Source organism: Tepidibacillus fermentans (assembly GCF_004342885.1).
In the GTDB taxonomy this organism is placed as follows: domain Bacteria; phylum Bacillota; class Bacilli; order Tepidibacillales; family Tepidibacillaceae; genus Tepidibacillus; species Tepidibacillus fermentans.
Genome location: NZ_SMAB01000001.1, coordinates 1 through 57,671, shown reverse-complemented (window position 1 = coordinate 57,671; position 57,671 = coordinate 1). Strand labels below are relative to the sequence as shown.

Annotated in this window: 55 protein-coding genes (1 of these 55 running past the window's edge); 52 read left to right on the top strand and 3 right to left on the bottom strand. The window is 37.6% G+C overall.

Translation table 11 applies throughout. The annotated features are described in order from the left end of the window. The 23 genes from ileS to EDD72_RS00170 form a co-directional block, all read left to right on the top strand. Positions 1 to 742, top strand: the 3' end of a protein-coding gene (ileS, locus tag EDD72_RS00280) for an isoleucine--tRNA ligase (protein ID WP_132766637.1). 2,027 nt of this gene lie to the left of the window's left edge; the window shows 742 of its 2,769 coding nt (coding positions 2,028-2,769); its start codon lies beyond the left edge, outside the window; it ends in the stop codon at positions 740 to 742. A gap of 166 nt (positions 743 to 908) precedes the next feature. After that, positions 909 to 1,313 (top strand): DUF5665 domain-containing protein, encoded by a 405-nt coding sequence (locus EDD72_RS00275; RefSeq protein WP_243643729.1) that lies wholly within the window; start codon positions 909 to 911, stop codon positions 1,311 to 1,313. A 19-nt stretch (positions 1,314 to 1,332) separates the two neighbouring features. Beyond that, the gene (locus tag EDD72_RS00270) at positions 1,333 to 2,073 is read left to right on the top strand and encodes a TraR/DksA C4-type zinc finger protein (RefSeq protein ID WP_132766636.1); all 741 of its coding nucleotides are present in this window, start codon (positions 1,333 to 1,335) and stop codon (positions 2,071 to 2,073) included. A gap of 171 nt (positions 2,074 to 2,244) precedes the next feature. Further along, on the top strand, positions 2,245 to 2,688 hold the full coding sequence (gene lspA, locus EDD72_RS00265; protein ID WP_132766635.1) for a signal peptidase II: 444 nt from the start codon (positions 2,245 to 2,247) through the stop codon (positions 2,686 to 2,688). A 13-nt stretch (positions 2,689 to 2,701) separates the two neighbouring features. Beyond that, on the top strand, positions 2,702 to 3,631 hold the full coding sequence (locus EDD72_RS00260) for an RluA family pseudouridine synthase (RefSeq protein WP_132766634.1): 930 nt from the start codon (positions 2,702 to 2,704) through the stop codon (positions 3,629 to 3,631). Between the two features lie 241 nt (positions 3,632 to 3,872). Next, on the top strand, positions 3,873 to 4,418 hold the full coding sequence (gene pyrR / locus EDD72_RS00255; RefSeq protein ID WP_132766633.1) for a bifunctional pyr operon transcriptional regulator/uracil phosphoribosyltransferase PyrR: 546 nt from the start codon (positions 3,873 to 3,875) through the stop codon (positions 4,416 to 4,418). 184 nt (positions 4,419 to 4,602) lie between these two features. Further along, positions 4,603 to 5,934: a uracil permease gene (gene uraA, locus EDD72_RS00250; protein ID WP_132766632.1), complete on the top strand. Its 1,332-nt coding sequence runs from the start codon at positions 4,603 to 4,605 to the stop codon at positions 5,932 to 5,934. A gap of 304 nt (positions 5,935 to 6,238) precedes the next feature. Beyond that, positions 6,239 to 7,198 (top strand): aspartate carbamoyltransferase catalytic subunit, encoded by a 960-nt coding sequence (locus EDD72_RS00245; RefSeq protein WP_132766631.1) that lies wholly within the window; start codon positions 6,239 to 6,241, stop codon positions 7,196 to 7,198. Further along, positions 7,132 to 8,412 carry a dihydroorotase gene (locus EDD72_RS00240; protein WP_132766630.1) on the top strand — a complete coding sequence of 427 codons (1,281 nt, stop codon included), beginning with the start codon at positions 7,132 to 7,134 and terminating at the stop codon, positions 8,410 to 8,412. Before EDD72_RS00245 ends, EDD72_RS00240 begins: the two co-directional genes overlap by 67 nt. Before the next feature lie 2 nt (positions 8,413 to 8,414). Further along, on the top strand, positions 8,415 to 9,506 hold the full coding sequence (locus tag EDD72_RS00235) for a carbamoyl phosphate synthase small subunit (RefSeq protein WP_243643728.1): 1,092 nt from the start codon (positions 8,415 to 8,417) through the stop codon (positions 9,504 to 9,506). Next, positions 9,499 to 12,693, top strand: coding sequence for a carbamoyl-phosphate synthase large subunit (gene carB, locus EDD72_RS00230; RefSeq protein WP_132766628.1), 3,195 nt, complete (start codon positions 9,499 to 9,501; stop codon positions 12,691 to 12,693). The genes EDD72_RS00235 and carB overlap by 8 nt, the downstream gene beginning before the upstream one ends. After that, positions 12,694 to 13,479, top strand: a complete 786-nt coding sequence (locus EDD72_RS00225) for a dihydroorotate dehydrogenase electron transfer subunit (protein WP_132766627.1) — start codon at positions 12,694 to 12,696, stop codon at positions 13,477 to 13,479. It abuts the gene before it with no gap. Further along, a complete protein-coding gene (locus tag EDD72_RS00220; RefSeq protein WP_132766626.1) occupies positions 13,476 to 14,396 on the top strand; it encodes a dihydroorotate dehydrogenase in 921 nt (306 codons plus the stop codon). The genes EDD72_RS00225 and EDD72_RS00220 overlap by 4 nt, the downstream gene beginning before the upstream one ends. Next, positions 14,393 to 15,127 carry an orotidine-5'-phosphate decarboxylase gene (gene pyrF / locus EDD72_RS00215; protein WP_132766625.1) on the top strand — a complete coding sequence of 245 codons (735 nt, stop codon included), beginning with the start codon at positions 14,393 to 14,395 and terminating at the stop codon, positions 15,125 to 15,127. The genes EDD72_RS00220 and pyrF overlap by 4 nt, the downstream gene beginning before the upstream one ends. Positions 15,128 to 15,145: 18 nt before the next feature. After that, positions 15,146 to 15,724 (top strand): orotate phosphoribosyltransferase, encoded by a 579-nt coding sequence (pyrE, locus tag EDD72_RS00210; protein WP_132766624.1) that lies wholly within the window; start codon positions 15,146 to 15,148, stop codon positions 15,722 to 15,724. 143 nt (positions 15,725 to 15,867) lie between these two features. Continuing rightward, on the top strand, positions 15,868 to 16,764 hold the full coding sequence (gene gnd, locus EDD72_RS00205; protein WP_132766623.1) for a phosphogluconate dehydrogenase (NAD(+)-dependent, decarboxylating): 897 nt from the start codon (positions 15,868 to 15,870) through the stop codon (positions 16,762 to 16,764). Between the two features lie 27 nt (positions 16,765 to 16,791). Next, positions 16,792 to 18,300, top strand: a complete 1,509-nt coding sequence (zwf, locus tag EDD72_RS00200; protein ID WP_132766622.1) for a glucose-6-phosphate dehydrogenase — start codon at positions 16,792 to 16,794, stop codon at positions 18,298 to 18,300. After that, complete coding sequence (locus EDD72_RS00195; RefSeq protein WP_132766621.1) at positions 18,297 to 18,917, top strand: cyclase family protein; 621 nt, start codon at positions 18,297 to 18,299, stop codon at positions 18,915 to 18,917. Before zwf ends, EDD72_RS00195 begins: the two co-directional genes overlap by 4 nt. Positions 18,918 to 19,276: 359 nt before the next feature. Next, a complete protein-coding gene (locus EDD72_RS00190; RefSeq protein WP_132766620.1) occupies positions 19,277 to 19,846 on the top strand; it encodes a DNA-3-methyladenine glycosylase I in 570 nt (189 codons plus the stop codon). A gap of 75 nt (positions 19,847 to 19,921) precedes the next feature. Beyond that, positions 19,922 to 20,413, top strand: a complete 492-nt coding sequence (locus EDD72_RS00185; RefSeq protein WP_132766619.1) for a YajQ family cyclic di-GMP-binding protein — start codon at positions 19,922 to 19,924, stop codon at positions 20,411 to 20,413. 67 nt (positions 20,414 to 20,480) lie between these two features. Beyond that, on the top strand, positions 20,481 to 21,209 hold the full coding sequence (locus EDD72_RS00180; RefSeq protein ID WP_132766618.1) for a Bax inhibitor-1/YccA family protein: 729 nt from the start codon (positions 20,481 to 20,483) through the stop codon (positions 21,207 to 21,209). A gap of 134 nt (positions 21,210 to 21,343) precedes the next feature. Further along, positions 21,344 to 22,018 carry a ribose-5-phosphate isomerase RpiA gene (gene rpiA / locus EDD72_RS00175; protein ID WP_132766617.1) on the top strand — a complete coding sequence of 225 codons (675 nt, stop codon included), beginning with the start codon at positions 21,344 to 21,346 and terminating at the stop codon, positions 22,016 to 22,018. 139 nt (positions 22,019 to 22,157) lie between these two features. Beyond that, positions 22,158 to 22,673 (top strand): GNAT family N-acetyltransferase, encoded by a 516-nt coding sequence (locus EDD72_RS00170; protein ID WP_132766616.1) that lies wholly within the window; start codon positions 22,158 to 22,160, stop codon positions 22,671 to 22,673. A 28-nt stretch (positions 22,674 to 22,701) separates the two neighbouring features. Here EDD72_RS00170 and EDD72_RS00165 read toward each other — a convergent pair whose 3' ends face one another. Then, positions 22,702 to 24,411 (bottom strand): Rqc2 family fibronectin-binding protein, encoded by a 1,710-nt coding sequence (locus EDD72_RS00165; RefSeq protein ID WP_132766615.1) that lies wholly within the window; start codon positions 24,409 to 24,411, stop codon positions 22,702 to 22,704. Positions 24,412 to 24,569: 158 nt separating this feature from the next. On the opposite strand from EDD72_RS00165, the gene EDD72_RS00160 reads away from it, so the two are divergent. The 18 genes from EDD72_RS00160 (at position 24,570) to EDD72_RS00075 (ending at position 44,688) form a co-directional block, all read left to right on the top strand. Further along, on the top strand, positions 24,570 to 27,308 hold the full coding sequence (locus tag EDD72_RS00160; protein ID WP_132766614.1) for a calcium-translocating P-type ATPase, SERCA-type: 2,739 nt from the start codon (positions 24,570 to 24,572) through the stop codon (positions 27,306 to 27,308). Positions 27,309 to 27,330: 22 nt separating this feature from the next. Further along, positions 27,331 to 28,173, top strand: coding sequence for a diaminopimelate epimerase (gene dapF / locus EDD72_RS00155; protein ID WP_132766613.1), 843 nt, complete (start codon positions 27,331 to 27,333; stop codon positions 28,171 to 28,173). A gap of 15 nt (positions 28,174 to 28,188) precedes the next feature. After that, a complete protein-coding gene (locus EDD72_RS00150) occupies positions 28,189 to 29,427 on the top strand; it encodes an LL-diaminopimelate aminotransferase (RefSeq protein WP_132766612.1) in 1,239 nt (412 codons plus the stop codon). Positions 29,428 to 29,569: 142 nt separating this feature from the next. After that, the gene (locus tag EDD72_RS00145; RefSeq protein ID WP_132766611.1) at positions 29,570 to 30,448 is read left to right on the top strand and encodes a YicC/YloC family endoribonuclease; all 879 of its coding nucleotides are present in this window, start codon (positions 29,570 to 29,572) and stop codon (positions 30,446 to 30,448) included. A gap of 99 nt (positions 30,449 to 30,547) precedes the next feature. After that, entirely contained in the window at positions 30,548 to 30,808 is a 261-nt protein-coding gene (gene remA, locus EDD72_RS00140) for an extracellular matrix/biofilm regulator RemA (protein WP_132766610.1), read from the top strand. A 19-nt stretch (positions 30,809 to 30,827) separates the two neighbouring features. Further along, on the top strand, positions 30,828 to 31,445 hold the full coding sequence (gmk, locus tag EDD72_RS00135; RefSeq protein ID WP_132766609.1) for a guanylate kinase: 618 nt from the start codon (positions 30,828 to 30,830) through the stop codon (positions 31,443 to 31,445). Continuing rightward, positions 31,446 to 31,643 (top strand): DNA-directed RNA polymerase subunit omega, encoded by a 198-nt coding sequence (gene rpoZ, locus EDD72_RS00130; protein ID WP_132766608.1) that lies wholly within the window; start codon positions 31,446 to 31,448, stop codon positions 31,641 to 31,643. Positions 31,644 to 31,706: 63 nt separating this feature from the next. Beyond that, positions 31,707 to 32,933 (top strand): bifunctional phosphopantothenoylcysteine decarboxylase/phosphopantothenate--cysteine ligase CoaBC, encoded by a 1,227-nt coding sequence (gene coaBC, locus EDD72_RS00125; protein ID WP_132766607.1) that lies wholly within the window; start codon positions 31,707 to 31,709, stop codon positions 32,931 to 32,933. Continuing rightward, positions 32,911 to 35,334 carry a primosomal protein N' gene (gene priA, locus EDD72_RS00120; RefSeq protein ID WP_132766606.1) on the top strand — a complete coding sequence of 808 codons (2,424 nt, stop codon included), beginning with the start codon at positions 32,911 to 32,913 and terminating at the stop codon, positions 35,332 to 35,334. Before coaBC ends, priA begins: the two co-directional genes overlap by 23 nt. Positions 35,335 to 35,347: 13 nt before the next feature. Beyond that, complete coding sequence (gene def / locus EDD72_RS00115; RefSeq protein WP_132766605.1) at positions 35,348 to 35,812, top strand: peptide deformylase; 465 nt, start codon at positions 35,348 to 35,350, stop codon at positions 35,810 to 35,812. Positions 35,813 to 35,825: 13 nt separating this feature from the next. Further along, entirely contained in the window at positions 35,826 to 36,782 is a 957-nt protein-coding gene (gene fmt, locus EDD72_RS00110) for a methionyl-tRNA formyltransferase (protein ID WP_132766604.1), read from the top strand. Continuing rightward, positions 36,760 to 38,124: a 16S rRNA (cytosine(967)-C(5))-methyltransferase RsmB gene (gene rsmB / locus EDD72_RS00105; protein ID WP_132766603.1), complete on the top strand. Its 1,365-nt coding sequence runs from the start codon at positions 36,760 to 36,762 to the stop codon at positions 38,122 to 38,124. Before fmt ends, rsmB begins: the two co-directional genes overlap by 23 nt. Positions 38,125 to 38,156: 32 nt before the next feature. Next, complete coding sequence (gene rlmN / locus EDD72_RS00100) at positions 38,157 to 39,209, top strand: dual-specificity RNA methyltransferase RlmN (protein ID WP_132766602.1); 1,053 nt, start codon at positions 38,157 to 38,159, stop codon at positions 39,207 to 39,209. A gap of 17 nt (positions 39,210 to 39,226) precedes the next feature. Then, positions 39,227 to 39,967 carry a Stp1/IreP family PP2C-type Ser/Thr phosphatase gene (locus EDD72_RS00095; RefSeq protein WP_243643727.1) on the top strand — a complete coding sequence of 247 codons (741 nt, stop codon included), beginning with the start codon at positions 39,227 to 39,229 and terminating at the stop codon, positions 39,965 to 39,967. A 27-nt stretch (positions 39,968 to 39,994) separates the two neighbouring features. Beyond that, positions 39,995 to 41,914, top strand: a complete 1,920-nt coding sequence (gene pknB / locus EDD72_RS00090) for a Stk1 family PASTA domain-containing Ser/Thr kinase (protein WP_132766601.1) — start codon at positions 39,995 to 39,997, stop codon at positions 41,912 to 41,914. A 14-nt stretch (positions 41,915 to 41,928) separates the two neighbouring features. Then, positions 41,929 to 42,810: a ribosome small subunit-dependent GTPase A gene (gene rsgA / locus EDD72_RS00085; RefSeq protein ID WP_132766600.1), complete on the top strand. Its 882-nt coding sequence runs from the start codon at positions 41,929 to 41,931 to the stop codon at positions 42,808 to 42,810. A gap of 4 nt (positions 42,811 to 42,814) precedes the next feature. Further along, entirely contained in the window at positions 42,815 to 43,462 is a 648-nt protein-coding gene (gene rpe / locus EDD72_RS00080) for a ribulose-phosphate 3-epimerase (protein ID WP_132766599.1), read from the top strand. A gap of 8 nt (positions 43,463 to 43,470) precedes the next feature. After that, positions 43,471 to 44,688: a D-alanyl-D-alanine carboxypeptidase family protein gene (locus EDD72_RS00075; RefSeq protein ID WP_243643743.1), complete on the top strand. Its 1,218-nt coding sequence runs from the start codon at positions 43,471 to 43,473 to the stop codon at positions 44,686 to 44,688. A 219-nt stretch (positions 44,689 to 44,907) separates the two neighbouring features. Here EDD72_RS00075 and cudC read toward each other — a convergent pair whose 3' ends face one another. Next, a complete protein-coding gene (gene cudC, locus EDD72_RS00070; RefSeq protein WP_207893598.1) occupies positions 44,908 to 45,495 on the bottom strand; it encodes a choline uptake/conversion transcriptional regulator CudC in 588 nt (195 codons plus the stop codon). Positions 45,496 to 45,846: 351 nt separating this feature from the next. Between cudC and EDD72_RS00065 the strand changes: the two genes are divergently transcribed. The 5 genes from EDD72_RS00065 to spoVM all read left to right on the top strand — a co-directional run bounded on the left by EDD72_RS00065 (position 45,847) and on the right by spoVM (position 49,834). Beyond that, complete coding sequence (locus EDD72_RS00065) at positions 45,847 to 47,034, top strand: quaternary amine ABC transporter ATP-binding protein (protein WP_132766597.1); 1,188 nt, start codon at positions 45,847 to 45,849, stop codon at positions 47,032 to 47,034. A 3-nt stretch (positions 47,035 to 47,037) separates the two neighbouring features. Next, positions 47,038 to 47,871 carry an ABC transporter permease gene (locus EDD72_RS00060; protein WP_132766596.1) on the top strand — a complete coding sequence of 278 codons (834 nt, stop codon included), beginning with the start codon at positions 47,038 to 47,040 and terminating at the stop codon, positions 47,869 to 47,871. Positions 47,872 to 47,943: 72 nt separating this feature from the next. Further along, entirely contained in the window at positions 47,944 to 48,822 is an 879-nt protein-coding gene (locus EDD72_RS00055; RefSeq protein ID WP_132766595.1) for a glycine betaine ABC transporter substrate-binding protein, read from the top strand. Positions 48,823 to 48,931: 109 nt separating this feature from the next. Continuing rightward, entirely contained in the window at positions 48,932 to 49,579 is a 648-nt protein-coding gene (locus EDD72_RS00050) for a thiamine diphosphokinase (RefSeq protein ID WP_132766594.1), read from the top strand. A 174-nt stretch (positions 49,580 to 49,753) separates the two neighbouring features. Continuing rightward, positions 49,754 to 49,834 (top strand): stage V sporulation protein SpoVM, encoded by an 81-nt coding sequence (gene spoVM / locus EDD72_RS00045; protein WP_132766816.1) that lies wholly within the window; start codon positions 49,754 to 49,756, stop codon positions 49,832 to 49,834. A gap of 108 nt (positions 49,835 to 49,942) precedes the next feature. Here spoVM and rpmB read toward each other — a convergent pair whose 3' ends face one another. After that, positions 49,943 to 50,131: a 50S ribosomal protein L28 gene (rpmB, locus tag EDD72_RS00040; protein ID WP_132766593.1), complete on the bottom strand. Its 189-nt coding sequence runs from the start codon at positions 50,129 to 50,131 to the stop codon at positions 49,943 to 49,945. 217 nt (positions 50,132 to 50,348) lie between these two features. Between rpmB and EDD72_RS00035 the strand changes: the two genes are divergently transcribed. The 6 genes from EDD72_RS00035 to recG all read left to right on the top strand — a co-directional run bounded on the left by EDD72_RS00035 (position 50,349) and on the right by recG (position 57,214). Next, positions 50,349 to 50,711, top strand: a complete 363-nt coding sequence (locus EDD72_RS00035) for an Asp23/Gls24 family envelope stress response protein (RefSeq protein ID WP_132766592.1) — start codon at positions 50,349 to 50,351, stop codon at positions 50,709 to 50,711. A gap of 15 nt (positions 50,712 to 50,726) precedes the next feature. Continuing rightward, positions 50,727 to 52,466, top strand: coding sequence for a DAK2 domain-containing protein (locus EDD72_RS00030; protein ID WP_243643726.1), 1,740 nt, complete (start codon positions 50,727 to 50,729; stop codon positions 52,464 to 52,466). Positions 52,467 to 52,484: 18 nt separating this feature from the next. Further along, the gene (locus EDD72_RS00025; protein WP_132766591.1) at positions 52,485 to 53,339 is read left to right on the top strand and encodes a DegV family protein; all 855 of its coding nucleotides are present in this window, start codon (positions 52,485 to 52,487) and stop codon (positions 53,337 to 53,339) included. 223 nt (positions 53,340 to 53,562) lie between these two features. Next, entirely contained in the window at positions 53,563 to 54,228 is a 666-nt protein-coding gene (gene sdaAB / locus EDD72_RS00020) for an L-serine ammonia-lyase, iron-sulfur-dependent subunit beta (RefSeq protein ID WP_132766590.1), read from the top strand. 16 nt (positions 54,229 to 54,244) lie between these two features. Further along, positions 54,245 to 55,132, top strand: a complete 888-nt coding sequence (gene sdaAA / locus EDD72_RS00015; RefSeq protein WP_132766589.1) for an L-serine ammonia-lyase, iron-sulfur-dependent, subunit alpha — start codon at positions 54,245 to 54,247, stop codon at positions 55,130 to 55,132. 9 nt (positions 55,133 to 55,141) lie between these two features. Beyond that, a complete protein-coding gene (gene recG / locus EDD72_RS00010) occupies positions 55,142 to 57,214 on the top strand; it encodes an ATP-dependent DNA helicase RecG (protein ID WP_132766588.1) in 2,073 nt (690 codons plus the stop codon). Positions 57,215 to 57,671: the final 457 nt, after the last annotated feature.

Genomic DNA, 57,671 nt, shown 5'->3' with positions numbered 1-57,671 from the left:
GTTGGATAAATTTGCTATGATGAAAACAAAGCAACTCATTGAAAAAGCGATCAAAGCGTATGATGAGTATGAGTTCCATACTGTTTATCAGTCGATTCATAACTTCTGTACTGTCGATATGAGTGCATTCTACTTAGATATTATTAAGGATCGTCTTTACATTGAACCGATGCACTCTCCTTCAAGAAAGGCCGCACAAACGGTACTTTATGAAGTGTTATTGGCCTTGGTAAAACTAATTGCACCAATCCTTCCACATACTGCTGATGAAGTATGGAAGTATATTCCTAGTATTGAGGAGATCAGTGTTCAATTAACAGAAATGCCTAATTGGTCCCATATTGAAGTTGATCAAAAATTAATGGTAAAATGGAATCAATTCTTAAACGTTCGTGACGAAGTCTTAAAAGCCTTAGAAGTGGCAAGAAAAGATAAAGTCATTGGTCATTCCTTACAAGCAGCGGTGAACATCTATCCTTCTAAAGAAGTTGCGGAGCTTCTAAGTCAATTTGATGAGTTAGATAAGTTATTTATCGTTTCCCAAGTATATGTCCATGAACATGTAGCTCCAGCAGAAGCAATGCAACTAGAAGGGATTAGCGTTCTAGTTCAGCCTGCGGAAGGAGAGAAGTGTCAACGTTGTTGGGTAGTAAGCCCAGAGGTTGGTAAGAAACATGAAGAACTCTGCCCAAGTTGTGCAGATATTGTAGAGAAACATTACAGTCATTTAGTTGCAGAGTAAGTGAATCGACAATAATAAAAGCTTAGGATATCCGTGTCCTAAGCTTTTTTGTGTTATCATGCCAAGTTTTTTCTTTTTGTTCTTATTATTGAGCAAATTTTGTTCCTGCATGTGTAGATATGGTAAAAATGCGTAAACTATGGATAATGACATAGGAGGTAGGGAGATGAACGATAAGCCTCGCAATAATGGTGACAAAGATCTAAAAGACGTAAATGAAATAAAAGATGCTGAAATAAACGATGTTGAAAAGAATAGGAACGAGGAAAAGCACTATTCTTTAGAATGGATTGGAAAGAAGGTTGACGAATTAGGGGTTCAACTAGAGCGAGTTCAGATTGCCGATTATGTTGCATTATTGAATCGACCTCGACGTTTATTTATATTAAATCTTGTTTCAGGAATTGCTCGAGGAATTGGGATTGCTTTAGGATTTACAGTGTTTGCGGCAACGATTATTTATATTTTACAAAGATTGGGTGCATTAAATTTGCCGATTATAGGGGATTATATAGCAGATATCGTAAAAATTGTTCAAGCACAATTAAATATGGATCGAAGTTTTCGGTGAAAAAGAGGTGTTTTTATTGATGGATAAAAAGGACTTGGCACATTTTAAGGAATTATTACTCGCAGAAAGAAATTCAATTCTACACCAGTTCCAAGTGAACAATAGCTTTGGCTTAGATGAGAATCTGAATGATTCGATTGGAGAATTAACGAGTTATGATAATCATCCAGCCGATATTGGAACAGAAGTATTTGAACGTGGAAAAGACATCGCATTACAAGAAAATGAACGGCATATTCTTGATTTAGTGGATGAAGCATTACAACGCTTTGAAAATGGAACATATGGTTATTGCGTAACTTGTCATCAAGAGATTCCAAAAGAACGGTTAGAAGCAATCCCTTATGCGAAATATTGTATAAAGCATCAAACAAATAACGAGATCTCCATCCAACGTCCAATAGAGGAACAATTCCTGAGGCCCCCATTTGGAAGAACAAGCTTTGATGGAAAGGTGAATGAGACAGAGTTTGATGGCGAGGATGCATGGCAAACTGTGGCCCGTTATGGTACATCCAATTCCGCTGATTATTTTGCAAATGCGATGGATTATAACCATACTTGGATTGAAAGTGATGAGCCTGATGGATATGTGGATCAGATAGAGGGTTTTCTTGTTACAGATATCACAGGAAGCCCAAGTGTTGACCATATAGATGTTGTACGAAATGAAGTCTATGAGGCGTACATAAAGAGTCATGAAGGTGAAGAAGGAATCGCAGAAATTCATATCGATGATAAAAATGAAAATGAAAAATAAATAAAATTTTTAAGTCCCCTAAGCAAGAAAAAGGGGACTTTTTTCTGGTTAAAATGTTCAGAAAAACAGAATTTATAATTGAATACTACTGGTAAAATAGTCGCATAAGTTGTGATTTTAATCAATACTATGCTACAATTGGCAAGAGAAAAAACAGAGGAGGAACCGATATTGTTATACTATATCGTCTCATTCGTCGTTGTACTTATTGATCAACTAAGTAAATGGATGGTTGTACATAACATGGCTTTGTATGAGAGTATCCCATTAATCGAAGGTTGGTTTCATATTACATCCACTCGTAATCGAGGTGCTGCTTTTAGTATTTTACAAAATCAACGTGTTTTTTTTATTATTTTAACTTTAGTTGTAGTGATTTTCTTAGTTTATTATATTTGGCAAATTCGATATACACAAAAGTTATTCGCATTAGGTTTAGCATTAATTTTAGGTGGAGCGATTGGGAATCTAATCGATCGTGTTTTAACCGGTGAAGTGATCGATTTTATTGATGTTCGAATTATTAATTTTGCGATCTTTAATATTGCTGATTCTGCAATTACAATCGGAGTGATTTTCGTTATTTGGGAACTATTTTTTACAAAATCAGTTTAGTAGAAATGGAGAAATGAATGTGGAAAGGTTTGAGAAATACGAATGGACGATTGATTCTGATCACGCAGGAGAACGGATCGATAAATTTTTAGTTGAGCAATTTGCGGAATGGTCAAGATCACAGATTCAACAATGGATTAAAGAAGGACATGTAACGGTAAATGAGAAAGAAGTAAAGGCCAATTACAAGGTAAATGAAGAGGATGAGATTGTAGTAAAAATTCCTCCACAAAAGGATTTAGAAATCGAACCTGAAAATATACCACTAGATATCGTCTATCAAGATCAGGATGTAGTTGTCATTAACAAACCAAGAGGCCTTGTTGTTCATCCAGCACCTGGCCATTATTCAGGAACTTTGGTCAATGCTCTCCTTTATCATATAAAAGATCTATCAGGGATAAATGGTGTGCTAAGACCTGGTATCGTTCATCGGATTGATAAGGATACTTCAGGCTTAATCATGGTGGCGAAAAATGATTTAGCCCATGAATCTTTAGCTCGTCAACTCAAAGATCATATCGTTCATCGTGTGTATGTAGCATTAGTTCACGGAAACATTCCTCACGATCTTGGGACTGTGGACGCGCCAATTGGTCGAGATCCCAAAGATCGAAAAAAAATGGCTGTCGTTCATAAAAATAGTAAACATGCTGTTACTCATTTTATCGTGAAAGAACGGTTTGAAGGTTATACCTTAATCGAATGCAAATTAGAAACGGGTAGAACGCATCAAATACGTGTACATATGCAATATATTGGTCATCCATTAGTTGGAGATCCACTGTATGGCCCGAAGAGAACATTGAATATTGATGGACAGGCTTTACATGCTAAGGTGTTGGGGTTTGAACATCCACGTACAGGAGAGTATTTAGAATTTGATTCAGAACTGCCTGAAGATATGGATCGTTTGTTAGAACAGTTGAGAACAAAACATTAATGGAACTCGATGGAGCGCGTAGGAATATACAAACCTAGTTAAAAAAGGTTTGACATATCCGTATAGATAGATGATAATAATGATGACAATTGAAGTTCCTTTAAGTCAGTCCAGAGAGGCTGAAAAGGTGATCGGATCATAAGGGATAATGTATAGTCCTATCATCAAAAGCTTTTGCCTCTCATGGCAAAAGCATTTTTTATGCGGTCACCAAGAAATCGATCTAAAGGAGGTGTGACGAATGGTAAAAGAGAGAGTACTATTAGATGAAGCAGCAATCAATCGAGCATTAATAAGGATTGCGCATGAAATCTTGGAGAAGAACAAAGGAACAGAAGATCTTGTCCTTATAGGGATTAAGACTAGGGGAATTTATTTGGCTCAACGACTACGTGAAAGAATAAAGAAAATCGAAGGGCAAGAACTACCGATTGGTGAATTAGATATCACACTTTATCGGGATGACTTATCTGAAAAAAGTGATCAGCCACTCATCCAAGGTAGCAAGATTGATTTTAGCATTGGACTAAAGAAAGTTGTATTAGTCGATGATGTTCTTTATACAGGTCGCACCGTTCGTGCAGCATTGGACGCTTTGATCGACATTGGTCGTCCACAATTAATTCAATTAGCAGTTCTAATTGATCGGGGACATCGGGAACTTCCAATTCGTCCAGATTATGTTGGAAAAAACATCCCAACTTCTAAACAAGAAATGATTGCTGTTCAGTTAAAAGAAGTGGATCAAAAGGAACAAGTGATCATACAACAAAAGACTACCCTTTAAAATCAGTCCAGAGAGGCTGGCAAGGGTTCAAATCGCAAGGGAATAGTTGAAAAACACACCCTGCGAACGAACCTCTTTCGCCTCGAAAAGAGGTTTTTTTTGTAGAGAAAAATCTAATAAAAAAACCTCTGACAAACCGAATGCAGACAAGACAAAGTTAATGAGAAAGAAAGAGGAGGAAAAAATGAGTAAAAAACCTGTATTAGATGTGAATGAAATGCCTAATCTTTTAAGATGGATTCCACTGAGTTTTCAACATTTGTTTGCAATGTTTGGTGCAACGATTTTAGTTCCAATATTAACAGGGTTAAATCCATCTGTCGCACTTCTTTCAAGTGGTATCGGAACATTAGCCTATTTGATTATCACAAAGGGTAAAATTCCAGCCTATCTAGGGTCATCCTTTGCTTTTATCGCTCCAATTATCAGCGTGTCAAAAGCGGATGGAATGGGGGCAGCGATGTTTGGATCGTTTTTTGCAGGTATTATCTATGCCATTGTTGCATTAATTATCTTCAAATTTGGTTCTGATTGGATTCATAAAATTTTACCACCAGTCGTCATTGGCTCTGTGGTTATTGTAATCGGATTAGGTCTAGCCACTGTCGCTGTTGATATGGCGATGAATGTCACTGTGAACGGGCAAACGGTTTATTCATTAAAACACTTTTTAATTGCCTTAGCTACTCTATCCATTGCCGTGGTAGCAAGTACTGTGTTTCGTGGGTTCTTGGGTGTAATACCAATTCTACTAGGAATTATTGGTGGATATATCATCTCATTATTAGCTGGTATCGTGGATTTAACCAAGGTTTATGAAGCCCCATGGTTTGCAATCCCTACATTTACAACACCTGAGTTTTCATGGAAAGCGGCAATTATTATGGCACCAGTAGCCTTAGTAACAATTACGGAACACATTGGGCATTTAATGGTAACGGGAAGCATTATGGATCGAGATTTGGTGAAGGACCCCGGATTACATCGGTCGATTCTTGGAGATGGGGTAGCAACTTCAATTGCTGCACTAATTGGTGGACCTCCTAACACCACATATGGGGAAAACATTGGTGTAATGGCAATAACCCGTGTATACAGTATATTTGTTATTGCAGGAGCTGCAATCTTCGCGATGAGCTTTGCCTTTATTGGAAAATTAGGAGCATTAATCACGACAATACCAACGCCAGTAATGGGTGGGGTATCCATTCTCTTATTTGGAATCATTGCCTCAGCGGGTCTAAGAATGTTAGTAGAAAATGGCATTGATTATAGTGATAAACGAAACCTTGTCATCTCTTCTGTTATTATGGTGATCGGTGTCGGAAATGCAGCTCTTCATTTAAAAGGAATTCATGTAGATATTGAAGGAATGGCTTTGGCAACGATTATCGGCGTGATTCTTAACCTCGTATTACCAAAGAATCAGCAAGTAGAAATTGAAATAGAAGCTGATGAGATAGATGTCAGGACACAACGCTCGCTCAATGCAAAAACAGTAAAAGAAAGTTTATAAGTGAAAAAAGCTAAAACCCAAGGAGGCAGAATGACACCTTGTTCATAAATGAAAACAAAAGAAACTTTAAAGCAGTCCAGAGAGGCTGGTAAGGTTCTTCATCTTATAGTCATATTCCCATTTTTACTCGATTGATGTGCGATTAGGATCATCATATCTTTCCTTCTGTCTAAAAACGTGAAAGTAAAACATCGAGTGAAAAATGGAATAAGTATGTGTGTCTGAGGATCTTCTTACCAACCGTAAGAAGATCTTTTTTTATGCTTTGATGTAGGATATAAGTCCATGTAGGGAGTGAGAGAAAATGGGTCAACATCTGTTAAGTATTGATGATTTAACCAATGACGAGATAGAAAAAATCATTCATAGAGCGAAATATTATGAACAATATCATCCATTTATACGTCCACAGTTTCAAAATCGTTTTGTTGCGAATCTGTTTTTGGAACCAAGTACAAGAACACGTTTCTCCTTTGAGATCGCAGAAAAACGGTTAGGAGCAGAAGTTCTTCAGTTTCAACAAAGTGTATCGAGTATCATAAAGGGAGAGTCGCTGTTAGATACGTTAAGAACACTTGAATCACAAGGAGTAGAGGCAGCAGTGATTCGAATTTCTGAAGAAGGGTTACTAAGGAAGCTATCTGAAAAAGTATCTCTAAAAATTATTAATGCTGGTGAAGGAAGGATTGAACATCCCACTCAAGCATTATTAGATTTATATACCATTCGTAAATATTTTCACACAGTAAAAGGGCTTAGAATCGTCATCATCGGTGACATATCCCATAGTCGTGTTGCCCATTCCAATGCGGCACTTTTAAAAAGGTTGGGGGCACAGCTGATCTTTAGCGGACCAGATGCATTGATGGATGATTCTTTAGAAGGAACGATTCTACCTATTGATGAAGCGATTCAAAATGCCGATGTGGTCATGATGCTACGAATTCAATTTGAACGGCAAAAGATGAACTATATCTCTTCAAAAGAGAGCTATCGAGCAGAATTTGGTTTCACAAGAGAACGTTTAAAATATCTTCAGCCTCATGCCATCATCTTGCACCCTGCACCAGTGAATCGCGGATTGGAGATGGACGATGAAGTCGTTGATCATCCTCAGTCAAAAATCTTTGAACAAATTCATAATGGAGTATGGGTTCGAATGGCTGTTATTGAACGAGCATTGGAGGGAAATTTAAGATGGGAATCATTATCAAACAAGGAAATGTATGGTATCGGAATCAGTGGATTCAGGGAGATATCCTAATTGAAGGTGAGGTAATTCAGGAAATCAAAGAAGAGATCATCCCTAAGATGGAAGATCAAATTGTTTATGCTAGTGGGAAGATCGTTGTACCAGGATTTATCGATGTCCATGTTCATTTACGTGAACCAGGATATGAAGAGAAAGAAACCATCAAGACAGGGGCAAAAGCAGCAGTCAAGGGTGGGTTTACAACCATTGCTTCTATGCCAAATACCAAACCAGTCATCGATCAAGCTGAACTTATTACCTATGTTCTAACGAAAAGCGAACAAGCAGGTTTTGCAAAAGTATTACCGATTGGTGCGATTACAAAGAAACAAGAAGGACAAGAATTAGCTGATCTATTTGGGATGAAAGAGAAAGGAGCAGTTGGCTTTTCTGATGATGGAAGAGGTGTGAAATCGTCAGGTTTGATGAAACAGGCCATGGAGATAGCGAAAACCTTGGGCGTACCCATTCTTGCTCACTGTGAGGATATTGACCTTACTAATGGTGGAGTCATTCACGACGGAAGAAAGGCAAATGAGTTGGGAGTACCAGGTATACCCGCAGAAGCAGAGTACATCCAGTTAGCGCGGGATTTAATCTTGGCGGAAATAACTGGTGTTCACTACCATGTATGTCATGTAAGCAGTAAACGATCTGTTGAATTGATCCGTGAAGCAAAAGCAAGAGGGGTGAATGTCACAGTTGAGGTGACACCTCATCATCTGGTCTTAACTGAAGATGATCTTAAAGAGCCGTATTCACAATTTAAGATGAATCCTCCCTTACGAACAGAAGAAGATCGTCAAGCCTTGATTAAGGGGTTAAAAGACGGGACGATTGATATGATCGCCACCGATCACGCTCCCCATACAGAACAAGAAAAAGGAAAAGGACTATTAGAAGCTCCTTTTGGCATCGTGGGACTAGAGATCGCCTTTCCTCTTTTGTTTACAAATCTAGTAAAACATCATCTGATCTCATTAGAACAACTCATCGATTCGTTAACCATAAAACCAGCCTCGTTGTTAGGATTAACTCTTGGAAAGATTGAAAAAGGAAGCATTGCGGATATAACTGTCATCGACCTAGAAAAAATCCAATCTGTCGATCCTACACAATTTGTATCAAAGGGCAAAAATACCCCCTTTTTTGGCTGGAAATTACAGGGATGGCCAGTAATGACAATCGTCAACGGAAAAATTGTCTGGGAAGAGAAGGAGGAATAAAGATGGCAAAAGCTACTCTTTATCTTGAAGATGGAACAGAATTGACAGGTGAATCATTTGGTAGTACAGGGGAAGCAATTGGAGAAATTGTATTTAATACTGGGATGACGGGTTATCAGGAAATATTAACCGATCCTTCCTATTATGGGCAGTTTGTTGTAATGACTTATCCTTTGATCGGAAATTACGGCGTGAATCTTAAAGACTTTGAATCCGTAAAACCTAAAGTATTTGGGTTTATTGTTAGGGAATATGCAGAATCACCTTCTCATTTTGAATCGGTGATGAATATCGATCAATTTTTGAAGGAACACAATATATTGGGAATTGCTGGAATCGATACGCGAATGCTAACGAGAAAAATTCGTACTAAAGGCACAATGAAAGCCTTACTAACGACAAAAGAAATGAATAAAGAAGAAGCGATGAAAAGATTAAAAGCACCATTACAAAGGAATCAGGTCCCACAAGTTTCCATTCCTTCGCCAATAACATTACCAGGCAAAGGCTATCATGTTGTATTGGTCGATTATGGTTATAAGCAAGGAATTGTTCGCGAGTTACTAGAAAGACAATGCAAGGTAAGCATTGTCCCGCATAATACCTCAATTCAAGAGATTGAGAGTCTTCATCCAGATGGGGTCTTGTTATCCAATGGCCCTGGTGATCCAAAAGATGTACCTTGGGCAATTCCCATGATCCAAGGTCTTATTGAAAATAATATTCCACTCTTTGGCATCTGCCTTGGCCATCAATTGTTTGCATTAGCCAATGGAGCAGATACGAAGAAGATGAAATTTGGTCATCGGGGAAGTAATCATCCTGTAAAAGATTTAGTAACCAATCGAATTGTGATCACTTCACAAAACCATGGTTATACCGTAACTAAAGAATCATTGGAACAATGTCCTTTAACGATTACTCATATTGCAATAAATGATGGAACTGTAGAGGGGTTAGCTCATCATACGGCACCTGCATTTTCCGTTCAATATCATCCTGAAGCGTCCCCAGGACCTTTTGATAGTCGCTATCTATTTGACCAATTTATCGAAAAAATCCATGCATCAAAGGAGGAGAAAAAAAATGCCTAAACGCACAGACTTGAAAAAAGTTATTGTGATTGGCTCAGGTCCCATAGCAATTGGTCAAGCTGCAGAATTTGATTATGCAGGAACTCAAGCCTGTCAAGCATTACGAGAAGAAGGACTCGAAGTCGTTTTAGTCAATAGTAATCCAGCTACGATCATGACCGATCTAGAAATGGCGGATAAAGTCTATATGGAACCTTTAACCGTAGATTTTCTCGAGCGAATCATTCGCATCGAAAAACCAGATGGGATTCTAGCAAGCCTCGGAGGTCAGACTGCATTAAATCTAGCAATGGAACTGGAACAAAGAGGAGTTTTATCCAAAATGGGCGTAGAACTACTCGGGACAAAGAAAGAGACGATTCAAATTGCGGAAGATCGAGAACAATTTCGAACTCGTATGAAAGAAATCGATGAACCAGTACCAGAAAGTAAGATTATCTATAATTTAGAAGAAGCATATTCCTTTATTGAAGAGGTAGGTTATCCTGTGGTAATTCGCCCCGCTTTTACCTTAGGTGGTACAGGTGGTGGGATTGCTTACCAAGAAGCAGATCTGATCGAAATTGTTCAAAATGGACTTTCGGCTAGTCCGATTCACCAAGTTCTGCTGGAGAAAAGTCTGTTAGGTTACAAGGAAATTGAATATGAGGTGATTCGTGACCGTAATGGGAATAAAATCGTGGTCTGTAATATGGAAAACATTGACCCAGTTGGAATTCATACTGGAGATAGTATTGTTGTTGCTCCAAGCCAAACTTTATCTGATCGAGATTATCAGAACTTACGTAGTTCTGCACTAAAGATTGTAGAAGCTTTGAATATTGAAGGTGGTTGTAATGTGCAATTCGCATTAGACCCTAAAAGTGAAAGTTACTACGTCATTGAAGTGAATCCGAGGGTAAGTCGTTCTAGTGCACTTGCATCCAAGGCGACAGGGTATCCCATTGCTAAAATTTCTGCAAAAATCGCACTTGGTTATACCTTAGATGAGATAAAAAATCCGATTACTCAGACTACCTATGCTAGTTATGAACCTTCACTTGATTATGTGGTAACCAAAATACCCCGTTGGCCTTTTGATAAGTTTCATTCAGCAAATCGAAAACTAGGTACACAGATGAAAGCGACAGGAGAAGTAATGGCCATTGGTCGCTCTTTTGAGGAATCATTACAAAAAGCAATTCGATCTTTGGAAATGGGATATGACGGTTTATATCAAACAGAATTGTTTTTCGGAGTCTCACAGGAAGAATTGAACAAGAAGATGAAACAGGCTGACGATCAACGGTTATGGGTGATAGCGGAATCGTTTCGTAGGGGATTAACAGTTGAAGAGATTTATGGGATAACAGGTATTGATTCCTTTTTCCTATTTAAGATCAAACGATTAGTTGACATAGAACAGGAGATTTATAATGAAGAGTTGAATCCAACTACTCTTTTAGGATGGAAACGATTAGGTTTTTCTGATCGACAAATTGCCCAGATCAAAGGATTGAAAGAAGAAGAGGTACGAGCAGCAAGAGTTCAATTTCAAATCCGACCTGTTTATAAAATGGTCGATACCTGTGCAGCCGAATTCGATTCTTCCACACCTTACTATTATTCTACTTATGAGATGGAAGACGAAGTAGCTCCTAGCCATAAACCCTCTGTTCTTGTATTAGGTTCAGGACCCATTCGAATTGGGCAAGGAATCGAATTTGATTATTCTACCGTCCATGCCGTTTGGGCAATAAGAGAAAAAGGGTTTGAGGCCATTATCATCAATAATAACCCTGAAACTGTTTCTACCGATTTTAATACATCGGATCGGCTTTATTTTGAACCGCTAACCTTTGAAGATGTCATGAACGTGATTGAAAAAGAAAGACCGATCGGGGTTATTGTTCAATTTGGAGGTCAGACTGCCATCAATTTAGCAGAAAAATTAACGGAACATCATGTACCAATTCTAGGTACGACTCTTGATCATATTGATCAAGCTGAAGATCGTAAACGATTTGAACAATTATTAAAAGAATTGGGGATTAAACAACCAAAAGGGGAAACAGTTTTATCGATCGATGAAGCAATTCACGTTGCAGAGCGACTCGGTTACCCTGTATTAGTTCGTCCTTCCTATGTCCTTGGCGGAAGAGCGATGGAAGTCATCTATTCACAAGATGAATTAATCAATTATATGAAACAAGCAGTCATGGTTTCCTCTGATCATCCGGTTTTAATCGATCGTTATCTCCAAGGAATCGAAGTTGAAGTAGATGCGATCAGTGATGGTAAAAATGTACTCATCCCTGGAATTATGGAGCATATTGAACGAGCGGGTATCCATTCTGGAGACTCGATTGCAGTATACCCACCACAATCTTTAACTGATCAAGAAATCAATCAAATTGTTCAGATTACGACTAAACTTGCACTGGCGATGGAAACAAAGGGGCTGATGAATATTCAGTTTGTGATTCATCAGCACGAAGTCTATGTGATTGAAGTCAATCCTAGAGCATCGAGAACGGTACCCTTTTTAAGTAAAGTCACTAAAATCCCGATGGCCAATCTTGCAACAAAAATCATCTTAGGTGACACGTTGCAATCCCTTGATTACCCTTCAGGTTTATGGCCAGCATCTGATCAGGTGGCTGTAAAAGTACCCGTTTTTTCCTTTGCGAAACTTCGCCGGGTAGATGTGACCTTGGGACCAGAAATGAAGTCAACAGGGGAAGTGATTGGAATAGATACCAATTTCGCTAAAGCGTTATATAAAGGTTTGGTAGCAGCAGGTATTCACGTACCTGTAAATGGAACGATTTTAGCAACGATTGCAGACAAGGATAAAGAAGAATCACTCGCTTTATTTCAGCGATTCTATCAACTTGGGTTTCAGATCATGGCAACGAAAGGAACTGCAGAATTTCTGATGAGCCATCGAATTCCGATCACACCCGTTCGAAAATTAGCAGAAGGCAATCCGAATATTCTTGATGAAATTCGTTCGCGAAATGTACAGCTTGTCATCAACACCTATACAAAAGGGAAAAGCACGGAAAGAGATGGTTTTCGAATTCGACGGGAATCTGTGGAATATGGAGTTGCTTGTCTTACCTCTCTTGATACCGCTTATGCGTTATTACATGTACTCGAATCATTATCCTTTTCTTTGCAACCTTTATCTAAGGTGGTGAGTTAAATGAAGCAAGGGTTAGCTACAGTGTTAAGGAATGAACCATTAAAGGAACGAGTTTATCGAATGGAAGTGAAAGTAGAAGATTCGTTATCCTTGGTTCAACCGGGTCAATTCTATTATATCCATGTGAATGACAGTACGGCTCCTTTATTGCGAAGACCGATTAGTATCCATGATGTAGACCTAAACAACCAACAACTCACTTTTATTTATCGGGTTGAGGGAGAAGGGACCAAACGACTATGTCAAAAGAAACCAGGAGATCTAATCGATCTTCTTGGTCCTCTAGGGAATGGCTTTTCCGATCCTAAATTACAAGATAAGCGAAAAGTCGTTCTAATCGGTGGAGGAATCGGGATTCCTCCTCTCTATTACCTAGGCAAGCACTTAATAGAAAAAGAATTTCAAGTTACGAGTTTACTAGGATTCCAGTCGAAGCAAGAGTCATTTCTTATCGATGAATTCTTAAGTCTCGGGGAGACGAGAATTGCAACTATTGATGGTTCATTAGGCATAAAAGGGACAGTACTGGATTTGATTCATGATCAGCTAGACGATTGGCAAGTTTTTTATAGTTGTGGACCAAAAGGAATGTTACGAGCGATTCAACAAAAATATTTTTTCGACCAGTCTATCGAAGGGTATCTTTCTTTAGAAGAACGAATGGGGTGTGGAATTGGTGCTTGTTATGGGTGTGTAGTAAAAGTTGATTCTAATTATGATCCAAAAGGTTATAAAAAGGTTTGTTCCGATGGTCCTGTCTTTCCTTTTCGGGAGGTGATTCTATGAAGAATCGACTAGAAGTGAAATTAGGCGATTTGGTATTAAAGAATCCGATTATGCCTGCATCAGGGTGTTTTGGTTATGGGCGAGAATACGCGAAATTATATGATCTGCGTCTATTGGGAGCAATTGTTGTCAAAGCAACTACTTTGGAAGAACGGTTAGGAAACCCTACTCCCCGTATTGCTGAGACACCTAGTGGAATGTTGAATTCAATTGGTCTACAAAACCCTGGGGTCGAGGCTGTTATAAAAGAAGAACTTCCTTGGTTATCCCAATTTCAAACACCAATTATTGTAAATATAGCAGGGACATTAGTAGAAGACTATGTAGCCGTAGCTGAGAAAATCTCAGCCGTTCCTGAAGTAGCGATGATTGAGTTAAACATTTCTTGCCCCAATGTCAAATGTGGAGGAATCACCTTTGGAACAGATCCAAAGGTAGCCTATGAATTAACCAAAGCGGTAAAAGAAGTAAGTAAAGTTCCCGTTTATGTGAAATTATCGCCAAATGTAACTGACATTGTTTCAATGGCAACGGCGGTAGAAGAAGCAGGAGCCGATGGTCTAAGTATGATTAATACGTTGATTGGTATGCGGTTTGACTTAAAAACCAGAAAACCGGTACTAGCGAACCAAGTAGGTGGTTTATCAGGGCCGGCGATTAAACCTATTGCCTTACGAATGATTTATGAAGTGTATAAGAATGTTTCCATTCCGATCATTGGCATGGGAGGAATTACATCTGCGGAAGATGTGATTGAATTTTTCCTTGCTGGCGCTTCTGCGGTTGCTGTAGGTACGGCGAATTTTATCGATCCATATGTCATGCCAAAGATTATTCAAGATTTAGAACGTGTCCTGGATGAAATGGGTGTTGGACAAATATCCGAACTGACAGGGGAAGGGTGGAACTATCAATGAATAATCTTTCAATACGTGATCGAATCATTGTCGCCTTAGATGTACCAACTGAAAAAGAAGCCCTTGATCTGGTCGCTCGATTTGAAGGTGAACTTCGATTTGTAAAGGTAGGAATGGAGCTATTTTATGGTGCGGGTTATCCCATTATTGAAAAATTACAGAAATTAGGGATTAAAATCTTTCTTGATCTCAAGCTTCATGATATTCCAAATACAGTGGGAAGAGCAGCTGCTCAACTGACAAAAATGGGAGTAGAAATGTTTAATGTTCATGTGGCTGGCGGTATTCAGATGATGGAAGAAGCACGAAATCAAATAGAAAAAAACCTTGCTGTAGGACAAAAACGACCTTTACTAATTGGAGTAACCCAGCTAACAAGCACAGATGAAAAAATTCTTCATGAGCAAATTGGTATCCCTTATTCAATGGAAGCGATTGTAACACATTATGCCAAACTGGCAAAAAAAGCAGGCTTAGATGGAGTCGTAAGTTCCCCTTTAGATGTTCCCAAGATTAAAGGAGCTTGTGGAATAGATTTTCTAACGGTTACCCCAGGAATTAGGTTCCTGAATGGAGATCACCATGATCAGAAACGAATCACTACACCTGAACAAGCGTTTCAATTTGGCTCGGACTATATTGTGGTTGGGAGAATGATTACAGAAGCAAAAGAACCTGCAAAACAATTGGAAGAGATCGTTCGAAATGTAGAAAAACAAATACTGAATTAAAGAATAGGAGTGAAAAAAATGGATCAGAAAGAAATTTTCAATTTATTTCAAGAATTAGGAGTTCTAAAGGAAGGGCATTTTCTCCTCACATCAGGACGTCATTCTAACAAATACATGCAGATGGCTCAATTATTACAATATCCAAAACACACCGAGAAACTGTGTCGAATTTTAACTGAGAAAGTACCTGAAAAAGAAATCGATTCAGTCGTTTCTCCAGCTGTTGGCGGGATTATCGTAGGTTATGAAATGTCAAGAATCTTAGGAGTTAGAAATATCTTTTGTGAACGGGAAAACGGGAAGATGACATTACGAAGGGGTTTTCAGATTCGACCTGGTGAAAAAGTGCTGGTTGTCGAAGATGTGGTCACCACTGGTGGTTCGGTAAAAGAAGTGATTGAAGTAGTAAAAGAGAACGGCGGAGAAGTCATCGGTGTTTGTGTTCTCGTTGATCGCAGTAATGGAAAAGTAGATTTCGGTGTTCCTTTTCAATCTCTCATATCCATAGAATTGGAATCCTATGATCAGGAATCGTGCCCGATCTGTAAAGAGGGAAACATCCCAGTAATCAAACCAGGAAGTCGGGGATTAAGATAAGCAGAAAAACAGCCATTCCCAAGCGTCCCAATACTTCTCCTCTAGAAACTTGAGAAATTTTGGTATATAAAATAAATGATATAAAAAAATAACTAATATTGGATCTTTTAATCTCAGATAATACATCTAGAGGAGGTACTTGTATGCAAATTGGATTGATTGGCTTAGGGAAAATGGGCTATAATATCGCCTTAAATATGAGAGATCATGGTCATCAAGTGGTGGCATATAATCGTTCACCAGAAAAAGTGAAGCAGATTGAAAAAGAAGGAATCACAGGAGCTTATAGTATTGAAGAGCTTGTGAACAAGCTTGAAGGAAGAAGAGTAATTTGGATCATGATACCTGCAGGGGATCCAGTTGACCAAATGATTGATGCGTTGGTACCACTTTTAAACAAAAATGACATCATTATTGATGCAGGAAACTCAAACTATAAAGATACTTTAAGAAGATATGAGCAATTAAAAGCAAAAGGGATCGATTTTGTGGATGTAGGAACAAGTGGTGGAATGTCAGGTGCTAGAAATGGAGCTTGTACGATGATTGGTGCTGAAGATGATGTATTCCTATATATTGAACCTTTAGTAAGAGACATTAGTGTCGAAAATGGTTACTTACATACAGGACGAAATGGTTCGGGTCACTTTGTTAAAATGGTTCATAACGGAATCGAATATGGGATGATGCAAGCGATTGGTGAAGGGTTTGAAATCATGGAAAAAAGTCAATTTGACCTTGATCTGCAAAAAGTCGCCAGAGTCTTTAATCATGGATCGGTGATCCGTAGTTGGTTAATCGAATTAACAGAGTCAGCCTTTTCCAAAGATCCCCATTTAGATTCTATTAAAGGAGTTATGCATTCTTCAGGTGAAGGGTTATGGACGGTTCAAGAGGCATTAGACCTGAGAGTTCCAGCACCAGTTATCACCGAATCTTTATTTATGAGATACCGTTCTGAACAGAAAGATACATTTACAGGTAAAGTGGTTGCAGCTTTACGTAACGAATTCGGTGGTCATGCTGTCGAAAAAAAATAAAGTAATAGACGAAGAAGGTGGTTGTTGATGAACACCGATTTATCCAACATCTTTGTGATCTTTGGTGGAACAGGGGATTTAACCTATCGCAAATTGATTCCTGCACTCTACAATTTACATCATGAAAACCAACTACCAGAACATTTTGCGGTCGTTTCCATCGGTAGAAGAGACAAAACAAGTGAACAATATCGTAATGAATTAGTGGATTCCGTAAAACAGTTTTCCAGATTCCCGTTTATCGAGGAAGCATGGAAAACCCTAGAAGACCGAATCTATTATGAGCAGTTTGATTTTTCTCAGGATGAAGGGTATTACCATTTGAAGGAATTTCTTCAGCAATTAGATCAAAAATACCAAACAAACGGAAATCGTATTTATTACTTGGCAGTTGCTCCAGAATACTTTGGATTCATTGCTGAGAAATTAAAAATTCATGGATTAATAGAGAATCAAAGATCATGGAAACGAGTTGTAATAGAAAAGCCATTTGGCAGGGACCTCCAATCTGCCAGAGAATTAAATCAGCAAATGATACAAGTTTTTACTGAGGAAAATACATATCGTATCGATCATTATTTAGGTAAAGAAATGCTGCAAAACATTATGGTGATCCGTTTTGCTAATGCCCTTTTTGAACCCATTTGGAACCATCGATATATTGACCATATTCAAATTTCCTCAAGTGAGACGGTGGGAGTTGAAAACCGGGGTGGCTACTATGAAAAAGCGGGGGCACTCCGGGATATGATTCAAAACCATATGCTACAACTTCTCACGTTAACGGCTATGGAACCGCCGATTAATCTTAAAACGGAGTCCATTCGGGATGAAAAGGTAAAGGTTTTGCGTTCCATTGAAGAATTCACGAAAGAAACCGTAATCAAAAATACGGTCCGTGGGCAATACGGTCCAGGAAAGATCAAAGGAAAAAATGTATCTGGATATCGGGAGGAAGAACGGGTTTCCCCTACTTCCACAACAGAAACATTTGCAGCTTTAAAATTACATATCAACAATTTTCGTTGGTCAGGGGTACCATTTTATATTCGCACAGGAAAACGAATGCCATCAAAGTCAACAGAGGTCATCGTTCAATTCAAACAACTAGAACACACGTTATATTTTAAAGAATACAAAGACTATTTAATGCCAAACCTCTTAGTCATTCGAATTCAGCCCCTTGAAGGGGTCTATTTGCAATTTAATGCCAAACAGCCTGGAACCAAGAATCACATTGTCCCTGTGAAAATGGATTTTTGTCAGAATTGTCAAGTGGGGAGCAATTCACCAGAAGCTTATGAACGATTAATATACGATGTTATGAAAGGAGATTCTACTTTATTTACTCGCTGGGATGAAGTGGAATATTCATGGAAACTGGTCGATACCATTGCCGAAGTTTGGCAAAACCAGCCTATTGTTTTTCCTAACTATCCATCTGGCACATGGGGACCAAAGGAAGCGGATGAATTGCTCCACCGTGACAGGCGAAGATGGTGGAATGTTGGAGAAGGGGAGCTGATGAAACTATGAAAATTTTTGATATTTCCATGCCCATTCATTATCACATGCCTGTGTATAAAAACAAAGAAGAAAAACGCCCGCAACTGAAAACCGTACAAGACTTTAGGACAGCAACGGCGTATGAATCGCGAATCGATATGGATATGCATACAGGAACCCATATAGATGCCCCATTGCATATGATTAATGGGGGAGATACCATTGATTATTTGGATCTATCCAAAGTCATAACCCCATGTAAAGTGATTGATTTGACTCATTTAGAGCAACAAATTACACGTGAAGATTTGCTTGGGAAAGAGATTGAAAAGGGAGATTTTATCCTTTTTAAAACAAAAAACTCCTATGATGAAGGATTTAATCCAGAATTTATTTTTCTTGAAAAAAGTGGAGCCAAATATTTAGCAGAGATACAAATTAAAGGCGTTGGTATTGATGCTCTAGGAATTGAGCGAAGTCAACCCAATCATGAGACACACCTTCAACTTTTTCAGGCTGGAATCGTGATTTTAGAGGGATTACGCTTGAAAGAAGTGGAAGAAGGAGAATATTTTCTTTATGCGGCACCCTTATATATCAAAGGTGCAGAAGCCGCTCCAGCTCGTGCCATCTTGATCAAAGAATGATAAACAAATATTTGGTTTGTATATTCCAACTCGCTCCGTTGACCGTGTATAAATACACTCCCAGACATAGCTCGACTTGCAACTGTTGCATAGCGTGACTTATACCCTATAGGTGCTTTAGCGAGCGTGCTTTTCTACCAACCGATTTATTCAAGAAAAGCTGCGAAGTATCAGAGCTGCGTTGAACATACAAACTATGTAGAGTGATCCTAAGGTTTCATTTGAAGTTAAACTTCAGATGAAATCTTTTTTTATGATATATTTCGTTTACTATTCATAAATCTATAGCAAATGTATAATAAATGTAGGAATACGAGCAATTCATGGACAATTCAACAGATATAGAAAGGAAATGCCAAATGAACCGGTGTAGTTGGGTAAAAGGAGATCCCCTTTGTATTGAATATCATGATCAGGAATGGGGAGTACCTGTCCATGAAGACCACAAGCTTTTTGAATTTCTCATTCTCGAAGGAATGCAGGCAGGTCTAAGCTGGATGACGATTTTAAGAAAAAGAGAAAATTATCGCCGAGCTTTTGATGATTTTGATCCTGTTAAAATTAAGGATTATGATGAAAAAAAGATAAAAGAATTAATGAAAAACGAAGGCATTATCAGGAATCGGAAAAAAATTGAAGCTATAATCCAAAATGCCAAAGTTTTTTTACAAGTTCAAAAAGAATTTGGCAGCTTTGAACGGTATTTATGGTGTTTTGTAAATCACAAACCGATCGATAACCAGTTAAAAGACTGGAAAGAAGTTCAAACTACTTCTGTTGAATCAGAGAAGTTAAGTAAGGATTTGAAAAAGCGGGGATTTCGATTTGTTGGGCCAACGATTTGCTATGCTTACATGCAAGCGATTGGAATGGTCAATGATCATACGATCGATTGTTTTCGTTATGGGGAAGTAAAAAGAATGGAATAGTTGGTTCGAGAATGTTAAAATGATTAAAAATGTAAAATTGTAAATATTATAAGTATGACGAAAGGAAGATGTCTTATGGCAAAAGATGCTTCTTTTGATATTGTTTCACAAGTAGACACGCAAGAAGTAGATAATGCAGTCAACCAAGCGAAAAAAGAGATTAGCCAACGCTACGATTTCAAAAATAGCAAAGTTGAAATCAGTTTAGAAGGAGATCAAATCAAGATCCTTGCAGACGATGAATATAAACTAAAAGCAGTGATTGACGTATTACAAACCAAATTAATTAATCGTAAAGTATCGATAAAAAACCTAGAATATGGGAAAATTGAGGATGCAACAGGTGGCACAGTACGCCAAATGATTAAAATTAAGCAAGGAATTGAAAGCGAGATTGCGAAGCAAATTGTAAAGGATATTAAAAATTTAAAACTAAAAGTGCAAGCGCAAATTATGAATGATCAAGTTCGAGTTTCTGGTAAAAGCCGTGATGATTTACAATCAGTGATTCAATTCCTACGCGGCCAAGATTACAATCTTGAACTTCAATTCACAAACTATCGTTAATCGACATACTTTTTAGAAAATAATCATATTTTTTTTTGGAAAGTGATTAGAAAAGGAGGACTTTTAAATGAGAAGTTCAAATCCTGTTTTAAAACGTTTAACGAATGAAGAGCAAATTGATCTTACGTATCGAATGTCGGTAGAGGGAACCATTAATAAAGTTTTTATACTCTTTATGATTGTCATGGGTTCAGCTTTCGTTTTGTGGAGTCGATATATGGAAGGTGGAGTCGATGCCATTGGTTCATGGATGATTATTGGACTAATCGGTGGTCTTATCTCTGCCTTGCTTACATCATTTATACCAAGGATCGCTGTGATTGCCGCACCAATTTATGCTGTCTTTGAAGGAATGGCACTTGGTGGGCTTTCTGCCATGTATGAACAACGATATCAAGGTATTACGATCCAAGCAGTTGGATTAACTTTCGGTGTTTTTCTAGTCATGATCATGATCTACCGTTTTCGAATTATTAATGTGAATGCGAAATTTAGAAAAATGGTGGTAGGAGCAACACTTGGAGTTCTGCTTGTTTATATTATTGATCTCATTATGAGTTTCTTTGGCAGCCAGTTAACTTTTATTCATGATAGTAGTCCATTGAGTATTTTCATTAGTCTGTTTGTTGTGGGTATTGCTGCTTTTAACTTTGTATTAGATTTTGATATGATCGAACAAGGATCAAAAATGGGTTTACCTAAATACATGGAATGGTATGGAGCGTTTAGCTTAATCGTTACCCTTGTCTGGCTTTACGTCGAAATTCTAGACTTACTTCGCAAATTAAAAAGATAGATAAATCGAATTAAAAAATCCAGTCAAATGGCTGGATTTTTTTGTAAATCATATGCTTGCACTATACAATGTTCTGTTAGAATTATAAAAATATTCCAATTACATTTTGAAGATTTTGATCTGGAGGGTACAAAATGAATGCAAAACAACTTGTAGGAGAAAAAGCAGTGGATTACATAAAAGATGGAATGGTTGTTGGATTAGGGACTGGATCTACTGTTTATTGGACAATTCAAAAACTAGGTCAATTAGTGAAAGAAGGGCTATCTATAAAAGGAATACCCACATCTGTGAGAACTGAAGAATTAGCCAAAGAGTTAGGAATTCCTCTTACAGATTTCGCAAGTGTCGATCGGATCGATGTCACCATTGATGGAGCAGATGAAATTGACTCTGAATTAAATTTAATTAAGGGGGGAGGAGGAGCATTACTTAGAGAAAAAATTGTAGCTGCAGCTAGTGCTCAATTAATCATTGTTGCTGATGAATCAAAATTAGTCAAACAACTTGGTCAATTTCCATTACCCGTAGAAGTCATACCTTTTGGTTGGGAGAATACAATGAAAAAAATAGCGGAATTTGGCTGTCAGCCCCGCTTAAGACTTGTAGATGATAAGCCCGACATAACCGATAACGGAAACTATATATTGGATTGTAAGTTTGACAAGATCACAAAACCTGAACAACTAAACAAAGAACTGAATACAATTCCAGGGGTTGTTGAGAATGGATTATTCCCTAATATAGCAAATATGTTTCTCATTGGGAAAAAGGATGGAAAGGTGAATGTTATAACGAATATGAGGTGATTTTATTGAGGGACTTTGCTATTGGTTTTTTGGCTGGACTTATACCGGTTATGATATTTTTGGCATTTTCTCAAAGAAATAATAGGTAACTAAAATTATGAACCAATAAAGAACAGAATGGTTGGGGGGAGGGGAATACATGCTCATTCGTGAAGCAAGAATTGAGGATGCTTTTGCGATTGGGAAAGTAAATGTGGACAGTTGGCGGACGACATACAAAGGAATTGTTTCTGATCAATTTTTAGCTGATTTATCATATGAGAAAGCGGAAAAAAGATTTAAGGAACATTTAACAATAGCAAGGAACAGATGCTATTTTGTTGCTGAAAATGAGAAGAAAGAAATTATCGGTTTCATTGCAGGAGGGTACAATCGAACGGAAAATTCAGATTATGAAGGGGAGATCTATGGGATTTATCTATTAAAACATTCCCAAAGAAAAGGAATAGGAAGGCAATTGGTAAAAGCACTTGCTCAAAAGTTAAAAGAATTAGGGATAACGTCTGTACAAGTATGGGCACTTGCCGATAATCCATATCGTAAATTCTATAAAAAGTTGGGCGGTGATTATATTGATTCTAAGTTAATAGAAATAGGGAGCCAAATATTAAAAGAAGAGAGCTACGGCTGGAAAGATATAGAGGTGCTATTATGAAAAAGAGCACGACGATTCGTGCTCTTTTCTATGATCTACTTACCTTCAACCGCTCAATAATCTTCTCATCAGGGGTAATATAGAGGGTCTTTTGATTTTCATAGATCACAAATCCAGGTTTTGCTCCACTTGGTTTTTTCACATATTTAATCAATGTATAATCGACAGGCACTTGGCTGGAGTGTTTGGCCTTACTGAAATATGCCGCCAAGGTTGCTGCTTCTATCAACGTCTGCTCGCCAAAATCCTTTCCTCTGATCACAACATGGGAACCGGGAATATCTTTGGTATGCAGCCATGTATCTGTACTATGAGCAAGGCGATGGGTTAGGTATTCATTTTGCCGGTTGTTTTTCCCTACGTAAATGGGAACTCCCTCAGAAGACCGATATTGCTCGATCTCAGGATTTTTGTTTTTTCGCCGATCTACTTTACCCCGTTGACGAAGATATCCTTGCTCTACCAATTCCATCCGAATATCTTCTAAGTCACCGAGATCAGCGTTTTCAATTTGCGTAAGAATCGTATCGAGATACTCAATTTCTCCTTTCGTTTCTTCAATTTGTTGTTCAATAAAAGAGAGACTATTTTTTAGTTTATTGTATTTCTTAAAATACTGTTGCGCATTTTCTGAAGGAGTTTTTAATGGATCAAGAGGAATCTCGATCAACTTTTGGTCTTCATCATAATAATTGATCACTTCAACTTTTGAATCGCCTCGTTTGATCATGTGCATATGTGCCGTGATCAATTCCCCATATAACTTATGTTTCTCCGCTTTTTTGGCTTCCTCGATGTCGTTTAACAAATGCTCAATCTTCTTCTCGTTCTTATTTTTCTCAATCAGAAGAAGTTTCGAAAGGTCTTGAACCTTTTGCCGAACCATATCTCGCTTTGCTTTTTCTGAGTAAAACTTTTCTAAACAAAGACTGATTTCAGAAAAGGTTTCTTGTTCTCCTTGTAAATGAGATAAGGGGAAAATTGAAAAATCAGGGCGATCACTATAGATAATCGTTGGTAGATAATCATGATTGCGTACATTTTCTATCCATTCCGAAAATACTTTCCAAAGATTTTCTTTCGTTGGTAATCCCGCACGATGAAGAATCTCTCGCGCAACGGAAGGACTCATCCCTTCATATTGGCTTATCAGTTGTTTGTCCAATTTCCCTTGATTCAATTGGAGCTTGGCGAGAAATCCATTCTGAGTAACCTTAAGTGGGTTGATTTTATGTTGTTCTGGTGGAGCGACATATTCTCTACCTGGTAACACCTGTCGATAGGTACTAATTGCAGGAGTAACATGATGAATCCCATCAATAATGATATTTGTATCGGGATTGATCAGAATAATATTGCTGTGTTTCCCCATGATTTCGATGATTAGCCGTTTATTCTGAATATCTCCCAGTTCATTTTTTGTTCGCACATCAATATGGATGATCCGTTCAAGACTCACTTGGGTGATATCTTCAATAATTCCCCCTTCCAAATGCTTGCGCAATAGCATGCAAAACATTGGAGGTTCTAGTGGGTTCAAAATGTTTTCATTCGTTAAATGTAGCCGCGGATAGGTAGGATTCGCAGAAATTAATAAACTCGAATTTCCTCTATTTGAACGAATATGAAAGATTAAATCCGTTTGATGTGGTTGATAGATTTTATGAATTCGGCCATGAATCAACTTCTCTCTAAGTTCATGGACAAGTGCATGGGTGACAAAACCGTCAAAAGGCATTCTCTGTTCACCTCAATTTTTTCAATCATAGTGATAGTATAATGTAGTTTTTCAATTTCGACAAATCATTTCATCAACTTACCCGAGTAATGGTTCTATTTCAGAGCTCGTCTGAATAAAGTTAGCATGATGAGGTACAAGTAGAGGGAGGGAATAGAGTGTCAAAACAAAAGTGGCATACGATTCCAAAGGAGTTGATCCTAAAGGAGTTTCACGTTACAGAAGAACAAGGGCTAAGGAATGATGCAATTCATAAACTTATGGAAAAATATGGTCGTAATCAGTTGGAACAGAAACAATCCATGTCACCAATCTCTCTTTTCTTGGATCAATTTAAAGATTTTATGGTTCTCGTTTTATTAGTGGCAACATTGATCTCAGGATTACTTGGTGAATATACTGATGCCATAACGATTATTGCCATTGTGATTATGAATGCGGTTCTAGGCTTTGTTCAGGAATTTCGAGCAGAAAAATCCTTGCAAGCATTAAAAGAAATGGCCGCTCCTCACGCGCGTGTAATCCGAAGTGGAAAGGTTACTTCGATCCCGGCAGTTGAAGTCGTACCTGGGGATCTCGTTTTATTAGAAAGTGGCGATCGTGTTCCCGCTGATATTCGCTTAATAAAGACTTATGCATTATATATTGAGGAGTCAGCTTTAACTGGCGAATCCGTTCCCGTGAATAAACAAGAGGACGTGATTCCTTATGAAGATATTCCTTTAGGTGATCAAAAAAATATGGCGTTTATGGGAACTTTAGTTACCCGTGGAACAGGTGTAGGTGTGGTTGTTGAGACGGGTATGAATACGGAAATGGGAAAGATCGCCGACTTAATTCAGTCGACAGAAGAAGTAGAAACACCTTTACAACGAAGATTAGAGCAGCTGGGGAAAATCTTAATCATCATTTCTTTAATATTAACTGCTCTTGTGGTGGTAACCGGAATTTGGCATGGGCATAATGCCTATGCAATGTTTTTAGCAGGGGTTAGTTTGGCGGTTGCGGCGATTCCCGAAGGATTACCTGCGATTGTAACGGTTGCCCTAGCCTTAGGTGTTCAACGAATGATCAAACGAAAAGCAATCGTTCGCAAACTCCCATCTGTAGAAACTCTTGGTTGTGCCACAGTGATCTGTTCGGACAAAACGGGAACTTTAACGCAAAATAAAATGACTGTAACCGATCTTTGGATTGACGGAGAAGAAATCAAAGTAACGGGGACGGGTTATGTACCATCTGGAGAATTTTTCCTTCGATCGAACAAAGTAAACCCCGAACGAAACGTTCCATTGAAACAATTACTTGAAATTAGTGTTTTATGTAATAACGCACAACTTGTCGAAGATCATGGAAAAAAAGGTTTCTTCAAACGGTCGAAAGGGGATTGGGATATTCAAGGTGATCCAACAGAGGGTGCTTTAGTTGTCCTCGCAGCGAAAGCCAATATTCACAAGAAAGAGTTAGAACAACTTTGGGTTCGAAAAAAGGAATTCCCTTTTGATTCGTCAAGGAAAATGATGTCAGTTATCGTAGAAAAAAAAGATCAACGTTTCGTTGTAGTTAAAGGAGCCCCTGATGTCTTATTAGATCGTTGTTCTTCGATTATTCTAAATGGTCACGTGATGTCGTTAACACCAATCATTAAAAACCAAGTAAAATTAGCGATCGAAAAAATGGCAAGTCGTGCTCTACGTAACCTCGGTTTTGCTTATAAGGAATTGACAAAGGGGGAAGTTATTGTTTCTGAAGAAGATGCAGAAAAAAACTTAACCTTTGTTGGGATTGCGGGAATGATTGATCCTCCACGTGAGGAAGTGAAAAAAGCAATCCAAACCTGTAAGAACGCAGGTATCAAAACAGTAATGATTACTGGAGATCATCAAACCACTGCAGAAGCAATCGCAAAAACGTTGAACATCCTTCCACCTCATGGGTTGACAGTAAATGGTCAGGATTTATATAATATGTCCAACACAGAGTTTATGGAAAAAGTAGACGATATTTATGTTTATGCAAGAGTATCGCCCGAACATAAACTGAGAATTGTAAAAGCATTACAAGCAAAAGGACATGTCGTTGCGATGACAGGTGATGGTGTCAATGACGCACCTGCAATTAAAGCAGCGGACATAGGGATTTCGATGGGAATCACAGGTACTGATGTTTCTAAGGAGGCCTCTTCTCTAGTTTTAAGCGATGACAACTTTGCGACGATTGTTGCTGCGATTGAAGAGGGTAGAGGAATCTATGATAATATACGCAAATTCATTCGTTATCTTTTAGCCTCAAATGTAGGTGAAATTCTGACGATGTTTTTTGCGATGTTAATGGGATTACCATTACCCCTTGTGCCAATCCAGATCCTATGGGTGAATCTTGTAACGGATGGATTACCTGCAATGGCTCTTGGGGTAGATCCTGCGGAAGAGGACATTATGAATCGCCCACCTCGGGATAGTAAAGAAAATGTTTTTGCTCGGGGACTAGGGTGGAAGATTATCAGTCGCGGTTTTCTAATCGGGTTAGTCACTTTAGGGGTCTTTTGGTTAACCTGGCAGACTGAACCTGAAAATTTAATCAAAGCACAGACGATGGCGTTTTCGACTTTGGTTATGGCTCAGCTTATCCATGTGTTTGATTGCCGAAGTGATAAATCTGTTTTCCATCGCAATCTGTTTGAAAATAAATATCTTGTGTTCGCTGCTTTATCGTCATTATTATTATTATTAGGTGTAATTTATATTGAACCATTACAACCGATTTTCCGTACAGTAAGCCTTACCCTTTCAGATTGGGTTCTTATTACGATTGCAGGAGCAATTCCAACTGTTGGCTTTGGTCTTGCCAATTTGATTTATCACCCAAAATTTTTGATGAAAAAAGTATCAAATTAGAATTGACAAAGGGGAATCGAGAATGGAATTTACCAAAATGCATGGTTTGGGCAACGACTTTGTAGTCGTTGCCCATTTTGAGGATGTACCAAAAGCTGTCAATCAATTAGCCATTGATATTTGCAACCGCAATTTTGGCGTGGGAGCAGACGGACTAGTTTTTATTCTTCCATCTGATAAAGCAGATGTGAGAATGAGAATTTTTAATGCGGATGGAACAGAAGCAGAGCAATGTGGTAATGCGATTCGTTGTGTAGCAAAATATGTTTATGACCATAAGATCAAAGAAAAGGACAAGCTAAGTGTGGAGACCTTAGCTGGTATCCAACATGTTAAGTTACATATAGAGAACGATTTGGTTTCTACAGTAGAAGTGGATATGGGTGAACCGATTCTGAAAGGAGATCTGGTTCCTACAGCGATTGATGATCCAGAAGTGGTTAATCGCCCAATTGAAGTAGATGGAATGAAGTTTTACTTTACCGCAGTATCGATGGGTAATCCCCATGCAGTCATTTATGTCGAGAATGCTCCAGATTTTGATGTGGAAAAATGGGGTCCGAAATTAGAAACTCATCCCTTGTTCCCGAAGAAGACCAATGTAGAATTCGTCACAGTAAAAAATGAGCACGAAGTGGAAATGAGAGTTTGGGAACGGGGGGTTGGACAAACACTTGCGTGTGGCACAGGTGCATGTGCTACAGGTGTTGCGTCTGTTTTAACTGGGCAAACTTCACGTGATGTTACTGTTCGACTTAAAGGTGGAGATTTAAAGGTTTATTGGAACAAAGAGGACAACCATGTTTATATGACTGGAGAGGCGAAAGAAGTATTTAAAGGGACTTGGCTTGGCGAAGTAAAATGATAGGAGGAATAAAAGATGACAGAAAGCTATATTCAACAATTATTCGCTGAACGAATTGGCGGGAATCAATACGGGAAAAGCAATGAAATTTATAAGTTTGAAAAGATTAAGCGTGCGAAAGCAGAAGCAAGAAAAAATTATCCCGACGTGGAACTGCTCGATCTAGGAGTTGGTGAGCCAGATCAAATGGCAGATCAAGGTGTGATCGAAACGCTTTATCAAGCAGCACAAAAACTAGAAAATCGTGGTTATGCTGATAATGGTGGCAGAGACTTAAAAGTTGCTGCATCAGAGTATTTGAAAAATGTGTTTGGTGTAGATGGAATCGATCCAGATAAAGAAATTGTTCATGTAATCGGGGCAAAATCTGCTTTATCGATGTTGCCTTCTGCTTTTATTAACCCTGGAGATATCACGATCATGACCGTTCCAGGCTATCCAATTTTAGGTACACATACGAAATGGCTAGGAGGCAAAGTGGTTAACTTACCCTTATTAAAAGAGAATAATTTCTTACCCGATTTAGATAGCTTAGATGCAGAAACCAGAAGAAAAGCAAAGCTACTTTATCTCAATTATCCAAATAACCCAACGGGTGCGAGCGCAACGAGAGAATTTTTTGAAAAAGTGGTTCAATTTGCAAAAGAAAATAATATCATCGTTATTCACGATGCCGCTTATGCTGCATTAACTTTTGACGGGGTGAAGCCCCTTAGTTTTCTTTCCATCCCCGGTGCAAAAGAAGTTGGAATAGAGGTTCACTCCCTTTCGAAATCATATAATATGACAGGGTGGCGGATTGGATTCGTTGCAGGGAATGAATTGATTGTTCGAGCATTCTCAGATGTCAAGGATAATAATGATTCTGGTCAATTCTTAGCGATTCAAGAGGCAGCGATCTATGCTTTACAACATCCTGAAATTACGGAAAAAACAGCAGAAAAATATTCTCGTCGACACAATCTATTAATGAATACTTTAAAAGAATTAGGATTTCAGGCAAATAAGCCAAAAGGTTCTTTCTTTATGTATGTTGAAGCACCAAAAGGAATTAAAAATGGTCCAACGTTTGCAACGGCAGAAGATTTTTCTCAATATCTAATCAAAGAAAAACTGATTTCGACGGTTCCTTGGGATGATGCAGGACATTTCGTTCGTTTTTCGGTAACGTTTATGGCTAAGGATGAAGAAGACGAGATCCGCGTGATGAATGAAATTAAAAATCGTTTATCTACGGTAGAATTCGTATTTTAATTCCTGAATGTCTTAATAAAAGGAAACTGACCAAAAATGGTTGGTTTTCTTCTTTTTTTGGCGAAATTAGCGTTTTTTATCTGCTAAACACTTGTAACCGTTTTTAAAATTGATTAGAATAAGGTCATGGATGTGAGAACAAATGATAAAGAGTATGACTGGATTCGGCCGAAAAGAAGCAAGTATAGGAAATAAAAAAATTACCATCGAGATGAAATCAGTCAATCACCGTTATTTCGAGACAGTATTTAAAATGCCAAAGGAATTGTTGGTTCTCGAGGATCGATTGAAAAAAATTTTGCAAAACTATGTCAAAAGAGGAAAAATTGATATTTTTATTACAATTGAAGCAAATGAAACCAACCAACTAATAGGTATTAATTGGAATCTGGCGGCACAATACATACAACTGATCAAAGAATTTATGGAAAAATTTCATCTACCAGGCAGCGTAGAGGTAAGAGATATCCTTTCCATCCCTGGTCTAATCAGTAATAGTGTCGAACTAACCGATCTAGAGGATTGGAAACAGGACTTTCTTGATTTATTTGAACAGACCTGCCGTGTTCTGTTTGCGATGCGGCAAGTTGAAGGAAATACTCTAATGAAGGATTTTTCTTCTCGCTTGAACTATATCAATGAAGTTTTAAAGAAAGTAGAGGCAAAAGCCCCCACAGTCATAGAGGAATATCGGGAAAAACTTCAAGCTAGAATCAATGAATGGTTAAATGGTGTTGTTGAAATCGATGAAGCTCGTCTCCTCAATGAGGTTGCTTTTTTTACAGATAAGGCGAATATTGATGAAGAGGTTACCCGATTAAAGAGCCATATCGATCAATTTCGTTTGAATTTAACGATAGACGAGCCTGTCGGCAGAAAGCTAGATTTCCTTGTTCAGGAGATGAATCGGGAAGCAAATACGATTGGTTCCAAGGCAAACAACCTAGAATTAAGCCAATATGTGATCGAAATAAAGAGTGAACTTGAAAAAATAAGGGAACAAGTTCAAAATGTAGAGTAATCAGGCATTCCATTTTAAGATCAAATGAAGCTTAAGGTGGATCCTAACTTTAAAATTGGTTAAATTATATGTAATATCTACCTAAGGGGGTACTAAGATATGTCAATTAAATTAATCAACATTGGATTTGGGAATATTGTTTCAGCAAATCGAATTATTTCGATCGTAAGTCCTGAATCGGCACCAATTAAACGGATTATTCAAGAGGCAAGAGATCGAAGTATGCTGATTGATGCAACCTATGGTAGAAGAACTCGTGCAGTTATCATTACAGATAGTGATCATGTCATTCTATCTGCTGTTCAACCAGAAACTGTCGCACATCGTCTTACTTCTAAGGAAGAGATGGGAGAAGAATAATATAGGAGTGTCAGCAAACATGTTTGTACAAAAAGGGCTTTTGATTGTTCTTTCTGGACCATCAGGCGTGGGTAAGGGTACTGTCTGTTCAGTCCTTCGCAAAGAACAATCAGATATTGTGTATTCTGTTTCTGCAACAACGAGATCACCTCGGATTGGAGAAGTAGAGGGAATTAATTATTTTTTTAAAACACGGGAAGCATTTCAGCAAATGATTCAAAACAATGAGTTATTAGAATGGGCAGAATACGTAGGAAACTACTACGGAACACCACGTCGTTTTGTAGAGGAAACCATTCAACAAGGGAAAGATATTATCCTTGAAATTGAGGTACAAGGAGCCTTAAAAGTTAAACAAACATATCCTGAAGGGATCTTTATTTTCTTGATACCTCCATCCTTAGCTGAATTAAAAAATCGGATTATCCATAGAGGAACGGAAAATGATGAGAATTTAATCAGGCGGATGAATGCGGCGAAAGAAGAACTAAAAATGTTAAAGTATTATGACTATGCCGTTGTGAATGATGAGATTAGTAAGGCAGTGAAACGAATTCAGGCGATTATCGAAGCTGAACGTTTACGAAAAGAACGGATCCTACCTTATTATGAACAATGGCTAAAGGAGGAACTTTAGATGTTATATCCATCGATCGACAAACTATTAGAAAAGGTTGAAAGTAAGTATATTCTTGTCGTAGCAGCTTCTAAGCGAGCTCGAAAATTAAGAGACGGCGAACCACTACTCATCTCTTCACCTAAATCGAATAAATATGTGGGAAAGTCTTTAGAAGAAATCTATGAGGATCAAGTGATGATTGAAAACAATAGATAATCAATAAAAATAACAACCCCTTTCGGTTGTTATTTTTTTAGTGAGAATAAAGGAGTGAACGGCATGAAAGGTAAAAATATTCTTTTAGGGGTATCGGGAGGAATCGCAGCTTATAAGGCAGCAATTCTAGTTAGTCAACTAACCAAAAAAGGCGCCAATGTTCAAGTGGTAATGACGGAATCAGCTACAAAATTTATCACACCGCTTACCTTACAAACCCTATCTCGGAATGAAGTGTATCTCGATACATTTGCTGAAAAAAATCCCAAAGTGGTCTCTCACATCGATATTGCGGATCGGGCTGATTTAGTCATTATCGCCCCCGCTACAGCTAATATCATCGCAAAGTTGGCACATGGAATTGCTGATGATATGCTATCAACCACTTTATTAGCAGTACAATCACCCATTATTATTGCTCCAGCGATGAATGTACATATGTATGATCATCCTGCGGTAAAAGAGAACATTCGAATCCTAAAATCAAGAGGAGTACGTTTCATTGAGCCAAATGCAGGATTATTGGCTTGTGGTTATGTAGGTAAAGGTCGTTTGGCAGAACCGGAAGAAATTGTTGCCGCAATTGAGTCATATTTTCAAAGTTCCCAAGATTTTAAAGGAAAAACTTTTCTGATTACAGCAGGTGCAACTCGAGAAAAAATTGACCCTGTTCGTTTTTTTACCAATCGTTCTACAGGGAAGATGGGGTATGCGTTTGCAGAAGCAGTTGTAGAACGTGGTGGAAAGGTGATTCTTGTTTCAGGGAAAACCAGCCTTTCAGTTCCAGCAAATGTTGAAATGATTTTAGTTGAATCCGCTGAAGAGATGTACCAAGCGGTGATGAACCAATTAGATAATGCAGATGTAATCATTAAAGCAGCAGCTGTGGCAGATTATCGACCTAAAGTCGTCTACGATCAAAAATTTAAAAAGGGAGAAGGCGACTGGATCATAGAAATGGAACGAACAAAAGATGTTGCATTAGAAGTAGGAAAAAGGAAAAAAGATCATCAATTATTAATCGGTTTTGCTGCAGAATCGGAAGATGTCATCGAACGAGCAAAAGGAAAGTTAAAGAAAAAAAATATGGATATGATTATCGCGAATCATATATTACTAGAAGGTGCGGGGTTTGAAGGGGATACGAATATTGTGACTTTGATCACGAAAGAGGGAGAGCAAATTGACTACCCCATGATGAGTAAAAAAGAACTGGCACATCAAATCCTGAATCAAATCATACTCCGTTTGGAAGGAAAGAGTCAAAGTGTACGCAACGGTCGTGATTGATATACCAGATTTAAAACACCAAGGGTTTGACTATCAAATTCCTGAACCTTATCGGTCGACGATACAAGTGGGAAGTCGTGTACTCGTTCCTTTAACCAATCGTCTGGTTCAGGGTTATGTCGTAGATATTCATGAAACGACTGAAGTGGGAAAGATAAGGCCGATCCATGAGGTTCTCGATATCATTCCCTCATTAAGTCAAGAGATGATTCAACTAGGAAAATGGATGAGTGAATATTATGTAAGTCAATTGTTTCGTACTTATCAAATTCTCCTACCCGCTGCTCTAAAAACAAAGATGGAAGAATATATTATCATCGGGAATAAAGAACTATCGGATTTGACGTTGATTGAAATAGAAATTATGGACTGGATACGACCACGTCAACCCGTAAGCATCAAGAAATTGCTAGGGAGTTTTCCAGGGAATGAGAAAATCATTAAAGAGCTGATTCAATCAGGTGTTTTAGAATTACAAAGGGAATTTAAAGACAAAACAGCAAAGAAAAAGATACCATACTTGAAGTCTCGTTTAACGTTAGAACAATTATTATTAGAAATCGCCGCTTTACCAAAGCAAGCAATAAAACAAAAAATGGTTCTTGAATATTTTATCAGTCGTGAAATCGATGAAGTGAGTCTTTCTCAATTACTCTCTGAATTAAAAATAACACGCAGTACAATTCAGTTATTGGTAAAAAAAGGTAATTTTACCATCATAGAAAAAGAAGAATATCGGGATCCTTATAAGGATCGCGTTTTTCAAGATAAGAAAATCACGTTAACTCCGATGCAAGATCAAGTTCTTCGAAAAATTATTGACTCGATGGAAAATCAACGAACGGTCCCTTTTCTCCTTCATGGAATTACAGGAAGTGGGAAAACAGAAATCTATCTGAGTGCAATTCAACACGCACTTGAACAGGGAAAAGATTCTATATTATTAGTACCCGAAATCTCTTTAACACCGCAGATGGTAGAGCGGTTTAAGGGAAGATTTGGTGAATTGGTTGCTGTGATGCACAGCAGAATGTCTCAAGGGGAGCGTTATGATGAATGGCGACGGATTCAAAAAGGTAATGCGAAGATTGTCGTTGGTGCTAGGTCAGCGATCTTTGCTCCTTTTCGAAACTTGGGCCTTATTATTATTGATGAGGAGCATGAGAGTTCCTATAAACAAGAAGAACATCCAAAATACCATGCTCGTGATATTGCAATTTGGCGAGCCAAATATCATCATGCCACATTGGTTCTTGGAAGTGCGACCCCTTCGATGGAATCTTATTATCAAGCGTCAAAACAAAACTATCAACTATTAGAATTACCTGAACGAGTGTTTGGTAGTCAGTTGCCGACGGTACACATTGTGGATATGCGAGAGCAACTGCGGATGGGAAATCGATCCATGTTTAGCCAAATGTTACAAGAGAAGATCGAAGAAAAATTAGAGAAAAAAGAACAAATCGTCTTGTTTCTGAATCGTCGAGGTTATTCCACTTTTGTGATGTGTCGTTCTTGTGGCTATGTGATGAAATGTCCTCATTGTGATATATCCTTAACCTATCATCATTCTGACCGATCATTACGTTGTCACTATTGTGGTTATACAGAACATCAACCAAAACTATGCCCAGAGTGTCATAGTCCTTATATACGTTATTTTGGTACGGGCACACAGAAAGTAGAAGAAGAACTAACAAAACGTTTCCCAGGAGTTCGTGTCATTCGTATGGATGTAGATACGACGAGTAAAAAGGGAGCGCACGAACGATTGCTGAATGTCTTTAAGAATGAACAAGCAGATATTCTTCTCGGTACACAAATGATTGCTAAAGGTCTCGATTTTCCAAAAGTGACATTAGTCGGGGTTATTTCTGCCGACTCTCTATTGCGTCTTCCCGATTTTCGCTCAGCAGAACGCACGTTTCAACTATTAACTCAAGTAAGTGGAAGAGCAGGAAGACACCAATTACCTGGAGACGTTATCATCCAAACCTATGATCCTGAACATTACAGTATTGAACATGCGAGTCATCATGATTATAACTCCTTTTTTAGGAAAGAATTAGAACAGCGAAATCTATTACATTATCCACCCTTTACAAGAATGATTCTCATTCAATTTAGCCATGAGAATCTTATGCTCGCAATGAAAGCAATTGAACGGTTTGCAAGAGAACTAAAGGGTATGTTGAAAATTTCTGCCGAGGTTTTGGGACCTGTTGCAGCACCTATTCCAAAGATCAAAGATAGATATCGATTTCAATGCGTGGTAAAATATAATGATGAATATTTTATAGTCAATAAAGCGATTCATCGAGCCATTCAAGTTGTGAATGAATCGATCAAAGATCGAAAAATACTCATCCAAGTAGATGTCGATCCATATATGCTTTTATAGGAGGGAGATATCAATGGCCATTCGAGTCATTTTAAAAGATACCGATCCATTACTTAGAGAAATTTCAAAACCTGTTAAAGAAATTACTCCAAGAATCCATAAATTGTTAGATGATATGGCTGAAACGATGTATGATGCGAATGGTGTTGGTTTAGCTGCACCGCAGATAGCCATTCTTAAACGAGTCATCGTCATCGATGTAGGTGATGGATTGATTGAATTGATCAATCCTGAAGTTATTGAAAAAGATGGTGAGCAAGTCGGTCCAGAAGGTTGTTTAAGTGTACCTGGAGTAGTAGGTAAGGTAAAACGACCAAACCATGTCAAGGTAAAAGGACTAGATCGTAACGGCCAAGAAATCATCGTGGAAGGTACTGGATTAAAAGCGCGGGCATTATTACATGAAATTGATCATTTGAATGGTGTACTATTTACAGATTTGGCATTAGAACTATATAAAGAAGAATTAAATATATAGGAGTGAATTTTGAATGAGAATTGTTTTCATGGGGACTCCTGATTTTGCAGTCCCTTCTTTGCAATCACTAGTCGATCATGGATATAATGTCGTTGGTGTGGTAACTCAACCCGATCGTCCAAAGGGGAGGAAACAAATCCTAACCCCATCTCCTGTTAAAGAGTTAGCGATTAAATTAGGATTAGAGGTGTTTCAACCTGAGCGAATCAAACGTGAAGAAGCGATTGAACATGTTCTGAGCTGGAAGCCAGATTTAATAGTTACTGCTGCTTATGGGCAGATTATACCTGAGCCTTTACTTTTCACTCCTAAGTTTAAAGCAATAAATGTGCATGCCTCATTATTACCAAAATATCGTGGGGCTGCACCTATTCATCAAAGTATTATTCATGGGGAAAAAGAAACAGGGGTTACCATCATGTATATGGTAAAGGAACTAGATGCAGGTGATATTTTATCTCAAGCAAAAGTAGTGATTGAATCCGATGATACAGTAGGAACTCTTCACGATAAATTAAGTCAAGTAGGAAAAAACCTGCTCATTGAAACGATCAAAAAAATTGAGGAAGGTACGATTCACCCGATCCCTCAAGATGATCATTTGGCAACCTATGCACCAATGATAAAAAGAGAAGATGAAAGAATCGTTTGGAATAAGACAAGCACTCAAATCTATAACCAAATTCGTGGGATGAATCCATGGCCTGTTGCTTTTACTACTTATAAAGGGCAGAACGTTAAAGTTTGGTGGGCAGAACCATTCCCATATCATCATGAGACAGAGCCAGGAACGATTTTACGAGTGACAAAGGATCAGCTTCTGGTTGCAACAAAGGATGGAGCAATAGAGTTAAAAGAAATTCAGCCTGCAGGAAAGAAAAAGATGGACATTGTTTCTTTCTTACAAGGAGCTCAAGTTCAAGAAGGGGAAAAATTAGGTGAAATCAATGAACAAGAAGTGGACAGCTAGAGAGGTTGCTCTTGATGTACTGACAAAAGTAGATATCCATCATTCATATAGTAATTTACAATTGAATCAGACATTACAAAAGGCACAATTATCTCGTACCGATGCTAATTTTGCTACCCAAGTGATTTATGGGACGATTCAACATTTGAATCGGATCGATTGGATGTTAATGCCTTTTTTACGAACACCTTTAGAGAAGTTAGAACCATGGGTACGCAATCTACTGCGGATAAGTATTTATCAAATATGGTATCTGGACCGAATTCCTCCTCATGCTGTGGTCAATGAGGCGGTGAATATTGCCAAAAAGCGTGGCCATCAAGGGTTATCCGGGATGGTCAATGCTATCTTACGTAATTATTTGCGAAAGAAAGACCAACTCCGGATCCCTGATCATCTTTCTGTAAAAGAGAAAATTGCTCTCGAACACTCGCATCCAGAGTGGTTGGTTTCTCGTTTTATCGAGGATTATGGAGAAGAGGAAGCGGAACAGATTTGTAGAGTGAATAATTTACCACCCCATCATTCGATCCGAATAAATCCATTAAAAATATCAAGAGATGAAATGGTTAAACTTTTAAAAGAAGAATATCAAGATGAAATCGAAGTTTTGCCCTCACCACTGTCCCAACAAGGAATTATCGTAAAAGGTGTAGGAAATTTAGCTTTAAGTAAGTGGTATGAAATGGGGTATTTTACCGTTCAAGATGGCAGTTCGATGCTGGTAGCGGAAGTATTAGATCCAAAACCAGACATGACTGTACTTGATGCAGCAGCAGCTCCAGGGGGAAAAACGACACATATTGTAGAAAAAATGAATGATCAAGGTAGAATTGTTGCAGCCGATTTACATAAACATAAAATCCGTTTAATTGAAGAGCAGCAAAAGAGACTAGGATTACATATCATTGAAACGATTCTTGCAGATGCGAGGGAATTAAAAGAACATTTTTCATCTATATTTGATCGAATCTTATTAGATGTACCTTGTTCAGGATTGGGTGTGATTCGCAGAAAACCAGACTTAAAGTGGGCGAAGACGGAGAATCAAATACAACAAATTACAAGAGTACAACGGGAGATTCTTGAAACGGTTGCTCCATTACTAAAAATAGGCGGGGTTCTTGTATATAGTACTTGTACAATGACGAAAGAAGAGAATCAAAATATGATTCTTTCATTTGTAAATGATCATCCAGAATTTGAACTTGATCCATTTCTTCCGAGGTATTTACCTCAAATTGTCAATGACAAATTAGATGCAAGCAAAGGAATGATTCAGATTCTTCCTCATTATTTTAACACGGATGGTTTTTTTATTAGTCGACTCATTAGAAAGTAGAACAATAATAAATGAGATGGTGAACAAAACTTATGCAGAAAAGAAACATCTATGATTTTACAATCGAAGAATGGAAATCTTGGTTAAAAGAACATCAAGAACAAGGTTACCGTGCTGAACAAATCTATCAATGGTTATATGTAAACCGTGTTGATTCAATTGATGAAATGAGCAATCTTCCTCAATCGTTACGTGCAAAGATTGCTGAAGAGTTTGAATTTCAGGCTTTGCATACCTTGACAGAACATCGTTCTCAAGATGGAACAGTGAAATTTCTCTTTCAACTTCATGATGGACATGCTATTGAAACGGTCATTATGAAACATAATTATGGTAACTCCGTATGTGTGACTACACAGGTTGGATGTCGGATGGGATGTACTTTTTGTGCTTCTACTTTAGGTGGAGTAGCTCGGAACTTAACACCGGGTGAAATTGTTGCTCAAGTGGTCGAGTCGCAAAAATTATTAGATAGAACAGGTGAGAGAGTGAGTAGCATTGTGGTCATGGGATCAGGCGAACCATTTGATAATTATGATGCTACCATTCAATTTATAAAGATTGTGAATGAAGATAAAGGGTTGAAAATTGGGCAACGTCATATTACTGTCTCAACAAGTGGGATTGTTCCGCGAATTTATGATTTCGCGGATCTAAAATGGCAAGTGGGTTTCGCTGTTTCTTTACATGCACCAAATGAGGAACTAAGAACAAGATTGATGCCCATTAACAAGAAATATCCGATTAAGGAATTAATGGAAGCCTGTCATTACTATATCAATACGACGAAGCGAAGGATTACTTTTGAGTATGCCTTAATGGGAAATGTAAATGATCAGGATGAACATGCGCGAGAATTAGCAAAACTCATTCAAGGAATGAAATGCCATGTCAATTTGATTCCTGTGAATTATGTTCCAGAGAGAGTATATACAAGAACACCAAGAAATCAAATTTTTCGGTTCAAAAAGATTCTTGAAGATTCTAATATTAATGTTACGATTAGACGTGAACAAGGTGGGGATATTGAAGCAGCTTGTGGCCAGCTACGTGCAAAACATATGGATCTAGAATTTCGGTTATAAATGTTGGGGTGAGAAACTTGTTAACAGCATTGGGATCTGATGTGGGGAAGGTTAGAGAAATCAATGAGGATCATGTTTATCTAAGTGAACAGTATCCAAACGGGTCATATATTGCTATACTTGCGGATGGGATGGGAGGACATTTAGCAGGAGAAATCGCTAGTAAAACTGCTGTTGAGATAATTTATCAAGAACTTCATCCTTTTGTAGCAAATGCAAGAAACATTAATGAATTAAAATACGTTTTGGAAGAAGCAATTGAGAAAGCGAATTCGGTCGTCTATCAAAAATCAATGAAGGATGAACGCTATCGTGGAATGGGAACGACGATTGTTGCGGCCATTGTGAATGAAGATGAGATTCTTTTAGGACATATTGGCGATAGTCGGGCTTATTTGATTGATTCCGAGAAAATCCAGCAATTAACCAGTGATCATTCCTTAGTGAATGAATTGCTCAAATCAGGGCAAATATCGGAAAAAGATGCGATTAATCACCCGCGAAAAAATATTTTAACAAGAGCACTTGGTACGGATGAATATGTCAAGGTAGATATGAATTTGCTTCCATGGAAAAAGGGACAAACTTTACTTCTTTGCTCAGACGGGCTTACGAATGAAGTATCAGATCAAAAAATCTTTGAACTTGTAAATCTTACTCCAGAAAATCCAAATCACGTTGTTGAGCGATTGATCTTTCAGGCGAATCAAGCCGAAGGAAAGGATAATATTTCCGTCATTCTTATTCATCATGGATAACTTGGGGAAGAAAAGAGGTGAAATCCTATGATTGGGAAAATACTTGCTCATCGCTACCAATTAATAGAAAAAATTGGTGGTGGCGGTATGGCAGAAGTATATCGAGCTTTTGACCAATTGGCAAAAAGGGATGTAGCGATAAAGATCTTAAGACAAGAGTTCGTTCATGAAGATGATTTTATTAAACGTTTTCAGAGGGAAGCGGAATCGATCGCTACCTTATCCCATGACAATGTGGTAACGATCTATGATGTAGGGGAAGAAGATGATCTTTACTATATTGTGATGGAATATATCGAAGGACATACATTGAAACAACTGATTCAAAAGGAAGGAAAACTTTCACTAGAGCGTTCACTTGATATAGCGAAGAAAATTGCATCGGCCTTAAATCATGCTCATCAACATCATATTATCCATCGTGATATCAAACCTCAAAATATATTAGTGGGAGAAAATGGAGAGGTCAAAGTCTCTGATTTTGGAATCGCTAGAACCTTAAGTTCAGCAACAATTACTCATACGGGTTCGGTATTAGGATCTGTACATTATTTATCTCCTGAACAAGCAAAAGGTGGATTTACCGATGAGAAAACGGATTTATATTCATTAGGAATTGTTTTATATGAAATGTTAACTGGAAAACTGCCTTTTTCGGGTGACAGCCCAATTACCGTTGCTTTAAAACACTTGCAGGAAAATTTTGACTACCCTCGTGATCTAAATCCGGAAATCCCACAGAGCGTGGAGAATATTATTCTCAAAGCATTAGAGAAAGATCCGACAAAAAGGTATCAGTCAGCAGAAGAAATGCTTTATGACTTAGAAACAGCGCTTGATCCAGAGAGAATCGACGAACCACGAATACAACTTCAATCAATAGGCGAAGATGACGATCCAACGATTATCATTCCAAGATTTAGTGAGAATATAGGGCAAGACCATTTACAAACGACTTACACCCCCCAATCAAGAAAAATGAAGAAAAGGAAATTTCAGAAAAGAGTATTCCCAGTGATTGCAATTTTTTTCATTATTGCACTATCGGGAATTTTTGGTTTTCAATATATTAATAGTAAATTCAAGGTTCCTGAGATCGAAACGCCACGACTGGAAGGATTACCAAAAGATGAAGCGATCAGACAACTTAACGAATTGCATTTACAATATGAGATGATTGAACAGACGGATCCAGTGGTCAAAGAAGGCTATGTGATTAAACAAGACCCAAATTATGGTGGAAAAATGAAAACCAATCAAAAAATCATGCTCTATGTGAGTTTAGGTAAAGAAAAAATGGCGATGCCAGATTTATTCAATAAAGATCAAAGGCAGGCTTCTCTATTACTTCAACAAATAGGTTTTAAAGAGATCGAGATCAAAGAAGAATACAGTGATACTGTTCCTAGTGGAAATGTTGTGAAACAAGATCCGACTGCTAACGATATGGTTCGACCTGAAGATACCAAAGTTACTTTATATATCAGTCAAGGTAAAAAAACATTCAAGATGCCAAATCTCATTGGATTAACAGAAGATGAAGCGAGAAGCGTACTTCTAAAGTATGGCCTAGAAATTAATATGATTGAAAAGGAATATACTTCTGAACAAGAAAAAGATAAAATCTTTCGTCAGTTTCCATTTTCTCCAGGAGACGAGGTAACAGCTGGAGATAAAGTGGATATTTCAATTAGTCTTGGGTATCCTAAAGAGGCAAAAAAAGTGATGGGGGATGTATTGGTTGATATAGCAGAAGGGGAAACGGCTCAAATCAAAATTACAATAGATGATTCCCGCGGTAAAAATATACTATGGAAGGAAGAACAAATCGTAGGCCCAAAATATTATGAGAATATCGAGCTAGTTCTTATGCCGGGTATGCAGGGTACGATCAATGTATATAAAGACGGGAAATTATTCCGAATGAAGAAAATCAATTATCAGTAAAATGGAGGTTTATTATGCCTGAAGGACTGATTACCCGTGCATTAAGTAGTTTTTATTACGTGAAATCAAATAATCATTTATGGGAGTGTAAAGCAAGAGGACTCTTTAAAAAACACCAGATAACTCCTCTTGTGGGTGACAGAGTCATTTTTGAAGAAATAAATGATCAACAAGGTTATATTACAGAAATTTTGCCAAGAAAAAATGAATTGGTTCGGCCACCGATTAGTAATGTGGATCAAGCCGTTCTTGTATTCTCTGTCGCTGAGCCAGATTTTAATAGCACACTATTAGATCGTTTTCTTGTCCATGTTGAAAAAGCAGGTATTCCTTCTCTTATCTGTTTAACAAAGCTGGATCTAATCGAAGATTCAACCATTATCGATGAAAAGATGGATGTTTATCAAAAGATGGGATATAAAGTTGTCAAAACGAGTTCAAAAACCAAGAATGTAGAAGAATTAGAAAAGGAATTAGAAGGCAAAATTTCTGTTTTTGCTGGACAATCAGGAGTAGGAAAATCATCACTGCTTAACGCTCTTATCCCAAGTCTTCAACTTGAAACAGCTGGAATTAGTCCAAAATTAGGAAGGGGAAAGCATACAACTAGGGTTGTACAAATGATTGAGCTCCCTTCAGATGGTTTGGTTGCGGATACTCCTGGTTTTAGTCAATTAGATTTCCAAGGGATTGACTCTAATACCTTGGGAAGGTATTTTATAGATATTGATCAGTTTTCCGATCGATGCCGTTTTCGAGGTTGTTTACATGTAAAAGAACCTGGTTGTGCCGTAAAAGAAGCAGTAGAAAACGGTGAAATTTCAGCTGAACGCTATTCCCATTATTTAGATTTTTACGAAGAAGTGAAAGAAAAAGAAGAGAAAAAATGGAGGTAATCGAGTGATAAAAATTGCACCCTCAATTCTTTCTGCTGATTTTTTTCAATTAGGAGAGGAAGTCAAAACGGTTGAAGAAGGAGGAGCAGATCTCCTTCATATCGATGTAATGGATGGCCATTTTGTTCCAAATATCACGATTGGTCCATTAGTGGTAGAAGCGATTAAACCAAAAACCAATTTACCTTTGGACGTTCATTTAATGATCCTTAATCCAGATCAATATATTGAGCCATTTATCAAAAGTGGTGCTGATATCATTTCTGTTCATGTTGAAGCAACCTATCATTTACATCGAACCATTCATTTGATCAAGAACCTTGGTGCAAAAGCATCTGTTGCCATAAACCCAGCAACGCCTTTACAGGTCATTGATTACGTCTTAGAGGATTTGGATATGGTTTTATTGATGACGGTAAACCCTGGATTTGGCGGACAATCCTTTATTCCCCAAGTTTTACCGAAAATTAAAGCCCTTAAAGAGTTAATCGATAAAAGAGGATTATCTACTGACATTGAAGTAGATGGAGGGATTAATGATAAGACGGTGAAACAAGTTATTGACGCTGGGGCAAACGTTATTGTTGCAGGCTCTTATATTTTTAGGCAAAGGGATCGGAAACAAGCGATCAATCACTTAAGAGGAATTTAAAGGTGTACATGATTCAAATGAAAAGAATGATATTTATCCTCATTTTCACATTAGCGCTGAATATCATAATCCCAAAACCCGCTCGCGCAATGAATCTAGTTGGAGAGTCTGCTATATTAGTTGATGTAACAACTGGAGAAATCCTTTTTGAAAAAAATATGGACAAACCGATGTATCCGGCAAGTGTTACCAAGATAATGACCGTCATCCTTGCCCTTGAAAAAGGCAATCTGGATGATATCGTTACGGTAAGTAAAAATGCAGCGACCCAAGATGGAACGAGAATTTATCTTGTAGAAGGTGAAAAAGTTCGGTTAAAAGATTTGGTTTATGGCGCCTTATTGAATTCGGGTAATGATGCTGCTGTCGCTATTGCCGAACATTTTGGTGGTAGTGTAGAATCCTTTGTTGAGATGATGAATGAAAAAGCGAAAGTATTAGGAATGAAAAACACACATTTTGCTAATCCCAGCGGTCTTCCTAATCCAAACCATGTAACTTCTGCCTACGATATGAGTCTCCTTGCGATGTATGCATTAAAAAATCCTGTTTTCCGGGAAATCGCATCTTCCAAAACTTATGATGCCAAATGGATTGGGAATAATGTACATGCTTTTATTCAAAACCATAATCGATTACTTTGGGATTACCCCTTCGCGACAGGGATGAAAACTGGGTATACGGTTGCTGCTCGAAGTACAATCGTTGCATCAGCAAATAAAGATGGTCGGGAACTTATTGCAGTCGTTTTAAAATCGGATCCAAGGGCTTTTTATAAAGATGCGGAACAATTGCTTGATTATGGATACCAAAAGACAAGGTTAGTCCCCATCTTAAAAATGAATGAAAGATTCACGACATTAAATGGATATGAAATCTCATATATTCCCAAAGAAAATCCGTATATTGTTGTGGTTGATGGAAAATTGCCAGAACTAAAAATGAAAGAACATTTTAAAACAAAGAAAAAAATCGGTTTCTTTGACCAGACCATTGTGAAAAAAGGAGAAGTGATTGGACAATTAGCAATCTATAATGGAGAAAAATTAATTCGTACGGTAGACTTAGTAGCGACAAAAGATATCAAAAACTCCTATCCTATCTCTAAAAGTAGCATATATTTTATGTTTGCTGTATTCGCTTTTTCGATAATTGGATTCATTTTGGTATTAAAAAGAAAAAGAGAAAAGCAAACGATCAACGGGTTTGGATGGTTGGAACAATAAAGAGTAGAATCCTCTAAGGACACTACTCTTTTTTTCATATAAAATGGCTTGTATGTTCTAACGATAGGGTTGTATATTCCAAAAGCAACGACTTTTGGAAGTGTATTTCTTTCCTAATCCTTTTTCATTCAAAAGAAATACACGGACAACGGAGATGCGTTGGAATATACAAACCTAATATGACTATAGAACATATAAGCCAGCGAAACAAACATATTTTTATTCAAGATTTTGATTCAATTTGTTACTTGGTTTAGGGATGAATTCAAATATTTTTTTTGATTCAAAAGACTTAATTAAGGATGTAAGCCAAGTGTAATATTCTTCAGCTTGTGTAAGCTTGTTCAGATCCGTTTGCACTTGTTCTTTTATTTCGGAAGAAGTACTAGGATTATTCAACAATTCATCATAATCTTTTTTAGATTGCTGAATCGCATGCAAATTTAATTCTATTGCTCTTTTCCATTTGATCGAAAAGAAATCAAAGAAAACCTGATACCAATCTTCCTCTGCTTGATAAAGGTCCTTACGTACTCCTTTTTTCCATACCTTATTTACCATATTCGTTTCTAATAAAGTTCGAACACCTGTACTCATACTTGTTTTACTCATGCCTAATGCTTCACGCATTTCGTCTAACGTTAAGGGGCGCTCGGAGAAATACAATATGCCATATAAACGACCAACAGAATCTGTAATTCCATAAAGATCCATATTTTCAGTGATAGAATGAATGACACGTTCGCGCGCTTTTTCTAAACGTTTTATATCTTTATTTAAATGAATATCTCCTTGATTAACCAACATAAATTCTCCTCTTTCAAAGGTTATCATCTTTAAATTACCACTTATTGTTAGATTTTATAAGCAAGCAATATTATACAAAATAGTATGGGAATCTTCTATATTCGTTAAAAAATTTTATATGAAATTTTTTTTCACGTAAAGAAACAAACAGTGAAGGATACTAGAGGATCAAGGAGAATAAATCAGGAATCTTAAGTTTTATATTGTACAGTTTTATCTGTATATACAAAATTAACATATATTATTAAATATACAGTTTGTTCGTTTTATAGTCTTATAGTAGAATAAAAAGGAATTTCGACCAATGAAAATGAATTTTAATCCAATTTTTAATACATTGAGGGGAGACCAATGAGTAAAATCGTTATCAAGAATTTAACCAAAATCTTTGGTTCGCATCCTGAAGAAGTTTTAAATCGCTTAAAAAAAGGGGAAAGCAAAGCCAAAATTCTAGCAGAAACAGGTGCAACCGTAGGGGTAAACCAAGTTTCTTTTGAAGTGGAAGAAGGGGAATTCTTTGTGATTATGGGTCTATCAGGGAGTGGAAAATCTACGCTGATCCGTTTGATTAACCGTCTGATAGAACCGACGACTGGAGAAATCTTTATTGATGGCGAAAATATCGTTAAGATGGATAAAAAAGAACTGATGATGATCAGAAGAAAAAAACTAGGAATGGTTTTTCAAAATTTTGCTTTACTCCCTCATCGAACCGTACTTGCAAATGTGGAATATGGTTTAGAAATACAAGGGGTTCCAAAAGAGATTAGGGAGAAAAAAGCGAGAGAGGCACTTGAAACAGTAGGACTAGTAGGATATGAAGAGAGTTACCCCAATCAATTAAGTGGTGGAATGAAACAAAGAGTTGGTTTGGCAAGAGCATTGGCAAATGGTTCTGATATTTTACTGATGGACGAAGCATTTAGTGCACTTGATCCACTCATCCGTTCGGAAATGCAAGATGAATTATTACAATTACAAAGTAAATTAAAAAAGACCATTTTATTTATTACTCATGACTTAGATGAGGCACTCAAATTAGGTGATCGAATTGCCATCATGAAAGATGGGAATATCGTTCAAATCGGAACACCAGAAGAAATCTTAACGGATCCTGCTGATGACTATGTTTCTGCTTTTGTCAAAGATGTAGACCGCTCGAAAGTTCTAACTGCGGAACATATCATGAAAAAGCCTGATGTTATTACCACTTGGAAAGATGGACCGAGAATCGCGATTAAGAAAATGAAAGATGCGGGCTTGTCCAGTATCTTTGTTGTGGATCGGGAAAGAAGGCTAAAAGGGCTACTTACCATTGATGCAACACTGGAAGCTTTGAATCAAAAAAAGTGGGTCGAGGACATGTTAGTTCAAGATTTTCCTATCACTTCGCCAAGTACTCCTCTTCAGGAATTAATTCCAATTGCTGCAAAAACAAAGTACCCGATTGCAGTTGTAGAAGAGGGGAAATTAAAAGGAATCATAGTTCGTGTTACCATCTTATCAGGACTGGTTCGAGGAAGGGAAGAGGAGGAATAAAAGATGAATTGGTTTCATATACCACTTGAACAATGGACAAATGATTTTGTCGAATTCTTTTTATTGCCAGTATTAGGACCGATTTTTGAATCGATCAGTCATTATATAGGGCTTATTTTAGATCAGTTTGAAAACTTTTTAACTTGGGTCCCTCAAGAAATCATGACGGCCATTATTGTTTTACTTGCTTGGTGGACAAAAGGATTGAAAGTGGCTGTATTTAGTTTCATTGGATTACTATACATTGGTTCAGTCGATCTTTGGAAAGAAGCAATGCAAACGTTGGCTGTTGTTTTATCAGCGACATTCTTATCGATTTTGATCGGAATCCCATTTGGAATATGGAGTGCAAAATCAAGAAAAGCAGATCAAATCATCCGCCCCATCTTAGATTTTATGCAGACATTGCCTAGTTTTGTTTATTTAATCCCTACCGTCCTTTTGTTTGGGGTGGGTCCAGTACCAGCGGTGATTGCTACCTTTGTTTTTGCAACTCCACCTGCTGTACGTTTAACGAGTCTTGGGATTAAACAAGTTCCAATAGAAGTGATTGAGGCAGCAAAAGCATTTGGATCTACTTCCTGGCAGATGTTGGTCAAGGTACAATTGCCCATTGCCAAACCAACGATTATGGCAGGGATTAATCAAACCATTATGATGTCATTAGCAATGGCAGTTATCTCGGCGATGATTGGGGCACCAGGCTTGGGATCTGTTGTTCTTCAAGCTATTACAAGGGTAAATGTAGGAATGGGATTAGTTGGTGGATTAGGAATTGTCTTCTTAGCCATCATTTTAGATCGAATCACCGAAGGATTAGGCCGTAAGCAAAAATAAATGGGATGAAAATGGGTTTACCATTTTTATCATATATCATCAATAAAAAAAGAAAAAAAAGGGAGTGAAAGAATGAAAAAGTATATGAAACAAATCTTGATTGTATTTTTATTATTTACCGTCGTATTAGGGGGATGTCAGACAAGTAAAAATGTTAACAGGGATGACAATGGGAAAGATAGTAAAACGATTACGTTTGGTGTCACACCATGGACAAGTACTATTCCACCTACTTATGTAGCAAAAGCGATTATTGAAGACATGGGATATAAAGTAAAATTACAAAATGCCGACGCAGGTGTTGTTTATGCTGGTTTAGCCAAAGGCGATATCAATGTATTTATGGATGCTTGGTTGCCTGATATGCACAGAAATTATATGGAGAAATACGGGGATAAAATTGATGATGTAGCGATTAGTTACAAAGAGGGAGAATTAGGTTGGGTTGTTCCATCTTATGTTAAGGATATTAATTCTATTGAAGATCTTATGGGGAAAGAGAAGTTATTCGAAAACAAACTATTTGGAATTGAAGAAGGTGCAGGAATGACCATGACGTCACGCGAAATGATTAAAGGTTATGGTTTAGATTTAGAATATGTTGCGTCGAGTGAATCTGGAATGCTTGCGCAAGTGAAAAAATATATTTCTCAGAAAAAACCGATTCTTTTTCTAGGTTGGAGACCTCATTCAATGTTTGCAAAATGGGACTTAAAAGTACTTAAGGATCCGAAAGAATACTTTAAAACATCTGAAGTTCATGTATTAACGAACAAAGGATTAGATAAACAAGCACCCGATGTTTATCAATTCTTAAAGAATTGGAACATATCTGTAGAAGACATTGAAAAAATGATTCTAGAGATCGAAAATGGAAAAGATGCTTCAGAGGTCGCGATGAAATGGATCGAAGAAAATAAGGATAAGGTAAACAAAATGATTGGAAAGTAAGCAAAAAAAAGAAAAGTCGAGTAAGAGGAGTAATTTACTCTTACTCTTTTTTTGTTTCTCAGAATTGCTATAATAGGGTATAAAATATGTTGATAAGGGGAAGAAGAGAATGGAAAAAAAAGACATTTTTATCGTTTCTGGTGGAATTTTAACGGAACGATTGGTGTCCATGATTAAAGAGGATGATTTGATCATTGGAGTCGATCGGGGAGCAGAGTGGATTATTCAACACGGTCGTATTCCTCATTATATTATTGGGGATTTTGATTCAGCAAATTCCTCCTTTTTAGAGACAATCAAGGAGCAATATGGGGACAAAGTACAAATATTTCCTTCAGAAAAAGATGAAACCGATACAGAGTTAGCGATTCGTTTTGCCATTTCTTTACTGCCAACTTCCATAACCATTATCGGAGCAATTGGAACAAGGTTGGACCATGTATTAGCCAATATTCATGTTCTTTTACAAGCGGAAAGACAGCAAATACCCAGCCAAATCTTTGGTACCAATAATCGTATTCGTATTGTTTTACCAAATAAAACTCTTCTTGTGCAAAAAGGAGAATATAAGTATACTTCTTTGATACCCTTTACAGAAAAAGTTGAAGGTATTTCGATTAAAGGATTTAAATATCCTCTTTCCCATGCAACGATGGAAGTTGGTTTTCCTTACGGCATAAGCAATGAATTAATCTCTGAACAAGGAACTATTTCAATCGAAAAAGGGATTTTACTAGTCATTGAAAGTAGAGATTGATCTAAAAAATAGTCTTCATATTTTAATAGAAATTGCGAAGTTTGGACATTATTCCTTTTCGCAATTTTTTTATGAACATTTTTATAGGACTAATGAATATACTGTAATAAAGAACTTGTGGGGATTTATAAATTGGTTATATGACTTTAACCCAGGATTGAAGGAGGGATTGGGGTGAGATTTTATACCATTAAACTACCCAAATTTTTAGGAGGTATTGTGAAGGCTGTTTTATCAATGTTTCAAAAAAATTAAAAGTTAAAAGGCTTCATTCACTACAATAAGCGGTGGGAAATGAAGCCTTTTTACGTTATTATGTAGTATGATCATTTAAAAAAAGCACCAAAATTTTGGTGCTATTAATTACACACGCGTAACTTTACCAGATTTTAATGCTTTTGTACTTACATATACGCGTTTTGGTTTTCCGTTAACAAGAATACGAACTTTTTGAACATTTACGCCCCAGGTACGTTTGGTTTTACGGTTGGAGTGACTTACAGCATTTCCTGTATGTCCTTTTTTACCAGTAACATAGCATTTGCGAGACATGTGTACACCCCCTTAATAAACTACATCATACATGTACATCCTATGATTAGAATTTAAATTACGTCACATACTTGGATATTTTAGCATGAGGTTTGTAAGATTTCAAGTTGAGAATTTTAGTTCGCAGTAAAAATCTAAAACTTTTAATCTCATATTCTTTATAGTAAAATATAGATTAGCCCAAAGCAAAGGAAATAATTTCTGAGGGGGTACAACAATGGCAATTGAAGTAACGACCGAATTAGGAAAAGTTACAATTTCGGATGATGTTGTGGCTACTGTTGCAGGAATTAGTGCAATGGAAGTCTTTGGTTTAGTGGGAATGGCTTCGAGAAAACAATTAAAAGATGGAATTGCAGAATTATTAGGAAGAGAAAATTTAGGTCGAGGTATAGAAGTTCGAAGTGAAGATGACGAAGTTGTAATTGATATGTATATTATAGTTAGTTACGGTACAAAAATTTCTGAAGTGGCACATAATGTACAACAAAAGGTGATTTACACCTTGGATACAATAATGGGTGTAAAGGTATCGCGGGTTAACGTAATTGTACAAGGTGTCCGTGTAACCCAAGCGTAATAAGGAGGATTTTTAGTGAACAATCAAAAGATTGATGGAAGATTATTTACGCAAATGGTTCTTGCAGGGGCCCAGAACTTAAACCAACATGTGAAAGATGTGGATGCTCTGAATGTTTTCCCTGTTCCGGATGGGGATACAGGAACTAATATGAATTTATCGCTTACATCGGGTGTAAACGAACTAAAGAAAAGAAGTACTGATCATATAGGCCAGGCAGCAGATGCCCTAGCGAAGGGTTTGTTAATGGGAGCGAGAGGGAATTCAGGGGTGATCCTTTCCCAATTATTCCGTGGTTTTTCTAAGTATGTAAGCTCATATGAATCTATTGATAGCAAACAATTTGCTGAAGCCTTAAAACAAGGTGTAGATACCGCTTACAAAGCAGTGATGAAACCAGTAGAAGGTACAATTTTAACAGTAGCTCGTGAAGCTGCACAGGAAGCAATAAAAGTTTCACGCAGAGAATCGGATATAACAAAAGTGATGGAATTAACCTTAAATAAAGGGAAAAAAGCCTTGGCTAAAACGCCCGACTTGTTACCAATATTGAAACAAGTAGGTGTTGTTGATGCTGGTGGACAAGGCCTTCTCTTTATCTATGAGGGTTTCTTGTCGTATCTTAAAGGTGAGCAGGTTGTTATAAACGATCCTCAACCAATGGTTGAAGCTACACGTTCATTAAGTGATTTGGCACATGAGCAAATGCCAGTTCAAGCTCACTTATCGACAGATGATATTGAATTTGGCTATTGTACTGAATTTATTATTGGCTTAAAAGATGAGATTGTTCAAAACGATTCTTTTTGCGAGTTAGATTTTCGTAAAGAGATCTCTCAATTCGGTGATTCATTATTGGTTGTTGCAGATGATGAAATTGTGAAAGTTCATATCCATGCTGAATATCCTGGGGATGTACTCAATTTTGCGATGAAATATGGTAGTCTACATAAGATCAAGATTGACAATATGAGAGAACAACACAGCCATATTTTATTAGGAGAAGGAAACTATCATATATCTTCAGGTCATGTTGCCAAAGTCAATACAAACCAACAGGGAAAAATCGTTGATACTAGTCATATTGAACTTAAGGAAAAACAACCATATGGTATTGTTGCAGTGGCCATGGGTGATGGGATAGCTGAAATTTTTAGAAGTTTAGGTGTCGATGCAGTCATTTCTGGTGGTCAAACGATGAATCCAAGTACCCAAGATATCGTCAATGCAATGAAAGAAATCAACGCAGAGAATTACATCGTTCTACCGAACAATAGCAACATTATTTTAGCTGCAGAACAAGCTCAAGATTTTATCGACCAACCGGTAGCCGTAATTCCAACAAAAACAATTCCACAAGGTATGGCTTCTTTACTAGCTTTTAACCCAAACACAACGATAGAAGAAAATAAAGAATCAATGACGGAAGCCTTAAAAAGTGTAAAATCGGGTCAAGTTACCTATGCAGTACGCGATTCAAAATATGATGATCTTGAAATTAAAGAAGGAAATTACCTTGGAATTTCAGAAGGTAAGATTGTAACAACATCAAGTGATATGATTGATACGGCATTTACTCTGCTTCGCAAAATGATCGATGAAGAAGAAGTATTGACGATCATTTATGGGGCGGATGTGAATGAGGATCAAGTGAAAGACTTGAAAGAAAAAGTTCTTGAACAATATCCTGATCTTGAAATTGAAGTCCATAATGGTGGTCAACCGCTTTATTACTTCATTTTTTCAATTGAATAAAAAGAATGAGGTGACAGGATGGAACCGATTTTTGTTGTAACGGATAGTACAGCAGATATTCCTAAGGAACTTGCCAAACAATTAGGAATCACTGTTGTACCGTTAAAAGTGCATATTTCGAATGAGACCTATTTAGATGGAGAAACATTAACGGCGGAAGAATTTTATCAGAAGTTGCAAAGTTCTGACGACCTTCCTACAACATCCCAACCATCACCAATGGATTTTGTTGAGACTTACAAAAAATTAGCGAATGGTAAACCGGCAAAGATTATCTCGATTCATTTATCAGCTGCTTTAAGTGGTACCGTCCAATCAGCACAATTAGCAAAGACGATGGTTGAGGAACTTGGGATTGATGTTCGGGTTTTTGATTCCAAAAAAGCATCTTATTCGATTGGAATTATTGTAGTAGGAGTTGCCAAAGCGCTTCAAGAAGGAAAAAATTTTGAAGAGTTACTTAACCTGACAAATGACTTGATTGCACGAACACAAGTTTATTTTATGGTTGATACGCTAACCTATCTGCAGAAAGGTGGAAGAATAGGTAAAGCTGCGTCTTTATTTGGTACATTATTGAATATTAAACCCATTCTGTCGTTAAATGAACAAGGTGAAGTATTTGCGGTTGATAAGGTAAGAGGCCAAAAAAAGGCAATTTCCAAGATACTAGGTTATCTCACGGATTATGCAAAAGATCAAAAAGTAGTTGCAGGTATCTCTCATGCTAGTAATCTTGAAGAAGCGAAGAATTTAGAAGGACTGCTGCGAGAGAAAATGAATATTGTTGAATTTGTTATGACCGATATTGGACCTGTCATTGGAACGCATGTTGGACCAGGTACATTGGCAGTCATGATGTATACGGTGTAGATTCAAAGTTAAACCTCCACTTTTAGTGGGGGTTTTTGTTGGGTTTGTATATGCGTTGGAATATACAAACCTATTTTTATTCAATCTTTACGTGAACTTTATCAATGGCATTATTACCATATCCTTTTCTCGACAAACACATCGACTTTCATATTGCGAAAAAAAAGAGGATTTGAGAGAATTTGAATAGGATTCAATCATTGCAGCATGATGGAGGGGAATTATGAAATACCATTCAGTATTTGATATCATCGGTCCCATTATGATCGGGCCATCTAGTTCACATACGGCAGGAGCTGCTAGAATCGGAAAAGCGGCACGGAGTCTTTTTGCTAGACAACCCAAAAAGGCGATCATCACCCTTTATGGTTCATTTGCCAAAACATATAAAGGGCATGGAACGGATGTTGCCATAGTAGGTGGAATTCTGGGCTTTGATACATATGATAATCGGATCGTCGATTCGCTTGTAATTGCAAAGGATCTAGGAATCGAAATTCAAGTTATTCCCTCAAATGAACAAAGTGAACACCCCAATACGGCTCGAATCTATTTAGAAGATGAGAAGGGAACATTGGAAATTGTTGGCGTATCGATTGGTGGTGGAAAAGTAGAGATCGTTGAAATTCAAGGATTTAAAATAAAAGTGTCGGGAAATCAACCATCATTAATTGTCTTCCATGAAGATCGTCATGGAGTGATTGCATCTGTTTCTACGACGTTAAGCAAATTTGAGATTAATATTGGTTATATGGAAGTGGCGAGAAAAGAAAAAGGATCAATTGCCATGATGGTAATTGAAACAGATCAACGAATTACAAGAGAAGTTCTTAATGAATTGGAATCACTAAAAGCTGTTCGACAAGTAGCACTCTTAAAAACATCATAGTGGGGGAAAAGGCCAGATGAAATTCACATCCATTGAACAACTTGTAGAGTTAGCGGAAACACAAGGAAAAAAAATCTCTGATATTATGATCGAATCGGAAATGGAAACCCATGAAAGGTCAAAGGAAGAGATTTTTGAGCAAATGAGAATGAGTCTACAGGTAATGAATGCGGCAATAGAAAAAGGTTTGAAGGAACAGGTGAGATCAAGAAGTGGACTTAGTGGTGGTGATGGACGTAAATTAGCCACCTACATAGAAAAGGGCCAATTTCTTTCAGGGGATACCATACTTGAAGCGGTAAGTAAGGCAATTGCAACCTCTGAAGTAAACGCTTCCATGGGGACGATAGTAGCAACGCCTACTGCCGGCTCGGTTGGGATACTCCCAGGGACGATCTTCGCTACGGCAAAAAAACTCAATTCATCAGAAGAGTCAATGGTTTATGCACTCTTTACTGCAGGAGCAATTGGACTTGTAATTGCGAATAATGCCTTCATCTCTGGAGCTGCTGGTGGATGTCAAGCAGAAATTGGTTCAGCAACGGCTATGGCTGCTGCGGCAATTGTTGAAATGGCAGGTGGTACACCAACTCAAGCAGCAAATGCATTAGGCATTGCATTAAAAAATATGTTAGGATTAACATGTGATCCTGTAGCAGGCCTTGTGGAAGTTCCATGTGTAAAGAGAAATGCAATGGGAGCTGCGAATGCAATGATCGCGGCCGATATGGCCTTAGCAGGAATCAAAAGCGTAATCCCACCAGATGAGGTGATTGAAACCATGTATCGTATCGGATGTGCAATGCCAATGCCTTTAAAAGAAACTGCTTTAGGAGGTTTAGCTACTACACCAACTGCCAAAAAATTAGAAAAAAAGATTTTTGGGAAACCATTACATGAATGATGATTCTTTATGGGGTATAGTGCATTAGATCAATCATTAGTTGGTGTAAAAGGGATTGGTATACAAAAGGCACGGCAATTTGAAGAGATGGGAATTCATACGGTTCGCGACCTCTTATTCTATTTTCCTTATCGTTATGTAGATTATCAGGTGAAAGATTTAGCTACTACGAATCATGGTGAGAAAATAACAGTTGAAGGAACGATTTATGGTCAACCTGTTTCGAAACGTTTACCAAAAAAACGGAGTCTCGTTTCTGTAAAAGTAGTGGTTGATCATTTCATGGTTACTGCCATTTGGTTTAATCGAGCTTATTTAAAAAATCAATTGCAATCGGGTCGCCCAATTTTATTAACGGGAAAATGGGATAAATATCGCTTACAAATCACAGTTTCGGAACACGAGTTCCTAGACACCTCTAAAACAACGAAAAAAGGACATCTTGTTCCTGTATATTCTCTACCATCCGATTTAGGGCTCACACAATCTGGTTTTCGAAAAATTATAGATCAAGCCATTCGCCAGTATTATTATGCATTAGAGGACTATTTGCCCCAAGAAGTAATCGATAAATATAAATTATATACGTTAAAAGAATCGATCCGGGCTATTCATTTCCCAAATGATCGATTGGATGGTAAAATGGCAAGACGACGATTGGTTTATGATGAATTGTTACTTTATCAAATGAGAATCCAGTTACTAAAGAAATTAAACCGACAAAACTGGCCAGGAATAAAAAGAAAAATTGAATTTGACAAAGTGAAAGCCTTTATTCGTTCATTACCTTTTTCCTTGACAGATGCCCAACTCCGAGTCATTGGAGAGATTCTAGGAGACATGGAACAAAGTTATGCAATGAATCGACTTCTACAAGGAGATGTCGGATCTGGAAAAACAGTTGTTGCTGCCGTGGCATTATACGCAAACTTTTTAAGTGGATATCAAGGGGCTCTAATGGTTCCTACAGAGATTTTAGCAGAACAGCATGCAGCATCATTAAAGAATTTATTTGCCAATACAACCATACAAGTTGAACTATTAACAGGTAGTCTTACTGAGAAAAATCGCGAGGCGGTGATTGGTCGGTTGCAAATGGGACTTACTGACGTTGTGGTAGGCACCCATGCACTGATTCAAGAAGACGTCTATTTCAAACAATTAGGGCTTGTTATCACGGATGAACAGCATCGTTTTGGCGTAGAACAACGAGCCATTTTACGACGAAAAAGTGATCATCTAAGTCCTGATGTCCTTTATATGACTGCTACACCAATTCCAAGGACTTTAGCGATTACTGCTTATGGTGATATGGACGTCTCGATCATCGATCAATATCCTGCAGGTCGAAAAAAAGTAGAAACCCATTGGGTTAGACCAAAACAATTTGAAAAAGTATTAGCTTTTATTGACAAACATGTTAGAAAAGGTAGACAAGCTTACGTGATTGCTCCCCTAATTGAAGAATCAGATAAATTAGATGTCCAGAATGCCATTGATATTTATCAACAACTTGGTGATTTTTTCCCAAACTTTAAAATTGGGCTTATGCATGGGCGACTTAAACCAAAAGAAAAAGATGAAGTCATGTCTCAATTTATTAAGAATGAAGTTCAAATCTTGGTATCGACAACTGTGGTTGAAGTTGGTGTTAACGTTCCCAATGCCACGATTATGGTGATTTATGATGCAGATCGATTCGGTTTAGCCCAACTTCATCAATTACGAGGACGTGTAGGACGGGGAGAGCATCAATCTTATTGTATTCTCGTGGCTGATCCGAAGTCAGAGACGGGGAAGGAAAGAATGCGCATTATGGAACAGACGAATAATGGATTTGAGATTTCACGTCGAGATTTGGAATTGCGTGGACCAGGTGATTTTTTTGGTGTGAAACAAAGTGGACTCCCTGAGTTTAAACTTGCAGATCTGATGCAAGATTACCGAACATTAGAAGTTGCAAAAAAGGATGCAGAATTTCTAATTCACGGAGAAGTCTTTTGGCATGATCTAAAATGGGAAAAGTTAAGAATTGAATTGGAACGAGTTGGGGGATTATTTGAACAAGTTCTCGAAGGATAAAAAAATCCCACAGGGTAATTTCCCTGTGGGGTCAATGCACATCTATCGTGCATTAACGGAAAATGGGAGAGGAGAAACCGGAGGAAGAGCTTATGGGGAAACGTAAGTCTTCTCCGCGGTTGTCAGCAATACCTTGTGTATTGCTACTAAATATCCTTTCCGTTTTTTTCAAAAATATACATAACCTTAAAAAATTTTTTAAGGAGGCAATCGCTTCCTTTTCTTTTTATCAGTATGAGTAAAATTATTGTGGGAGAAAAAATAACCTCTTCATCCAGATAACGGAATTTCTGTTGTCTGGATGAGGAGGACACTAAGCGTAAGCACAGTAGTAAATAACAAAAAATATAGAAAAGAGGGTCTCTCCTTGGTAGAATCATAGTTAAGCACACTAGATACAAGGAGTGAACCCTCATGAAAAATAATACCACAGAATACCCAACATTAAAAGAGATAG

Coding starts and splice junctions, on each gene's coding strand:
- EDD72_RS00275 (WP_243643729.1), top strand. CDS start 909: ATGAACGATAAGCCTCGCAATAATGGTGACAAAGATCTAAAAGACGTA.
- EDD72_RS00270 (WP_132766636.1), top strand. CDS start 1,333: ATGGATAAAAAGGACTTGGCACATTTTAAGGAATTATTACTCGCAGAA.
- EDD72_RS00260 (WP_132766634.1), top strand. CDS start 2,702: ATGAATGTGGAAAGGTTTGAGAAATACGAATGGACGATTGATTCTGAT.
- pyrR (WP_132766633.1), top strand. CDS start 3,873: ATGGTAAAAGAGAGAGTACTATTAGATGAAGCAGCAATCAATCGAGCA.
- uraA (WP_132766632.1), top strand. CDS start 4,603: ATGAGTAAAAAACCTGTATTAGATGTGAATGAAATGCCTAATCTTTTA.
- EDD72_RS00245 (WP_132766631.1), top strand. CDS start 6,239: ATGGGTCAACATCTGTTAAGTATTGATGATTTAACCAATGACGAGATA.
- EDD72_RS00240 (WP_132766630.1), top strand. CDS start 7,132: ATGGGAATCATTATCAAACAAGGAAATGTATGGTATCGGAATCAGTGG.
- EDD72_RS00235 (WP_243643728.1), top strand. CDS start 8,415: ATGGCAAAAGCTACTCTTTATCTTGAAGATGGAACAGAATTGACAGGT.
- carB (WP_132766628.1), top strand. CDS start 9,499: ATGCCTAAACGCACAGACTTGAAAAAAGTTATTGTGATTGGCTCAGGT.
- EDD72_RS00225 (WP_132766627.1), top strand. CDS start 12,694: ATGAAGCAAGGGTTAGCTACAGTGTTAAGGAATGAACCATTAAAGGAA.
- EDD72_RS00220 (WP_132766626.1), top strand. CDS start 13,476: ATGAAGAATCGACTAGAAGTGAAATTAGGCGATTTGGTATTAAAGAAT.
- pyrF (WP_132766625.1), top strand. CDS start 14,393: ATGAATAATCTTTCAATACGTGATCGAATCATTGTCGCCTTAGATGTA.
- pyrE (WP_132766624.1), top strand. CDS start 15,146: ATGGATCAGAAAGAAATTTTCAATTTATTTCAAGAATTAGGAGTTCTA.
- gnd (WP_132766623.1), top strand. CDS start 15,868: ATGCAAATTGGATTGATTGGCTTAGGGAAAATGGGCTATAATATCGCC.
- zwf (WP_132766622.1), top strand. CDS start 16,792: ATGAACACCGATTTATCCAACATCTTTGTGATCTTTGGTGGAACAGGG.
- EDD72_RS00195 (WP_132766621.1), top strand. CDS start 18,297: ATGAAAATTTTTGATATTTCCATGCCCATTCATTATCACATGCCTGTG.
- EDD72_RS00190 (WP_132766620.1), top strand. CDS start 19,277: ATGAACCGGTGTAGTTGGGTAAAAGGAGATCCCCTTTGTATTGAATAT.
- EDD72_RS00185 (WP_132766619.1), top strand. CDS start 19,922: ATGGCAAAAGATGCTTCTTTTGATATTGTTTCACAAGTAGACACGCAA.
- EDD72_RS00180 (WP_132766618.1), top strand. CDS start 20,481: ATGAGAAGTTCAAATCCTGTTTTAAAACGTTTAACGAATGAAGAGCAA.
- rpiA (WP_132766617.1), top strand. CDS start 21,344: ATGAATGCAAAACAACTTGTAGGAGAAAAAGCAGTGGATTACATAAAA.
- EDD72_RS00170 (WP_132766616.1), top strand. CDS start 22,158: ATGCTCATTCGTGAAGCAAGAATTGAGGATGCTTTTGCGATTGGGAAA.
- EDD72_RS00165 (WP_132766615.1), bottom strand. CDS start 24,411: ATGCCTTTTGACGGTTTTGTCACCCATGCACTTGTCCATGAACTTAGA.
- dapF (WP_132766613.1), top strand. CDS start 27,331: ATGGAATTTACCAAAATGCATGGTTTGGGCAACGACTTTGTAGTCGTT.
- EDD72_RS00150 (WP_132766612.1), top strand. CDS start 28,189: ATGACAGAAAGCTATATTCAACAATTATTCGCTGAACGAATTGGCGGG.
- EDD72_RS00145 (WP_132766611.1), top strand. CDS start 29,570: ATGATAAAGAGTATGACTGGATTCGGCCGAAAAGAAGCAAGTATAGGA.
- remA (WP_132766610.1), top strand. CDS start 30,548: ATGTCAATTAAATTAATCAACATTGGATTTGGGAATATTGTTTCAGCA.
- gmk (WP_132766609.1), top strand. CDS start 30,828: ATGTTTGTACAAAAAGGGCTTTTGATTGTTCTTTCTGGACCATCAGGC.
- rpoZ (WP_132766608.1), top strand. CDS start 31,446: ATGTTATATCCATCGATCGACAAACTATTAGAAAAGGTTGAAAGTAAG.
- coaBC (WP_132766607.1), top strand. CDS start 31,707: ATGAAAGGTAAAAATATTCTTTTAGGGGTATCGGGAGGAATCGCAGCT.
- def (WP_132766605.1), top strand. CDS start 35,348: ATGGCCATTCGAGTCATTTTAAAAGATACCGATCCATTACTTAGAGAA.
- fmt (WP_132766604.1), top strand. CDS start 35,826: ATGAGAATTGTTTTCATGGGGACTCCTGATTTTGCAGTCCCTTCTTTG.
- rsmB (WP_132766603.1), top strand. CDS start 36,760: ATGAACAAGAAGTGGACAGCTAGAGAGGTTGCTCTTGATGTACTGACA.
- rlmN (WP_132766602.1), top strand. CDS start 38,157: ATGCAGAAAAGAAACATCTATGATTTTACAATCGAAGAATGGAAATCT.
- pknB (WP_132766601.1), top strand. CDS start 39,995: ATGATTGGGAAAATACTTGCTCATCGCTACCAATTAATAGAAAAAATT.
- rsgA (WP_132766600.1), top strand. CDS start 41,929: ATGCCTGAAGGACTGATTACCCGTGCATTAAGTAGTTTTTATTACGTG.
- EDD72_RS00075 (WP_243643743.1), top strand. CDS start 43,471: ATGATTCAAATGAAAAGAATGATATTTATCCTCATTTTCACATTAGCG.
- cudC (WP_207893598.1), bottom strand. CDS start 45,495: ATGTTGGTTAATCAAGGAGATATTCATTTAAATAAAGATATAAAACGT.
- EDD72_RS00065 (WP_132766597.1), top strand. CDS start 45,847: ATGAGTAAAATCGTTATCAAGAATTTAACCAAAATCTTTGGTTCGCAT.
- EDD72_RS00060 (WP_132766596.1), top strand. CDS start 47,038: ATGAATTGGTTTCATATACCACTTGAACAATGGACAAATGATTTTGTC.
- EDD72_RS00055 (WP_132766595.1), top strand. CDS start 47,944: ATGAAAAAGTATATGAAACAAATCTTGATTGTATTTTTATTATTTACC.
- EDD72_RS00050 (WP_132766594.1), top strand. CDS start 48,932: ATGGAAAAAAAAGACATTTTTATCGTTTCTGGTGGAATTTTAACGGAA.
- rpmB (WP_132766593.1), bottom strand. CDS start 50,131: ATGTCTCGCAAATGCTATGTTACTGGTAAAAAAGGACATACAGGAAAT.
- EDD72_RS00035 (WP_132766592.1), top strand. CDS start 50,349: ATGGCAATTGAAGTAACGACCGAATTAGGAAAAGTTACAATTTCGGAT.
- EDD72_RS00025 (WP_132766591.1), top strand. CDS start 52,485: ATGGAACCGATTTTTGTTGTAACGGATAGTACAGCAGATATTCCTAAG.
- sdaAB (WP_132766590.1), top strand. CDS start 53,563: ATGAAATACCATTCAGTATTTGATATCATCGGTCCCATTATGATCGGG.
- sdaAA (WP_132766589.1), top strand. CDS start 54,245: ATGAAATTCACATCCATTGAACAACTTGTAGAGTTAGCGGAAACACAA.
- recG (WP_132766588.1), top strand. CDS start 55,142: ATGGGGTATAGTGCATTAGATCAATCATTAGTTGGTGTAAAAGGGATT.